This window comes from Corticimicrobacter populi (assembly GCF_003123725.1).
GTDB lineage: Bacteria > Pseudomonadota > Gammaproteobacteria > Burkholderiales > Burkholderiaceae_B > Corticimicrobacter > Corticimicrobacter populi.
This window is the reverse complement of sequence record NZ_QETA01000001.1, coordinates 1,026,727-1,082,687: the sequence shown is the minus strand read 5'-3', so window position 1 is coordinate 1,082,687 and position 55,961 is coordinate 1,026,727. Positions and strand designations below refer to the sequence as shown.

At 61.4% G+C, this 55,961-nt stretch carries 54 protein-coding genes (1 of these 54 running past the window's edge); 23 read left to right on the top strand and 31 right to left on the bottom strand.

Annotated features, from left to right (window positions below; translation table 11 throughout):
* Positions 1-144: 144 nt before the first annotated feature.
* A complete protein-coding gene (locus tag DD235_RS05190; protein WP_109060917.1) occupies positions 145-1,083 on the bottom strand; it encodes a LysR family transcriptional regulator in 939 nt (312 codons plus the stop codon).
* Between the two features lie 66 nt (positions 1,084-1,149).
* Here DD235_RS05190 and DD235_RS05185 point away from each other — a divergent pair, with 66 nt between their 5' ends.
* The 4 genes from DD235_RS05185 (at position 1,150) to DD235_RS05170 (ending at position 8,052) form a co-directional block, all read left to right on the top strand.
* Entirely contained in the window at positions 1,150-1,767 is a 618-nt protein-coding gene (locus tag DD235_RS05185) for a LysE family transporter (protein ID WP_109060916.1), read from the top strand.
* 106 nt (positions 1,768-1,873) lie between these two features.
* The gene (locus tag DD235_RS05180) at positions 1,874-3,847 is read left to right on the top strand and encodes a methyl-accepting chemotaxis protein (RefSeq protein WP_109060915.1); all 1,974 of its coding nucleotides are present in this window, start codon (positions 1,874-1,876) and stop codon (positions 3,845-3,847) included.
* Positions 3,844-4,224: a response regulator gene (locus tag DD235_RS05175; RefSeq protein ID WP_109060914.1), complete on the top strand. Its 381-nt coding sequence runs from the start codon at positions 3,844-3,846 to the stop codon at positions 4,222-4,224. Before DD235_RS05180 ends, DD235_RS05175 begins: the two co-directional genes overlap by 4 nt.
* A gap of 3 nt (positions 4,225-4,227) precedes the next feature.
* Complete coding sequence (locus tag DD235_RS05170) at positions 4,228-8,052, top strand: PAS domain S-box protein (protein ID WP_109060913.1); 3,825 nt, start codon at positions 4,228-4,230, stop codon at positions 8,050-8,052.
* Here the strand turns inward: DD235_RS05170 and DD235_RS05165 are convergent.
* A complete protein-coding gene (locus tag DD235_RS05165; RefSeq protein ID WP_109060912.1) occupies positions 8,047-9,132 on the bottom strand; it encodes an NAD(P)H-dependent flavin oxidoreductase in 1,086 nt (361 codons plus the stop codon). The two genes, DD235_RS05170 and DD235_RS05165, sit on opposite strands and share 6 nt — an antisense overlap.
* Positions 9,133-9,240: 108 nt before the next feature.
* Between DD235_RS05165 and DD235_RS05160 the strand changes: the two genes are divergently transcribed.
* Positions 9,241-10,146, top strand: coding sequence for a LysR substrate-binding domain-containing protein (locus tag DD235_RS05160; RefSeq protein WP_109060911.1), 906 nt, complete (start codon positions 9,241-9,243; stop codon positions 10,144-10,146).
* On the opposite strand, the gene DD235_RS05155 is transcribed toward DD235_RS05160, so the two are convergent.
* From DD235_RS05155 to DD235_RS05140, 4 genes are all read right to left on the bottom strand, one after another.
* On the bottom strand, positions 10,130-11,695 hold the full coding sequence (locus DD235_RS05155) for a methyl-accepting chemotaxis protein (RefSeq protein WP_109060910.1): 1,566 nt from the start codon (positions 11,693-11,695) through the stop codon (positions 10,130-10,132). The two genes, DD235_RS05160 and DD235_RS05155, sit on opposite strands and share 17 nt — an antisense overlap.
* A gap of 144 nt (positions 11,696-11,839) precedes the next feature.
* The gene (locus DD235_RS05150; RefSeq protein WP_109060909.1) at positions 11,840-13,000 is read right to left on the bottom strand and encodes a methyltransferase; all 1,161 of its coding nucleotides are present in this window, start codon (positions 12,998-13,000) and stop codon (positions 11,840-11,842) included.
* Between the two features lie 41 nt (positions 13,001-13,041).
* Positions 13,042-14,067, bottom strand: coding sequence for a glycosyltransferase family 4 protein (locus DD235_RS05145; RefSeq protein ID WP_109060908.1), 1,026 nt, complete (start codon positions 14,065-14,067; stop codon positions 13,042-13,044).
* Positions 14,064-14,915, bottom strand: a complete 852-nt coding sequence (locus DD235_RS05140; protein ID WP_164497333.1) for a UDP-2,3-diacylglucosamine diphosphatase — start codon at positions 14,913-14,915, stop codon at positions 14,064-14,066. The genes DD235_RS05145 and DD235_RS05140 overlap by 4 nt, the downstream gene beginning before the upstream one ends.
* A 158-nt stretch (positions 14,916-15,073) precedes the next feature.
* Between DD235_RS05140 and DD235_RS05135 the strand changes: the two genes are divergently transcribed.
* The 3 genes from DD235_RS05135 to DD235_RS05125 all read left to right on the top strand — a co-directional run bounded on the left by DD235_RS05135 (position 15,074) and on the right by DD235_RS05125 (position 17,414).
* The gene (locus DD235_RS05135; protein ID WP_109060906.1) at positions 15,074-16,240 is read left to right on the top strand and encodes a nucleotide sugar dehydrogenase; all 1,167 of its coding nucleotides are present in this window, start codon (positions 15,074-15,076) and stop codon (positions 16,238-16,240) included.
* A complete protein-coding gene (locus DD235_RS16905) occupies positions 16,237-16,674 on the top strand; it encodes a hypothetical protein (RefSeq protein ID WP_204524192.1) in 438 nt (145 codons plus the stop codon). The genes DD235_RS05135 and DD235_RS16905 overlap by 4 nt, the downstream gene beginning before the upstream one ends.
* A 167-nt stretch (positions 16,675-16,841) precedes the next feature.
* On the top strand, positions 16,842-17,414 hold the full coding sequence (locus DD235_RS05125; RefSeq protein WP_193519548.1) for a hypothetical protein: 573 nt from the start codon (positions 16,842-16,844) through the stop codon (positions 17,412-17,414).
* Here the strand turns inward: DD235_RS05125 and DD235_RS05120 are convergent.
* Together DD235_RS05120 and DD235_RS05115 are read right to left on the bottom strand one after the other, a co-directional pair.
* On the bottom strand, positions 17,392-17,682 hold the full coding sequence (locus DD235_RS05120) for a hypothetical protein (protein ID WP_109060905.1): 291 nt from the start codon (positions 17,680-17,682) through the stop codon (positions 17,392-17,394). The genes DD235_RS05125 and DD235_RS05120 overlap by 23 nt on opposite strands.
* A gap of 17 nt (positions 17,683-17,699) precedes the next feature.
* A complete protein-coding gene (locus DD235_RS05115) occupies positions 17,700-19,343 on the bottom strand; it encodes a methyl-accepting chemotaxis protein (protein WP_109060904.1) in 1,644 nt (547 codons plus the stop codon).
* Positions 19,344-19,577: 234 nt separating this feature from the next.
* Here DD235_RS05115 and DD235_RS05110 point away from each other — a divergent pair, with 234 nt between their 5' ends.
* Positions 19,578-20,780 carry an amino acid aminotransferase gene (locus tag DD235_RS05110; protein ID WP_109060903.1) on the top strand — a complete coding sequence of 401 codons (1,203 nt, stop codon included), beginning with the start codon at positions 19,578-19,580 and terminating at the stop codon, positions 20,778-20,780.
* On the opposite strand, the gene DD235_RS05105 is transcribed toward DD235_RS05110, so the two are convergent.
* A complete protein-coding gene (locus tag DD235_RS05105; RefSeq protein ID WP_204524191.1) occupies positions 20,764-21,096 on the bottom strand; it encodes a hypothetical protein in 333 nt (110 codons plus the stop codon). The two genes, DD235_RS05110 and DD235_RS05105, sit on opposite strands and share 17 nt — an antisense overlap.
* 30 nt (positions 21,097-21,126) lie before the next feature.
* On the opposite strand from DD235_RS05105, the gene DD235_RS05100 reads away from it, so the two are divergent.
* On the top strand, positions 21,127-21,411 hold the full coding sequence (locus DD235_RS05100) for a hypothetical protein (protein ID WP_109060902.1): 285 nt from the start codon (positions 21,127-21,129) through the stop codon (positions 21,409-21,411).
* Complete coding sequence (locus DD235_RS05095) at positions 21,408-21,935, top strand: hypothetical protein (protein WP_109060901.1); 528 nt, start codon at positions 21,408-21,410, stop codon at positions 21,933-21,935. Before DD235_RS05100 ends, DD235_RS05095 begins: the two co-directional genes overlap by 4 nt.
* Positions 21,936-21,938: 3 nt before the next feature.
* Here DD235_RS05095 and DD235_RS05090 read toward each other — a convergent pair whose 3' ends face one another.
* From DD235_RS05090 to DD235_RS05045, 10 genes are all read right to left on the bottom strand, one after another.
* Complete coding sequence (locus DD235_RS05090; protein ID WP_109061037.1) at positions 21,939-22,409, bottom strand: ankyrin repeat domain-containing protein; 471 nt, start codon at positions 22,407-22,409, stop codon at positions 21,939-21,941.
* A 35-nt stretch (positions 22,410-22,444) separates the two neighbouring features.
* Complete coding sequence (locus DD235_RS05085; protein WP_109060900.1) at positions 22,445-22,828, bottom strand: hypothetical protein; 384 nt, start codon at positions 22,826-22,828, stop codon at positions 22,445-22,447.
* A gap of 1 nt (position 22,829) precedes the next feature.
* Positions 22,830-23,483: a hypothetical protein gene (locus tag DD235_RS05080; protein WP_109060899.1), complete on the bottom strand. Its 654-nt coding sequence runs from the start codon at positions 23,481-23,483 to the stop codon at positions 22,830-22,832.
* Positions 23,480-23,866: a hypothetical protein gene (locus tag DD235_RS05075; protein WP_204524190.1), complete on the bottom strand. Its 387-nt coding sequence runs from the start codon at positions 23,864-23,866 to the stop codon at positions 23,480-23,482. Before DD235_RS05075 ends, DD235_RS05080 begins: the two co-directional genes overlap by 4 nt.
* Positions 23,867-23,872: 6 nt before the next feature.
* Positions 23,873-24,715, bottom strand: a complete 843-nt coding sequence (locus DD235_RS05070) for an alpha/beta fold hydrolase (RefSeq protein WP_109060898.1) — start codon at positions 24,713-24,715, stop codon at positions 23,873-23,875.
* A gap of 40 nt (positions 24,716-24,755) precedes the next feature.
* Positions 24,756-25,610 carry an HpcH/HpaI aldolase/citrate lyase family protein gene (locus DD235_RS05065; RefSeq protein WP_109060897.1) on the bottom strand — a complete coding sequence of 285 codons (855 nt, stop codon included), beginning with the start codon at positions 25,608-25,610 and terminating at the stop codon, positions 24,756-24,758.
* 112 nt (positions 25,611-25,722) lie between these two features.
* Positions 25,723-26,958, bottom strand: a complete 1,236-nt coding sequence (locus DD235_RS05060; RefSeq protein WP_109060896.1) for a CaiB/BaiF CoA transferase family protein — start codon at positions 26,956-26,958, stop codon at positions 25,723-25,725.
* Positions 26,959-26,961: 3 nt separating this feature from the next.
* Positions 26,962-27,807 carry an HTD2 family dehydratase gene (locus DD235_RS05055; RefSeq protein WP_109060895.1) on the bottom strand — a complete coding sequence of 282 codons (846 nt, stop codon included), beginning with the start codon at positions 27,805-27,807 and terminating at the stop codon, positions 26,962-26,964.
* 59 nt (positions 27,808-27,866) lie between these two features.
* Entirely contained in the window at positions 27,867-29,243 is a 1,377-nt protein-coding gene (locus DD235_RS05050; protein WP_109060894.1) for an MmgE/PrpD family protein, read from the bottom strand.
* A gap of 12 nt (positions 29,244-29,255) precedes the next feature.
* A complete protein-coding gene (locus DD235_RS05045) occupies positions 29,256-30,419 on the bottom strand; it encodes an acyl-CoA dehydrogenase family protein (RefSeq protein WP_109060893.1) in 1,164 nt (387 codons plus the stop codon).
* 152 nt (positions 30,420-30,571) lie between these two features.
* Here DD235_RS05045 and DD235_RS05040 point away from each other — a divergent pair, with 152 nt between their 5' ends.
* Both DD235_RS05040 and DD235_RS05035 read left to right on the top strand, forming a co-directional pair.
* A complete protein-coding gene (locus tag DD235_RS05040) occupies positions 30,572-31,477 on the top strand; it encodes a PhzF family phenazine biosynthesis protein (RefSeq protein ID WP_109061035.1) in 906 nt (301 codons plus the stop codon).
* Between the two features lies 1 nt (position 31,478).
* Positions 31,479-31,979, top strand: coding sequence for a HugZ family pyridoxamine 5'-phosphate oxidase (locus DD235_RS05035; protein ID WP_109061034.1), 501 nt, complete (start codon positions 31,479-31,481; stop codon positions 31,977-31,979).
* Here DD235_RS05035 and DD235_RS05030 read toward each other — a convergent pair.
* Entirely contained in the window at positions 31,969-33,198 is a 1,230-nt protein-coding gene (locus tag DD235_RS05030) for a CaiB/BaiF CoA transferase family protein (protein WP_109061033.1), read from the bottom strand. The two genes, DD235_RS05035 and DD235_RS05030, sit on opposite strands and share 11 nt — an antisense overlap.
* An 86-nt stretch (positions 33,199-33,284) precedes the next feature.
* Positions 33,285-34,481, bottom strand: a complete 1,197-nt coding sequence (locus DD235_RS05025; protein WP_109060892.1) for an acyl-CoA dehydrogenase — start codon at positions 34,479-34,481, stop codon at positions 33,285-33,287.
* A gap of 130 nt (positions 34,482-34,611) precedes the next feature.
* Here DD235_RS05025 and DD235_RS05020 point away from each other — a divergent pair, with 130 nt between their 5' ends.
* Positions 34,612-35,508, top strand: a complete 897-nt coding sequence (locus tag DD235_RS05020; RefSeq protein ID WP_109060891.1) for a LysR family transcriptional regulator — start codon at positions 34,612-34,614, stop codon at positions 35,506-35,508.
* On the opposite strand, the gene DD235_RS05015 is transcribed toward DD235_RS05020, so the two are convergent.
* From DD235_RS05015 to DD235_RS04990, 6 genes are read right to left on the bottom strand one after another with little or no spacing between them, the layout of a single operon-like run.
* On the bottom strand, positions 35,505-36,527 hold the full coding sequence (locus tag DD235_RS05015) for an arginase family protein (RefSeq protein ID WP_204524189.1): 1,023 nt from the start codon (positions 36,525-36,527) through the stop codon (positions 35,505-35,507). The two genes, DD235_RS05020 and DD235_RS05015, sit on opposite strands and share 4 nt — an antisense overlap.
* Entirely contained in the window at positions 36,524-37,213 is a 690-nt protein-coding gene (locus DD235_RS05010; RefSeq protein WP_109060890.1) for an ABC transporter permease, read from the bottom strand. Before DD235_RS05010 ends, DD235_RS05015 begins: the two co-directional genes overlap by 4 nt.
* Positions 37,210-37,899: an ABC transporter permease gene (locus tag DD235_RS05005; RefSeq protein WP_109060889.1), complete on the bottom strand. Its 690-nt coding sequence runs from the start codon at positions 37,897-37,899 to the stop codon at positions 37,210-37,212. The genes DD235_RS05010 and DD235_RS05005 overlap by 4 nt, the downstream gene beginning before the upstream one ends.
* A gap of 17 nt (positions 37,900-37,916) precedes the next feature.
* Entirely contained in the window at positions 37,917-38,681 is a 765-nt protein-coding gene (locus DD235_RS05000; RefSeq protein WP_109060888.1) for a transporter substrate-binding domain-containing protein, read from the bottom strand.
* A 46-nt stretch (positions 38,682-38,727) separates the two neighbouring features.
* Positions 38,728-39,495: an ABC transporter ATP-binding protein gene (locus tag DD235_RS04995; RefSeq protein WP_109060887.1), complete on the bottom strand. Its 768-nt coding sequence runs from the start codon at positions 39,493-39,495 to the stop codon at positions 38,728-38,730.
* Between the two features lie 11 nt (positions 39,496-39,506).
* The gene (locus DD235_RS04990; protein ID WP_109061031.1) at positions 39,507-40,115 is read right to left on the bottom strand and encodes a helix-turn-helix domain-containing protein; all 609 of its coding nucleotides are present in this window, start codon (positions 40,113-40,115) and stop codon (positions 39,507-39,509) included.
* A 347-nt stretch (positions 40,116-40,462) separates the two neighbouring features.
* Here DD235_RS04990 and DD235_RS04985 point away from each other — a divergent pair, with 347 nt between their 5' ends.
* The 3 genes from DD235_RS04985 to DD235_RS04975 all read left to right on the top strand — a co-directional run bounded on the left by DD235_RS04985 (position 40,463) and on the right by DD235_RS04975 (position 42,573).
* Positions 40,463-41,851: a uracil-xanthine permease family protein gene (locus DD235_RS04985; protein WP_109060886.1), complete on the top strand. Its 1,389-nt coding sequence runs from the start codon at positions 40,463-40,465 to the stop codon at positions 41,849-41,851.
* Positions 41,852-41,986: 135 nt separating this feature from the next.
* On the top strand, positions 41,987-42,250 hold the full coding sequence (locus tag DD235_RS04980) for a toxin HicA (protein WP_109060885.1): 264 nt from the start codon (positions 41,987-41,989) through the stop codon (positions 42,248-42,250).
* Positions 42,247-42,573, top strand: coding sequence for a type II toxin-antitoxin system HicB family antitoxin (locus tag DD235_RS04975; protein ID WP_109060884.1), 327 nt, complete (start codon positions 42,247-42,249; stop codon positions 42,571-42,573). Before DD235_RS04980 ends, DD235_RS04975 begins: the two co-directional genes overlap by 4 nt.
* 5 nt (positions 42,574-42,578) lie before the next feature.
* Here the strand turns inward: DD235_RS04975 and DD235_RS04970 are convergent, their stop codons facing one another.
* Positions 42,579-43,826, bottom strand: coding sequence for an MFS transporter (locus tag DD235_RS04970; protein WP_109060883.1), 1,248 nt, complete (start codon positions 43,824-43,826; stop codon positions 42,579-42,581).
* 204 nt (positions 43,827-44,030) lie between these two features.
* On the opposite strand from DD235_RS04970, the gene DD235_RS04965 reads away from it, so the two are divergent.
* Positions 44,031-44,498 carry a MarR family winged helix-turn-helix transcriptional regulator gene (locus DD235_RS04965; protein WP_109060882.1) on the top strand — a complete coding sequence of 156 codons (468 nt, stop codon included), beginning with the start codon at positions 44,031-44,033 and terminating at the stop codon, positions 44,496-44,498.
* On the top strand, positions 44,495-46,807 hold the full coding sequence (locus DD235_RS04960; RefSeq protein WP_109060881.1) for an ATP-binding cassette domain-containing protein: 2,313 nt from the start codon (positions 44,495-44,497) through the stop codon (positions 46,805-46,807). Before DD235_RS04965 ends, DD235_RS04960 begins: the two co-directional genes overlap by 4 nt.
* A 4-nt stretch (positions 46,808-46,811) precedes the next feature.
* Here the strand turns inward: DD235_RS04960 and DD235_RS04955 are convergent, their stop codons facing one another.
* The 3 genes from DD235_RS04955 to DD235_RS04945 form a co-directional block, all read right to left on the bottom strand.
* On the bottom strand, positions 46,812-48,290 hold the full coding sequence (locus DD235_RS04955; protein ID WP_162300406.1) for a surface lipoprotein assembly modifier: 1,479 nt from the start codon (positions 48,288-48,290) through the stop codon (positions 46,812-46,814).
* 135 nt (positions 48,291-48,425) lie between these two features.
* Positions 48,426-49,334, bottom strand: coding sequence for a Slam-dependent surface lipoprotein (locus tag DD235_RS04950; RefSeq protein ID WP_109060879.1), 909 nt, complete (start codon positions 49,332-49,334; stop codon positions 48,426-48,428).
* 58 nt (positions 49,335-49,392) lie between these two features.
* Positions 49,393-52,815 carry a TonB-dependent receptor domain-containing protein gene (locus DD235_RS04945; RefSeq protein ID WP_109060878.1) on the bottom strand — a complete coding sequence of 1,141 codons (3,423 nt, stop codon included), beginning with the start codon at positions 52,813-52,815 and terminating at the stop codon, positions 49,393-49,395.
* 333 nt (positions 52,816-53,148) lie between these two features.
* On the opposite strand from DD235_RS04945, the gene DD235_RS04940 reads away from it, so the two are divergent.
* The 4 genes in view from DD235_RS04940 to DD235_RS04925 are tightly spaced (at most 5 nt apart) and all read left to right on the top strand, a layout consistent with a single transcriptional unit that may run on beyond the window.
* Positions 53,149-54,234 (top strand): ABC transporter substrate-binding protein, encoded by a 1,086-nt coding sequence (locus DD235_RS04940; RefSeq protein ID WP_204524188.1) that lies wholly within the window; start codon positions 53,149-53,151, stop codon positions 54,232-54,234.
* Positions 54,235-54,239: 5 nt separating this feature from the next.
* Positions 54,240-55,016 (top strand): ABC transporter permease, encoded by a 777-nt coding sequence (locus DD235_RS04935; protein ID WP_204524187.1) that lies wholly within the window; start codon positions 54,240-54,242, stop codon positions 55,014-55,016.
* Positions 55,013-55,837, top strand: coding sequence for an ABC transporter ATP-binding protein (locus DD235_RS04930; protein ID WP_109060876.1), 825 nt, complete (start codon positions 55,013-55,015; stop codon positions 55,835-55,837). Before DD235_RS04935 ends, DD235_RS04930 begins: the two co-directional genes overlap by 4 nt.
* Positions 55,834-55,961, top strand: the 5' end (the start) of a protein-coding gene (locus DD235_RS04925) for an NnrS family protein (protein WP_109060875.1). It continues 1,174 nt past the right edge of the window; the window shows 128 of its 1,302 coding nt (coding positions 1-128); the start codon lies at positions 55,834-55,836; its stop codon lies beyond the right edge, outside the window. The genes DD235_RS04930 and DD235_RS04925 overlap by 4 nt, the downstream gene beginning before the upstream one ends.

The window sequence follows — 55,961 nt, the reverse complement described above, 5'->3', positions numbered from 1 at the left end:
AGGCGATCAGGCTGGAGACTTCTGGCACGATATCGGGTTGCTTGTAGATGGAGTCGGGGGCAGGCTGGATACTTTTTGCTTGGCACTGGATGCGCGGCAGAGAGATAGATCACTGCCGTGACATCTTATCTTTTTTGTCGCAGTTCAGGCGATTTTCCGCAGCCATGCCAGCAACTGTTGTGGCACCGTTCCGACGGCAGCGGGGCCGGGAGACAGCAGCCAGTAGTGCGAACCATCTTCCACAAAGCCCAGCGGGGCCGACAGGACGCCACTGGCAAGGTCGTCGCAGGCCAGATGCCATGGCGCAATGGCGACGCCCAGGCCGGCGATGGCTGCCTGCAGGCTGAAATAGAAATGCTCGAACCATTGGGGGTGTCCTGCTGTCGGCTGCCTGGCCGGGCGGAGACGCTGTCCTGCGTGCCTGGCCCATTCGCTCCAGGCTTGCGGGCGCGTATGCGTATGCAGCCTGGGCGCATCTGCCCGCAGTGCCTGGGTTTCCGTGCCGGAAAACCATGTGGCAGCCTGATCGGGACGGCAGACCGGGCCGACCCGTTCCGCAAAGAGCGGTTCGGCATGTGTGCCGGCAGGCCAGGGGAAATCGTCGCGACGGATCGCCAGGTCAATACCGTCATCAAAGGTAAATGGGCCGCCCCCTGCGCTCAGGTGAATCTGCAGTTCGGGGTGACGAGCCTGGAACGCCGGCCAGCGGGGAATCAGCCAGCGCATCAGCAGCGTGGGCTCACAGGACAGTACCCATCGGCGGGTAGGGCGAGGGTGCGTACGCAGAGCGTCGGCCGCCTGTCGGATCGTTTCCAGGCCATCGCGCACCGCATGAAACAGCAGCCTGCCGGCATCATTGAGGAAGACTCGGCGCTGGCGACGTTCAAAAAGGGGCAGTCCCAGATGTACCTCCACCTGACGCACTGCCCGGCTGATGGCTCCGTGCGTGAGGTGCAACTCATCGGCGGCCCGGCTGAAATTCTCAAGGCGTGCGGCTGCCTCGAAACAGCGCAGGGCACCCAGCGGCGGCAGACTGTGTCGAGAATTCTGTGAGTCTGGCTCACTATATTGGTCAGCAATCATCGTTTTTCATTCAGTAAGCAATGGCTTAGGATCGCGGCTCTATACCCATTTGTGCTGGAATGAATCATGACGGAACTGCTTGCTGTTGTCACCATCACGATATTGGCGGTGATGAGTCCGGGGCCGGATTTTGCGATAGTGACGCGCAATAGCCTGGTGCTGTCGCGGCGTGCCGGCGTGCTGACTGCGCTGGGCATCGGGCTGGGTGTGCTGGTGCATGTGGCCTACACGCTGCTGGGTGTGGGGCTGTTGATTCGGCAGTCGCCCTGGCTGTTTGGTGTGGTCAAACTGGTGGGGGCGGCCTGGCTGGTCTGGCTGGGGGTGAAAATGCTGCGTAGCCGCCCGACCGCTCTGCAGCAGGATATCGCGCAGCCGGCCGTGGCGCTTTCAGATTTCATGGCGCTGCGCGTCGGTTTTCTGACCAATGCGCTCAATCCCAAGACCACGATTTTTATCGTCAGTCTGTTCATGCAAGTGGTAGGGCCGCAGACGCCGTTCGCTGTGCAGATTGGTTACGGTGTGTTTATCTCACTGGCACATATTGTCTGGTTCAGCCTGGTGGCGTTGTGCTTTTCTGCTGGGCAGGTGAGGTTGAAACTCCTGGCGTTTCGTCACTGGATCGATCGGGTGTTTGGTGCCTTGCTGGTTGGCTTTGGCGTGTTGCTGGGCCTGGCGAAAATATGATGTGGATCAATCCGTCTGATGCGATAAACCGACACTCTAATATCGCTGGCTGGTAGAGAGAGCTTGAATTAGAATTTCGTTTCACAACGCGACGGGATTTTAAATAATGCGTAATAACCTGCCGGTTACCCAAAACGCCTATGCCTTTCCCGCCGATCAGACGTTGATCTCGATCACGGATCTGAAAGGACGCATTACCTACTGCAATTCCAACTTCATTGCTGTCAGCGGCTTCAATCCATCGGAGTTGCTGGGGCAGGCGCACAATATCGTGCGCCATCCCGATATGCCCGAAGAAGCCTTCAGGGATATGTGGGAAACCATCCAGGCAGGTCTGCCCTGGACGGCATTGGTCAAGAATCGTCGCAAGAACGGCGACTACTATTGGGTCAGGGCCAATGTGACCCCCGTTCGTGATGGCGAGCGCACCGTCGGCTTCCTGTCGGTGCGTACGCGCGCAGCCGATGACGAGATTGCAGCGGCCGACAGTCTTTATGCCATGATGCGCCAGGAAGCCTCGGAAGGACGGCGGGTGCACGGCCTGCAGCGTGGTGCGGTGGTGCGTTGCACGCTGCCGGGACGTCTGGGACGTTGGCTGAAGCCCGGCATGCGTGGGCAGATCGTGGCGCTGTCTTTGCTGGCTGCTCTCATGCCGCTGGCTGCTGTATTGGCGGGTGCGCCGGTGTGGGGCGTGGCGACCGTGGCGGTTCTGGGGGCGGTATGCGCCGCCTGGCTGATGATGCATCTGATTCTGGGGCCTCTGAGGCAGGTCGTCGCCACGGCCAACCTGATGGCAGGCGGGGACCTGTCGCGTTTTGTCCAGGTTACAGGCAAGGGCGAAGTCGCCCAGTTGCAACTTGCGCTGGCTCAGTTGAATGTATCGGTACGTACGGTGGTACGCGATGTTCGCCATGAAGTGGCCAATCTGCTGGGAGGGACCCAGGAGATTGCCAATGGCAACAAGGACATGATGGCGCGTACCGAGACGCAGGCCAGCAACCTCGAAGAAACAGCTGCGACCATGGCGCAGATCTACAGCACTATCCAGCAGACCACGCAACTGGCCCAGCAAGGTGCCGAACGTGCCCGCCTGACCGCACAGGCTGTAGAGCGTGGCAATGGCGCCGTGCAGAGCGTCGCGAGCACCATGCAGGAAATCGAGGAGTCTTCTCAGCGTATCCAGGACATCATTCATGTGATCGAGGGTGTGGCATTCCAGACCAATATCCTGGCCTTGAATGCAGCGGTCGAAGCGGCACGCGCGGGCGAACAGGGACGCGGCTTTGCCGTAGTGGCCGCCGAAGTGCGGGCGCTGGCCCAGCGTACGGCCGGTGCAGCGAAGGAAGTGCGCAGCCTGATCGAAGAGTCCGGTCAGCGAGTCATGGCAGGGGGCCAGCGTGCCGCCGATGCCCTGGCGCGGATGGGGGAGGTGACTGGCGCAGTCGGCGAGGTCAGTGCAGTCCTTGAGCAGATCAGCCATGCTTCGCAGGAGCAGTCGGCAGGCGTGGGCCAGATCAATGATGCGATCTCAGGGCTGGATACGATCACTCAGCAGAATGCCGCCATGGTCGAGGATCTGGCTTCATCTGCCAACTCGCTCAACCGCCAGGTGGCATTGGTCCACAATACCATCCGTGTGTTCCGCCTGACCGAAAGGGACACCACTTTGGCCGAGACCGATGCCGTCGAGTTGCGTCGCCAGCAGCGTGGCGATGTGATTGATGATGCCGGTCATATCGATTTCGAGCAGGCCATCGCCAGCCACCAGCAATGGCGGGTGACGCTGCGCAATGCGATCAACCGCAAACTGACCATTGATCAGCGTGCCGGGCGCGATGATTGCTGCGCGCTGGGCGCTTGGCTGCTCGGACCCGGACGCCAGCAGTTCGAAGGCGAGCCAGCCTTTGCGACACTGTTCAGCGCCCATCGTAATTTCCATACCGAGGTGGGGGCCGTGGCTGACTTGATCAACCGCCGGCAGATGGATGAGGCCGAGCAGGCATTGGCGACCAATCGTCCGTTGCATCGGGCCGGTCAGACGCTGACCCAGGCCATCCGCAGTGCCGCTGGTCTGGAATGAAGACATTGCGTATCCTGGTGGTTGATGATGATGTGCTCAACCTGCGAATTGCGGCCAGATTACTGAAGGAGCTGGGGCATACCGGGGCACTGGCAAGCGATGGCGACAAGGCGCTGCGTTTGCTGGCCGAGCAGTCTTTCGATGTGATGATGCTGGACGTCAACATGCCACATCCTTGTGGTGATGCTACGTTGCGGGCGTTGCGCGCACGCGAACATACGGCGGGTGGCAAGCGTTTGCCGGTGTTGATGATTTCCGGCTATGTGACCGAGGCAACCCGTCATCATTTCATGGCTGCGGGAGCCAATGGTTTCGTCGAGAAACCTCTGGCGCTGGATGTGCTGGCGACCGAGCTGGCGCAATTGATACCGGGGTAGCCTATGCCGATTCCTGCCCTGCTCTGGTCGTGTGGCCTATTGGCACTGCTGGTACTGTGCGGCTGGTTTGGCTGGCGCTGGTCTGACGAAAGGGCTCGGCGCAGTCTGGTGCATATGGTTGGCATGCTGCGCCTGCGCAGCGATGCCGCTTGCCTTCTGGATGCCGATGGCTGTATCCATTGGTGCAATGATGCCTATGTTCAGTTGACCGGCTATGCCGAACGGGATCTGCTCCGGCGCTCCTGGCAGGCCTTGTTGTTTGCCAGTGTCGAGGACGCGGCTGCGCAACAGATTGTCGGTGATGCCCTGAAGGCGCGTCGCGAATTGCGCCGGGATGTCATGTTCATGAGCAAGCGCGGCGAGGTGCGCTGCATGATTGTCGAGCTACATCCGCTTTACAGCCTGTCCCGACGTCGTTTCCTGGGATACTTGGTGGTGCAGATCGATATCGACCAGCAGCGCAATGAGCGTCGCATGACATTGCTGGCGCTGCGTGATCGCCAGACGGTGCTGGATATCCTGGACCGTCATGCCATTGTGACGGAAACCGACCTGCAGGGGCGTATCACCCGTGTCAACGAGCGTTTCGTGCAGGTCAGTGGCTATCGTGCAGACGAATTGCTGGGCCGTAATCACCGCATGTTCAGCTCCGGACAGCATGATGCAGCGTTCTGGCGCGATCTGTGGGAGACAATCGGTCTGGGTGGTATCTGGCATGGCGAAATCTGCAACCGTGCCAAGGATGGTTCGCTGTACTGGCTAGACAGTGTGATCGCCTCGATGCCGGGGCCAGACGGCAAGCCGGCCAAGTATGTCTCGATTCGCTACGACATCACGGCGTTGATGCGCAGCCGCGATATGCTGGCCCGTACCGGGCGGATCGCCGGTATCGGTGGCTGGTACTGCAACCTGGATACGCGCACGCTGTATTTTACCGAGGCGGCCAGCGAAATCCTGGCCTTGCCGGGAGAGCAACTGCGGGTCGATGCCTTGCCGGTGGCGTTGCCTTCCGAAATGTGGCAGGCGTTCAGGGAACGGGTCCGGCATACCATGGCCACCGGCGAAGCATTTTCCCAGGAAATCCGTATCCGGCAGGCCGATGGGATCGCACTCTGGATGCGGGTTAGCTGTGAGGTCGAATATCTCAACGGCCGTGCTCACCGGCTGGTGGGCGCGGTACAGGATGTCAGTGCCCAGGTCGAGGCGCGACTGCGCATCGAAACCAGCGAGCGTATCCTGCGTTCTGCCATTGATGCGCTGGATGAGGCTTTTGCACTTTACGACGCGCAGGAACGGCTGATGCTGTGCAATGACAAATACCTGGATCTTCTGGGAGAGCGGCGTCACGAAGTCCGTATCGGCATGCCGATCGAACGCATCCTGAGACTGTCGATCGATGCCGGCAGTTATCTGGCAGCGCGTGCCGATCCCGACGGCTGGTATGCCAGTCAGTTGGCGATGTGGCGCCAGCCTTCACACCAGCAGCGCCTGCAACTGAGCAATGGGCGCTGGATCAAGCGCGTGGTGGCGGCCACGTCCGATGGCATGCGGGTCATGTTCTGCATCGACATCACCGACCTGCAGCAGGCGTTGGTCAATGCGGACAGTGCCTCGCGCAGTAAAAGCCAGTTCCTGGCCAACATGAGTCACGAGATCCGTACGCCCATGAATGCGATCATGGGACTGCTGCAATTGATTGAAACCACCGGAGTCCGCCCGGAACAGGCTGATCTGCTGCGCAAGACAGAAGGGGCAGCGCGTTCGCTGCTGGAAATCCTCAACGATATTCTGGATTTTTCCAAGGTCGAGGCCGGTAAGATGAAGCTGGACCCAGAGCCTTTTGCGCTGGATGAATTGCTCTCTGATGTCTCGACGATCCTGTCCGGCACCCTGGGCGAAAAAAAGCTGGAGCTGATCTACGATGTCGACCCGGCCATTCCGGCCGTATTGATTGGCGACGCTCTGCGACTCAAGCAGGTCCTGATCAATCTGGGTGGCAATGCCATCAAGTTCACGGCGCGTGGCGAGGTGAGACTGGCATTGCGCCTGGTCAGCCAGGATGACAGCGGTGCTCGGCTGGAGTGCCGGGTACTGGATACCGGTATCGGCATCAACAAAGAAGCCCTGAGGCATATTTTCACTGGCTTCAGCCAGGCAGAAGCGTCCATCTCTCGCCGCTTTGGCGGAACGGGACTGGGCCTGGCCATCAGTCATCGCCTGGTGGAACTGATGGGCGGGGAGTTGCGCGTTGACAGTGAGCCTGGCAAGGGTAGCTGTTTCTTCTTTGAAATCGTGTTGCAGCCAGGTCGTGACCGGCAGGTACATCTTTGTGGGGTGTGTCACGATACCCGTGGTGCGCAGGCCTTGCTGCTGGAACCGCATGCGGTCTCCCGTGCCATGCTGAGCCGGTTGCTGGAGCAGCAGGGGGGATGGCAGGTTGTGGCATGCAGCGATGCGATACAGGCAGGGGACGTGCTGGATACCTTGCATGATTGGCCTGCCGTGGCGCTGGTCAGTGCCGAGGCATCGGGCCACGAGCTATTGATCGAGCGTCTACGGCATGGCCCGGATCCCGGTTGCCCGCCTGCAATTGTCCTGGCGACTTCGCATCCGCGGCCGCCGCAGGCAGGCATGCCGGTGCTGTGCAAGCCGCTGACGTTTTCAATGCTGTGCGCGGCCTTGCGTGGTCGCGCACCGGATGCGCCCCCGACATCGTCCGAGCATGTCGTGCGCCGTTTAGAGGGGATCAGGCTGCTGCTGGTCGAAGACAACGATATCAATCAGGAAGTGGCGACCCGTCTGCTGGAACGGGAGGGTGCACGGGTACGTGTGGCTGCCAATGGACAGCAGGGCTTGCAGGCACTGGATGCCGAACCTGACGGCTACGATCTGGTCCTGATGGATATGCAGATGCCGGTGATGGATGGTCTGCAGGCGACCTATGCGATTCGCCGGGATGGACGACATGCAGGGCTGCCCATCGTCGCCATGACGGCCAATGCCATGCAGTCAGACCGGGATGCCTGCATGGCGGCAGGCATGGATGCCCATATCGGCAAGCCCTTTCATCTTGAGGATCTGGTGGCCGTGATTCGACGCTACCTGCGCGATGAGCGCAGGTCAGACGTTATGGAAACGCTTCCGGCGGTCAGGCGGCAGTTGCCCGTTGCGCCATTGCAGGACGAGACTGCAATGGTATTCGACGCGCCGCTTGCCCTGACGAGGCTGGGGCAGGACAAGGTGCTGTACAGTCGCCTGCTGGAGGATTTCAGGCCTGCTGCGAAGCGGCTGCTCGAAGCCGCCCGTACTGCGCTCGAGATGGCCGATGCGCGGGCATTGCGCAGTACCATTCATCAATTGAAAAGTACGGCGGCTGCCACAGGTGCGGATCGCCTGGCGGCGGCCTGCGCGGTGCTTGAACGCGAAGTCGTGGCGGGTGGTCTGGAGGCTGATGAGTCAGGGCAATCGCTGCCGGCATACTGGCATGATGCTGTGACGGATCTGGAGCAGATGCTGGCCGAGGCTCTGGAGGCACATGCAGGCTGGCTGGCACAGCATGAACCGCCCGTGCTGGACATGCCGGACTCCGCTGCCTCCCAGGCGTCTGGTAATGACCTGGCAGTTTGCCTGGCGGCCCTGGCCGAAGCGCTGGCAAGCAGCGACATGGCGGCATTCGACCTGTTCGATGATCTGATGGCGCGGCATGTCGATGCCCTGGGCGACAGCGCGGCTGCTCTGTCTGCGGCGATGGCAGATTTCAATACCGATGCGGCACTGAGTGTGGTGCAACGTGCGCAGGCGCGCTGGAGAAAATCGCCTGCGTCATGATTGGCAGGCTTCGTGCAATGCCTGCTGCCACTCATCTGCCAGGCATTGCACCAGAGCCGCTGCGGGCATGGCACGTGCCCGTGCGACGCCCTGGCCGGCCCAGTATGCGGCGTAGGCCGGGTTGCCTTGGGTTGCTGCTGCCTGGATCAATGCCTTGCCGGCCGTGTAGGCATTGGGGTAGGCGGCAATCGGTGGCGCGTCTGCTGTCAGCAGGTGATGCATGCGATTGGCAAGACCGCGTGCCGGCCGTCCTGAAATGGTGGCGGTGATGTCGGTCTGGCCGGGCTGTGCCTGCTGCAGTGCGGCTCGGTAGGTCGGGGCTGCGGATGATTCCGGGCACAGGATGAATGCCGTACCCAGTTGTGCACCCGCAGCGCCGAGCATCTGTACGGCTGCCAGGTCACGGCCATCCATCAGTCCGCCCGCCGCGATCACGGGAAGGCGGCAGCTTTGCCTGAGCTGGCCCAGCAGCACCGGCAGGCTTTGCCGGGCATCATGATCCGGGTCGAAGCAGCCGCGATGCCCGCCAGCCTCCATGCCCTGGGCAATCAGCATATCCATGCCTGCCTGCTCTGCCTGATCTGCTTCGACCTGCGTGGTGATGCAGGCGATCAACAGGATGCCTGCCTGATGCAGGGCGGTGACCCAGCGGGTATCGGGCAATCCGAAGTGAAAGCTGACGACTGGCGGACGGCGGTCGAGCAGCATCTCCAGCATGGCATCATTGCCCAGCGCGGTTCCATACGCAGGTGCCAGATTCGCTGGTGGCGTGGCACCGAGCCTCTGGAAATGGGGGGTCAGGTACGTCAGCCAGGCGCTGTCGCGTGCAGGGTCATGGGCCGGTGGCTGATGGCAGAAGAAATTCACATTGAAAGGCCTGTCGGTCAGTGCGCGCAGGCTGTCAATCTGATTGGCTGCCTGTTCGACACTGACGGTTCCCAATGCCAGCGAACCCAGTGCGCCCGCTCGAGAGACGGCTGCTGCCAGTTGCGGTGTAGCGACACCGGCCATGGGAGCCTGGATGAGCGGAATGGTCAGATCAAGCCGGCGGGAAAGCGGACTGGCAATCGGCAGGGACATGATGGGTGGTCCTTTGGACATGAAGTGTGTCAATGGGGGCAGTGGTATAACGCAATAAATTCATTTTTTATGAATATAATATATTTTTTATTCTTCAATAAAGAATATATGGATTCGGAGTCCCTTAACATCTTCTGTGTCGTGGCGGCAGAACTCAGCATCACACGCGCAGCGACTCGTCTGGGCCGGGTGCCTTCCAATGTCACGACCCGTATCCAGCAATTGGAGGCCGATATCGGGGCGGATCTGTTTATCCGGAGCGGCAAGCGTCTGAGTCTGTCTTCGGCGGGAGAACGCTTGCTGGGGTATGCCCAGCGCATGCTGGCGCTGGAAGACGAGGCTCGCCAGGTGGTCACGGGTGGGCGGGCAGGGGGTGTATTGCGGATTGGCAGCATGGAAAGCACGGCCGCCAGTCGGTTGCCTGCAGTGCTGTCGGATTACCATGCGTGCTATCCGGATACCCGGCTGGAGGTGTCGACCGGGCCGTCCCGGCGGCTTCTGGAGCAGGTCAGGACGGGCGTCCAGGATTGCGCGTTCGTGGCCTTGCCTGCCGGGGAGGATGCTCAGCTTGCACTGGATGACATGGATCTGGCGCAGACGCGTCTGTGGCGCGAGGAGTTGCTGATGCTGACACCTGTTGTCGAAGCTGACAAAGCACAGGATGCGTGGCGAGTGCGTTCGCTGGCCGCGTTTCCGCAGGGATGCACCTATCGTGCATTGGCCGAAAACTGGCTGGGTGTGCCAGCGATGCCGGGCTGGACCGTGCAGGAGATGGGGTCGTATCACGCCATGGTGGCCTGCGTGGCCGCCGGGGCTTGCGTAACCGTGTTGCCGCGCAGCGTGCTGACCCTGGCGGGTGACGTGCCGGGCGTTGCCGCCCGGCACATGATGCATGTTGCCACCAGCCTGGTCTGGCGGCAGGGATATGCCGCTCCGGCTTTCCAGCGCTTGCTGGATCGGCTGGCGGAGCAGTTACTGGCCGGTGCCCAGGACGAAGTCAGTCGCGGGTCTTGAAAATCGCCACCATGGACTTGAGCTGCCCGGCCTGATCGTTGAGCGATTCGGCGGCGGAAGCCGACTCGCTGACCAGAGCTGCATTCTGCTGGGTGGCCTGGTCCATGCTGTTGACGGCCTGGTTGATCTGCGTGATGCCGTCGGACTGTTCGCGGCTGGCAGTGGCGATTTCGTCCATGATGCGGGTCACGCCTTGCACGCTGCGAACCACCTCGCGAATGGTTTTGCCGGCATCCTCGGCCAGCGCATTGCCACGTCCGACACTGGCGACCGATGCATCGATCAACTGCTTGACCTCGCGTGCTGCCGATGCGGAACGCTGGGCCAATGCACGTACCTCAGAGGCGACCACGGCGAACCCCTTGCCCTGTTCGCCCGCCCGTGCTGCCTCGACGGCTGCATTGAGCGCCAGGATGTTGGTCTGGAAGGCGATGCCATCGATCACTGCAATGATATCGACGATCTTGCGTGAGGCGGCATCGACTTCCCCCATGGTGCTGACGACCTGCTCGACGACCACGCCCCCTTGCGTGGCAACTTCGGCTGCCGAGGCGGCCAGTGCTGCGGCCGCTCCGGCATTGTCGGCATTGAGACGGACTGTGGCAGTGAATTCTTCCATTGAAGCGGCCGTCTGTTCGAGCGAACTGGCCTGATGTTCGGTACGGCTGGCCAGGTCGTTGTTGCCCGATGCGATCTGGTGCGCGGCCGTGGCAATCGATTCCGTGCCCGCATGGACGCCGCGCACGATTTGCGCGAGGTTGTCGCGCATGGTGCGGATAGCGTGCAGCAGGCTGTCCTCGGCACCCGGCAGGACGACGATGTCGCTGGTCAGGTCTCCCTGAGCCATGCGCTGGGTGGCGACTGCGGCAGGACCCGGCTCGCCGCCGATCTGGCGCAGCAGGCCGCGTGTAATGACGATGCCGGTAGCCAGCAGGACCAGCGCCAAGAGGAGCGCGCCGCCGCCGAACCAGGTGACACGTTGCAGGAAGGTGGCCTGTACGGTATCGACGTAGACACCGGAACCCAGTACCCATCCCCATGGTGCGAAGCCCTGCACATAGGAAGCCTTTGGGACAGGCGCTTCGCCGCCAGGTTTGGGCCACATGTAATGCACGAAACCGGCTCCGCTGGCCTTGACCTTGTCGACGAAGGCCACAAAGAGACGCAGGCCGGTCGGATCACGGCTGTCGCTCATGTCCTTGCCTTCGAGTTCGGGGCGGATCGGATGGAGCACGATGCGGGCGTCCATGTCGTTGATCCAGAAGTACTCGTTGCCGCTGTAGCGCATGGCACGCAGCGCGGTGATGCTGGCCTGGCGGGCGGCTTCTTCGCTCATTTCCCCGGCCTGGGCGCGGGCATGGAAACTGGCAACCAGGCTGTAGGCGGTTTCCACTGTCTGGCGCACGCCCTGGGCACGTTCCTGCATGAGCAGAGTGCGTTCGGAGAACAGGAAGGTGGCAGTGATGGCCAGAACGCCGGCCACTGTCAATGTCACGAGCAGGCCCAGGCGTTTGCCCAGGCTCAGGGAGTGTATCGAGCGCAAGGCCATGATGCTTCCTTCTGATGCGTTATGTTATGTAATCAGACTGCAATGTCTCCTGAGCAGGTTAACGTGCGTTGCACTGCGGAATTTAGGGACGAAAAGGCGTGAGGAGCCCGGTTTTCGGGTATTCCCGAGGGCAGATCAACGGCTTCAGGCGATCGCCAGTCGCCACAGTGTCGTCGTTTCCTGGCTGCGCGCCTCGTAGAGAGGATCGTTGCGATCCAGGGCCTTGGGGTGGACGGGCCGGGTGTCGCTGCGGCCGATAACCCTCAGGCCGGCCTGAGCGAAGGCTTCCGGCAGCATCTGGGGCGTGCGCAGGCCGAGGTGCTCGGCCAGGTCGGACAGGATCAGCCAGGCCTGCCCCCCGTCTTCGAGATGATGGGGTACACCTTGCAGAAAGCCCAGCAACATGCGGTGGCCGGGATCGTAGACGGCCTGTTCGATCTGGCTGGTCGGCTTGGCCGGCAGCCACGGCGGGTTGCAGACAATCAGGTCGGCCCGACCCGGTGGAAACAGGTCGCAGGCTACGGCCTGGAATGTGTCGGCATGGCCCATGCGGGCCAGGTTGTCGCGTGCGCAGGCCAGCGCACGGGGGTTAAGGTCGGTGCCGACGACGCGCTCGAGGCCACGCTGCAGCAGCAAGGCCGATAGCACGCCGCTGCCTGTGCCGATATCGAAGGCGCTGCGGGCACCCGGTGGCAGGGGGGCGTTGGCCAGCAACGGCAGGTATTCGCCCCGGATCGGTGAATAAACGCCATGCGGCACGTGGATGCGTGCAGGCAGGCCGGCAATCTCGATGCCTTTCTTTTGCCACTCCCATGCGCCGACATAGCCTTGCAGTGCTCGCAACGGGATCAGTTCGGGCTGGCCGGCAGGCCCCAGCGCCGCCCGGCAGGCCTCGCCAAGATCGGGGGCACGGCGCAGCGCAATCGTGCCATCGGCTTCGACCGGAATCAGCAGCCGATTCAGTATCTGGGCGCGCTGGGACTGGCGCAGACGGTGCTGGTGAAACTGAGACTGGGGTGTCTGGGGGGCGGCGTCATTGCGGCGTGGCTGCTGCTGGCGTCGGTCCACACGGCTGGCCAGTGCCTTGAGCAACTGGCGGGCATTGTGATAGTCGCCGCGCCAGACCAGAGCAGTACCCTGGCTGATCAGCCGGTAGGCGGCATCGGCGCTCAGCGTATCGTCGGCTGCCTGCAGGCGCAGCGGGGGCGTACCGTGCTGGTCGCGCCACAAGGCGCGACAGGGTTGATCATGCTCCTGCCATTCCAAAATGAGTGGGGAAACGGCAGCGGGCTGGACGGACGGCATGGCGGACGATCGCAAGATGGCAAACCGGCATCATAGCAGTGTCATTGCGCCTCAATGGGCTGCAGTGCTTCGAAGAAGACGCGTGTGGTCTGTTCCCAGGAAAAACCACATGCGTAGGCTGCCGGGATGCTGCGATCAATCTTCAGGGCCTGCAGACAGGCAGCCTGCAGATCGGCATCAATGACCCCCGCACCCGAGTCACCCAGCACATCAATCGTCGCCGAGGCCGGCAGTGCCGCAATCGGACAGCCGCAGGCCATGGCTTCCAGCAGGACCAGTCCGAAGGTGTCGGTCAGGCTGGGAAACACGAAGACATCGGCCATCCGGTAGCAGTGTGCCAGCTCGATATGTGGCAATGCCCCCAGAAAACGTACGTCCGGATAGCGGGCCTTGAGCGAGGTCAGGACGGGGCCATCGCCGACGACCCATTTTTCACCCGGCAGGGAGAGGCTCAGAAAGGCATCCAGGTTTTTTTCCACGGCGGTGCGTCCTGCATACAGGAATACCGGCCGAGTGGCGGGTTGGGCAGGGCAGGCCTCAGGATCGGCAGGATCTGGTCTGAACGTATCCAGATCGACTCCGCGTGACCAGACGATGACGCGTGCCGGGTCGAAGCCGTGGGTCAACAGGTCGGCCCGTACGCTGCGGGTGGGCACCATGGTGCGCGCAGCCGGGCCGTGGAACCAGCGCAGCCAGCGATAGGTCAGCGCCAGTGGCAGGCGGATGCGCGCCTGGATATATTCCGGAAAGCGGGTGTGATAGGCCGTGGTGAATGGCATGCCGGTACGCAGGGCATGGCGGCGTGCTGCCATGCCCAGTGGCCCCTCGGTGGCGATATGCAGGGCATCCGGCGCAAAGTTGCGGATCAGTTCGGCCACTCGCCGTCCGGCACCCAGCGACAGGCGGATCTCGGGATAGGTCGGGCAGGGGATGGAACGGAACAGGCCGGGATGGATGACGGCCACGGTATGGCCCATGTCCGTCAGAATGCGGCGGGTCTGCTGCAGCGTGAACACCACCCCGTTGATCTGCGGCGACCAGGCATCGGTGACCAGAAGAATTTTCAAGATTGCCCCCTGATGTGTTGCGTGGTGTGGGCAGTTGCTTCTTCGGTATGCGTGCCATGGCTGTAACGGCTGCAGTCAAGCAGTTCCAGGCGACCATCGTAGTGTTCGACCAGAGCGGTCAGGCTTTCGACCCAGTCACCGTCGTTGCAGTACAGGATGCCGTCTATTTCCCGCAACTCGGCCTTGTGAATGTGGCCACAGACCACGCCGTCATACTGGCGTCGTCGTGTTTCGTTGACCAGCACCTGTTCGTAGGCCGAGATGAAGGAGACGGCATCCTTGACCTTGTGCTTGAGATACTGGGAAAGCGACCAGTAGCCCAGACCCATGCGATTGCGCACGCGGTTGAACCAGTGGTTCAGCATCAGGATCAGGGTGTAGAGCTGGTCGCCCAGGTAGGCCAGCCATTTTGCATACTGGATCACGCCATCGAACTGGTCGCCATGGGTGATCCAGAGTCGCTTGCCATCTGCCGTCATGTGTTCGGTCTCGAGCAGTACTTCAATGCCGCCGAACAGTTGCCGGTCGTATTGCCGGGCAAACTCGTCGTGATTGCCCGGGATATAGACCACTCGGGTGCCTTTGCGAACCTTGCGCAGCAGTTTCTGCACCACATCGTTGTGAGCCTGGGGCCAGTTCCAGCGCTTTTTAAGCCGCCAGCCATCGACGATATCGCCAACCAGGTAGAGCGTATCTGCATCATGCAGGCGCAGGAATTCCAGCAGTGGTTCGGCCTTGCATCCTGACGTACCCAGGTGCAGATCCGAGATCCAGATCGCGCGATAGCGCAGCGGGGCGTGTGACGTATCCATGACGTGTATTACGCCAGTCCTGCATGACGGCTGCATGTCATTTTGATGGCGGCCAGGTTTCAACAACAGTTCTGTCGGCTGTCACGAACCTGTCTTCAATTTGCCACGAAGCGGTCATGCCACATGCCTAACCTGAAGGATGGAGACACGCGAGGACTGGCTGCATGCCGTCCATACAGATAAAGAGGTCGATCATGAAAATCGCAGTCGTGGGTACAGGCTATGTCGGCCTGTCCAACGCCATTCTTCTGGCACGACGCCACCAGGTGGTGGCACTCGATATCGTGCCGGAGCGGGTCAGGGCGCTCAATGCGGGCCAGTCACCCATCGAGGATCCCGACATCAGCCACCAGTTGCAGAATACGGAACTGGATTTCAAGGCAACGCTGGACCCACATGAGGCCTATCGGCAGGCGGCATTTGTGATCATCGCCACGCCGACTGATTATGATCCGGAAACCAATCGCTTTGACACCCGCAGCATCGAGGCTGTCGTGCAGGATATCCTGCGCATCAACCCGCAGGCCACCATGGTCATCAAATCGACTGTGCCGGTAGGCTATACGCGCAGTTTGCGGCAGAGCGTGGGATCGGACCGACTGTTCTTCGCGCCGGAATTCCTGCGCGAGGGCCGCGCACTGCACGACAATCTCTATCCTTCCCGCATCATCGTCGGTGAGCGGTCGGCACGCGGCGAAGCCTTTGCCCGTCTCATGCAGGAAGGTGCCCGGCAGAGTGATGTGCCGGTGCTGCTGACCGGCTCAACAGAAGCCGAGGCCATCAAGCTGTTTGCCAATACCTATCTGGCCATGCGCGTGGCGTATTTCAACGAACTCGATACCTTTGCCGAAACACATGGCCTGGACACGCGACAGATCATCCGGGGCGTGGGACTGGATCCGCGTATCGGCGAGCATTACAACAATCCTTCCTTTGGCTATGGCGGCTATTGCCTGCCCAAGGACACGCGCCAGTTGCTGGCCAATTACGACAGGGTGCCGAGCAACCTGATCCGCGCCATCGTCGAGGCCAATGGTACGCGCAAGGATTTCGTGGCAGCCTCGATTCTGAGGCGTCAGCCCCGGGTCGTGGGCATCTACCGGCTGGTGATGAAAGAGGGCTCGGACAACCTACGTGCGTCAGCCGTACAAGGGGTGATGAAGCGTATCAAGGCGCGCGGTGTCGAGGTGGTGGTCTATGAGCCGGTTTTGCGCCAGGAGACGTTTTTTCATTCTCGTGTAGTACGCGATCTCGATGAGTTCAAGCGCATCAGCGATGTGATCGTCGCCAATCGGCGCAGCGCCGAACTTGATGATGTGGCCGACAGAATCTATACGCGGGATCTGTTCGGACAGGATTGAGCCTGTTGCCGGGCGCTGTCGTGGCAGAATGGCGGATTGGAAAAGGCGGGAATGGGTATCACAGTATGGATTTTTCTATTGCGCTCGTGTCAAGGAACCGGCTTTATACGAGGGCATACCGGCGCGTCATACCTGACATACAGGCACGGATCAATCAACTGGAAAGTGTCGCACTGCAGTGCCCCATTGGTGATACGGTACTGATCATGGCTTGCGACGAGGAAGATATTGCGCCTGGAGAACTGCGTGAAATGCCTGGCAAAGACGCAGTTTTTCAGTATGCGGTGGGTATCCAGGCTTATGTGGACGATGCGACCTTGAGGCAGGATCTGGTTCTGATTTTGAAGCAGGTATGTGAAAAAGTACCGTTTGTAATGCCCGATCACGAGCAATACCAGCGTATTTTTTGGTCGTGGGAGGGATATGAAAATTGAGTTGATGAAATCTGATGCAGCAGGGGTGGTGTTTTCGTCTTTGATCGGCAGGGGTATCGTCAGTTCTTTGTCAGATGGACTGCAGGTGCCAGGGTCTTATGATTTTGTGCAGCGCCGGACGAAACTTTGTTGATGCCTGTATTCATGTGATTATTGGGTTTTTTTAAATGAGTCCGTACAACCAGGCATTACTCAACCGCTTTTATGCTCAAGACCTTTCCAAGGCAGAGCTTGTCGAGAGGTTTGATCTGGAAGGCCACACGCCTGCGGCGTTTATTTCAAGAGAAATAGCGGCGGCGTCAGAAAAGGAAAGCGCCGACGATCTGGAGGATGCGATCACGCTTGCCTTTGCCTTTGATGCAACATCCATCCCTGCCGAAAAATTGAATGCCTTGCTGCTTGAGGATTGGCATTTCAAGCATGAGGATATTGCCAGCCTGCTCCAGGATATCAAGTCCGAAAGCAGTGTGGCGTCTCTGTTCAAGGCCTGCCAGACGCGCTACGCGTATCTGGAATTTGATGATGGTCATGCCCTGGCGGTGAAGTGCATATGGGCGCTGGGCGACATCAACAATGAGGATGCCAGGCTGAGGCTGGCTACGCTGTGCCGGTCAGAGGTCGGCGTCATTCGATCGAATGCAGAACAGCAGTTGAAGCGCGTCATGAGTTCAGAATCCAATGGCTCCGTACATGCGCCTTCAGGCTCTGAAAACGACGTCAGCCTATCCAGTAAAGCATGACGCAGGCTTTCAAGGCGGCTGCCCGATCCGCTGGGGAGCCGTGCAGGCAATCGAGTGCATCCTTGACGGGCAGGATGGCGTGAAGTCCAAGACGTCCGCAGACATCTTTTACCCAGTCCGGATCATCATCGGCTTCAAACAGGTAGGTTTCGCTTATTTGTGGATGGCCAAGCCAGTTGTCCATGTGGGCGCAAAGCCAGTCATCCTGCTCTGTCGCCACCTGAGGCAACAGGCGGGTCAACTCCTCCAGGTTGGCGAAGTAGTGCATCTTGTTTCTCTCTGGTATCACGCTGCCTGCAATAGTGCCACAGGTATGCGTTCCAGATGTGAGGGATCGACTCTGATGTTGGAATCGGGCTCGATGCTGGCCTCGGTACGGAAGGCGGCCGTCATTTCGTGCAGGCGCTGGGCCTGCTCGGTCAGCTTGCCGGCAGCGCCCGCCGTCTGCTGTACCAGTTTCATGTTCTGCCCGGTGTCGGCCTTGACGGTGCCGACGATCTCCTTGACGGCCGCGATGTCCTGGGTCTGGCGCTGCGCAGCATCGGAGATCCAGCCAATGCGGTCATTGACGGCATGTACGGCTTTCAGTATGGCATCCATGGCCACGCCGGCCTGATGCACCTGGCCGGCACCCGCAGTTACGCTGCGATCGGATGCATCTATCAGGGCCTTGATCTCGTTGGCGGCCTGGCTGCTGCGCTGGGCCAGTTCGCGCACCTCGGCAGCGACCACGGCAAAGCCCTTGCCGTTCTGACCGGCGCGGGCCGCTTCGACGGCTGCATTGAGAGCCAGCAGATTGGTCTGGGTGGCGATACCGTTGATGAGCTGGACGATTGCATTGATGCGCTTGGCACTGGAGGCAATTTCGTCCATGGTGCTGACGACCTGTGCCACGGCCTCATGCCCGGTCGTGGCTGTCGCCTGGGCATGATGGGCCAGGGTCGTGGCTTCCTGCGCATGCTGGCTGCTTTGCTCGACGACGCTGGTGAGATGCTCGATGGCATGGTCCGCCTGTGTCAGCGCGTCGGCCTGACGACCGATCTGTTCGGAAATCATGTGACTGCGCTGGGCGATGTGTTCCGTGTCTGCATGCATGGCGTCGGCCTCCGCGCGTACCGCCGTGACGGTATGGACGAGATTGTCCTGCATGTGGTTGAAGCCATCTAGGAGGGTGCCGATTTCGTTGCGTCCACCACGTGGCAGGCGGGCCCGCAGGTCTCCGTCGGCCATGTAGGATACGTGGCGTTGCATGCTGGAGAGGGGGCGGAGCATGGCATGGCGGAACAGCCTGTGTGCGCCCAGTGCCATCAACAATGCCAGGGCCAGGCAGGCAAACAGGGCGTAGCGGGCCGTATCGGAGATGCCTGCGGCCTGTTCGGCGCTGCGCTGGGCCAGGGTGCGGTTGGTTTGCTGGAAGGCTTCCAGAGCGGCCATGAAATCGGCGGTGGCGGGCTCCAGCACCTGGTCCACGATCCGGTTGGCTTCGATGCCGTTCCAGCTTTTCAGCGCTGCGGCCAGGGGTTTCAGGCCTGATTCGGCCAGGGCCTGATAGCTTGCCTGAATGTTCTGATAGGTCGGATCATCAGGATTGTCGATGCTCTGGCGGAAGTGTTCGAAGCGCGCCAGGCTGCCTTGCAACAGGATATCTGCCTGCTGCAGGGCAGTATCGCGCTGTTCGGCCAGGCCACCTTCCATGTCGGTCTTGGCGTTGATCAGTGCTACCCGGCTGCGAAAGAGCTGCAGGGAAGCATCGCTGAGGTCATTGGCCTGCTCGATGCCATAGCGGCTGAGGTTGGCAATCAACTGCCGGTTTTCCTTGAGCATCAGCAGGCCGGCACCGCCGGACAGCCCGAACAGGCCGACAAAGCCCAGCAGTACCAGCAGGAGTGCGGCATTGATACGCAGATTTTTGAACATGGTGACCGTCATGCCTCGTTCATGGAGCAGATAAGCGCGGACAGGACTGTCCGACGCGGGCCATTGTGCGCAAACAAGGTTGCAGGATTGTTACGCCGCCAGGGGCGCAGCGGGCCGGATGTGGTGCGACGATATCGCGTGAGGGGCGCAGGTGTGGCGCGAGGCGGGCGCAGGGCCGCCCTGCGCGGCCGGAATCGGCTATCCTGTTCGTTTAGCTATCTTTGATCTTTATCAGGCAGCCCATCCATGTTTGCTCATACTCCGCATCACCCTGGCGATCCCATCCTGTCGATCCAGGGCCACTATCGTGACGATACGCGTCCGGCCAAGGCCAACCTGACCATCGGTTTTTATTACGATGAGCAGGGGCGGGTGCCGGACCTGGCCTCGGTGGTGACTGCACGCGATACGGTGGCGGCGCATCCCCGCACGCCGGGCTATCTGCCGATGGGTGGCGATCCGTCCTATTGCGCCGCGATGAAGACGATGCTGTTCGATGCCGAGCCGGGCTCGCCGCTGTTCGAGCGAATTGCAACAATCCAGACGCTCGGCGGTTCCGGCGCACTCAAGGTCGGTGCCGACCTGCTCAAGGGACTGTATCCGCAGGCCAGCGTGCATGTGCCCGGCCCGACCTGGGACAATCATCGCTCCATTTTCCAGGGGGCGGGGTTCGAGGTGGGTACGTATCCCTATTTCGATGCCGAAACGGGCACGGTGGCTTACGATGCCTTGCTGTCCCATCTGGAGTCACTGCCGGAATACAGTGTCGTGCTGCTGCATGCTTGTTGTCACAATCCGACCGGCACCGACCTGACACCGGAACAGTGGGATGAGGTCATACGCGTATTGCAGCGCCGTCACTTGTTGCCATTCCTGGATCTGGCCTACCTGGGATTCGCCCATGGCGTGGACGAAGACCGCTATCTGTTGCGTGCCCTGGTGCAGGCCGAGCAGCCGTTCCTGCTGGCGCAGTCATGCTCTAAGATTTTCTCGCTCTATGCCGAGCGGATTGGCAGCCTGAGTGTGTTCTGCGCCGATGCCGAACTGGCACGCCGGCTGCATGGGCAGCTCGAGGCCGCGGTGCGGCGCAACTATTCCAGTCCGCCGGCCTATGGCGCACGCATTGTCGATACCGTGCTGCGCACGCCAGAACTGCTGCTGCAGTGGCAGGACGAGCTTAACGGCATGCGTGAACGGATCCGCCAGGCGCGGGTTGCGCTGGGCGAGGCGCTAGCACGTCATGACACTGGTGGCTACGACTGGGGCTTTCTGCAGCGCCAGAATGGCCTGTTCAGCTACGATCCGGGCCTGGGGAAGACAGCAGACCGCCTGCGCGACGAATTTGGCGTTTATATCCTGCCGACCGGACGTATCTGCGTTGCCGGTGTGACCTCCGACAATACCGAAACGATTGCCAGGGCATTTGCCACGGTCATGGCTGGGCGCTGAGATGGCGGGCTGGATTTCCGCTCAGGCACTCGATGACCAGGGCATCCAGCTCAATACAGGCTTCTTCGAGCCTGTCTGTGATGGGGGGCCTGATTTCGCATCGCGCTAAACTCAGGTACAGATTCTGTATGGCCTGCGGAATGGTGTAGAGGCACAGCGCCAGCTCCTTGTCGATCTGCCGGGCGCTGGCCAGTTCGGTGGCGAGGGCTTGCAGGCAGGCCACGAGATCCTCGTAGGCCGCCTCATCAAATCGCATGTTCACCCTTGCTTCAAGGGTGAACATGTTCTGCGATATCTTTTCCTTCAGGCTGTTCAACATCAACAATGCAATCGTGGAGTGTGGCATATGCCGGCCCTTTCAGAATACAGCAATGTCTACAACACGGCGCTGAATGTGCTCGACAGAAAAGGCTTTTCCGTATGGTACGACGAGGAGGCAGAAATGTTCTGTGCCGAGCGCAATGGCTGGGATTTCATGGCAGAAACACCCTGTGGTCTGCTGGGTCTGGTAGCCATCCATGAGTTCCAGAATCCGTCCTCGTTCGAGGCATACTGGTGGCGACTGGATGACAAGGATCTGTACGGTCAGATGAGCAACACGGCTCCGGATTATGTGTCGGTTTGCAAATGATCCCCTCCGTTTATCACACCTCTTTCCTGAAAAAAATCCAGATCTTGTTTGAGGGGAATGTCATCTCGGATGTCATTCTCCTCCGTGATGAAGATGGGCATCTGGTTGATGATGTGATCTTTTTGGCGCTTGGTGTAGGTCGTGTCGCAGGATTTCGTGCGAATGGAATGAATCCCTTGATTTCCAGGAATCATGTGGATGATTTTGATGATTTCAATTTGTACGCCTTGTACACCAGGATTGAAAAAATATCGCAGGGATTTTCCGAATTTTCCGTCGGATTTTCAGGGGTGTTGTTTAATCCGGCCTACAATGAAGTGGTAGCGATTTTTTTGGCTTCGGAAGATTTTTCGAGATCTGTGCTGCTTGCCTTTTCCGTAGATGAGGTTTTAATTTTTAAAGACTGTGAAAAGGCAGATGTGATTCGGATTTTGAAAAGCCGTTTCTTGCAGTTCCAGGATGTTGATTTTTTGATTTTTCAAAGGTGTACGGGTGATGCAGGCTGGGTCAATGCTGATTTTTGATTTTCAATAAGTATTCAGTAGATCTGTAAGTGCATGGTCCTGGATCTGTTGCGCAAAGTCCCGTGGTGATCTGCCAGCCTTGTTTCTGTGTGCGGGCTCGGCTCCGCAGATGAGCAGGGCGGATACGGTCCGGTAGTCACCCCGGGCGTTGAACACGGCAGTCCAGAGTGGCTGATTGCCAAAACTGTCGATGACCGCCACATCGCCACCCTGGGACAGTATCTTTTCGACGATCTGTAGCTGATTTCGTGCAGCAGCGTAGTGCAACGGTCCTTGTCCCTTGCTGTCCTGATGGTTCAGATCGATACCCAGTTCAATCAGCGTCATACCGACTTCGTTGTTGCCATGGGCAATGGCTTCATGCAACAGGTTTTGCCCAAATTCATTGATCAGGTTGAGATTATCCTTGAGCGCATGCAGGTCGATCGTGTCGATGGATTCGTTGCGCACAGCCTTGAAAAGGTTGGAGGTCAATTGTATTTCTCGCATTCTTGTTGATGCATAATGAATTATGAGACTGCGCTTTGAAGTTGCGCCATGAGCTTTCTGGCATAGGACAAATCACCATCATAGGTAAAACCATCCCCCTGATCAGGCAAGGGCAGCTTGCCGTCGATCAGCCGCGCCAACAGTTCGATTCGTGCCGCCGCCTGTCGCATGCTGAAACTCCCTTCGGAAATTTCTTGCCGAGTGGGGGCTGCCTGGCTGTGCATAAGGCTGTCATAGGCTTTGAGGGCATCTGGCGGGCTGTCGTACTGCTTGCGCAATGTGATTTCGAAATCCAGATCACCGATGACATTGAATCTGGCATGCAGGGTCGCGCTGTCCATTTCCAGCGTGATTTCTGCCAAGGGTATTTCACGCAGTGCTGCGGTGCCCAGGATATGTTTCATGCTAGATGGTACTCAGGTCAATGACACGCTCAGGCAGCTTTTTCAGCGCACGGCTTTGCTGCACAATCTCGGTCAGCCAGGGAAGATGGCGCTGATGCTGGATATGCAACATGAGTTCCTGAGTGTGAGTCTTGACTGCCAGGGCCCATTCCCAGCTATCCGGCTCCGCCAGTAGTTGCCTGAATCGGGACAGGGCTTCGTCGGTGTGGCCTTGCAACAGATGCAGCATGCCCTGGTGCAGATAGGTCCAGACAGTGACCGGATTTTCGGCCAGCAAGCCGTGGATATAGGTACTGGCCGAGGTGATGCCTTGCATCTGTTGGCGGATGACCAGCATCCGATCGCGGGCTGCTTCGGCCATAGCCTGTGCCTGCGGGGTGAATTGGTCATCATTGCGGTATCGGATGCTGCCTATATCCTGCTGGCGATAGCCTGCATCGAAGGCGTAGGCATCCTTTGGATACCACATGAATTGCACGCCGATATTGAGCAAACTGCCAGGAGAACTGGAGGGCTGGAATTCGATCAGCGTGATATACCAGCCGTTGTCATCCAGCCAGAGCCGGGATTGACCCTTGCGGATGGCACCGGCCGGCTTGAGGGCCATGCGGGCGGCTGCATTGATGATTTTGTTGTGACTGCCTGTGCTGCTCATGCCTGCTTGCCCTGGATGGATGCATAACCAGCATCCTCGTCGGCTGTCAGTCCATAGAGACGATATTCCCGTTCGACAAATGCCTGGAACGTGCCCGTGAATTCCACCTTCGGGAAGTTCGGAAACTCTTGCCGCCTTGACCACGTCAGGTGCACGACCGACACACACTCAGGGGTGTCGAGATGCAGCAGCAGAATATCGTCGTTGCCTTCCCGGTAAGCAATCACGCACAGTTCCATGCCATGCAGTGGGTGATCCTGTGGACGCTCCAGCAGGAATTCGGCCTGCAGGGCCTGTTGCTTGCGTTCGGTTGGTGTCTCCCAGCCGTCAGGCAGCCGGCGTTGCAATTCGTGCTGCGTGAGCATGTCGAGTCGTTGCGTCATGCGGTGTCAGCCTTGTGATGCCGATTGTTGCAGGAAGTCGATCACCAACTGGTTGAATTTCGCGGGATAGGCCAGATTCATGGCATGCGAGGCACCCGCGACTTCGGCAACCTGGGCATGGGACAGTTGCTCGCCCAGTGCGTCTACGGTTTGGCGAAAACGCGGCAGGCTGCGCTGGCCCTTGAGCAGCAGGACGGGCAGGTTCAGCTCGGCGATTTCAGATGGCTGGTAGGGGGGCAAGGCATCGTCGCGCAATTGGCTGATCAGCGTGCTGGCGTTGTCGAGTGCCATTTGTCGAAAGTCGGCAGGGCTGAAGCGCCAACTGCCGGGACGGCTGACACTGTCCACAAAGAGCGCGACGGCCTGCGCGCTGTCGCCGCGTTCCACCATTGCAATGACGTCTTCGCGCCAGGCCTGGTCCGGCAAGGCACCTTTGACATCGCGCAGGTCATGACTGGCCATGTAGCCGCCAGGCTCTGCCAGCACCAGGCGGTGCAGCAGATGAGGGGCACGACGGGCCAGGTGAAAGGCCAGGAAGCCGCCGCGCGAATGGCCGATGACATCGAAGCGCTCGCCGCCACCGGCCTGCTCGAGCAGCGCTACGAGATCGTCGAGATCCTGTTGCCAACTCATGTGCTGGCTCAGGTGCAGCGGGTGATAGGCCCGCAGGCTGGGGGCCAGCGCAGCAAAGCCGGCGGCGGCGAGCGCCGGCAACTGCCCGCGCCAGAAGCGGGCATCGCACAGCGAGCCGTGGATCAGGAGAAGCGGGCGGCCGGTGCCGGCACGCAGGCAGGCCCAGAGGGGGCCTGCGGAGAAGGACAGGTTTTCGAATTCGGTGGTGTCGGACATGGATACAGCCAGGCAATGCAGGAGAGTCAGGGCCGCAAGCTCAGTTCTCCGCCTGACTCACCATCAGCCGGGCACGGAGAATGACCGGCGCGTCGATCATTTTACCGTCCAGACTGAACGCACCGGCCTGGGATTGCGCGGCGGCTTCGATGACCCGCTTGGCCCAGGCCAGTTCGGCCTCGCCGGGAGCAAACGCAGCGTGGACAGGTGCGACCTGTGCCGGATGGATCAGCAACATGCCGCCGAAACCCATTTCGCGGCTGCGGGCGGCCACGTTTTTCAGGGCATCGGGATTGCCGATATCCTGGAAAACGCCGTCGATGGGTGTGGCCAGTTGTGCGGCGCGGCTGTGCAGCAGGATCTGGTAGCGTGCCTGGTCCAGAATGGTCTGGGTACCGGGCGTGCCCGTGTGCAGGTTCAGATCCAGCGCCAGGTCCAGGCTGCCGAAGGCCAGGCAAGCCACACCCGGCACGGCCGCGATGGCTGCCAGATCCAGCAGTCCGGCGGCACTTTCGATGATCGGGATCACGACCCTGGCCGTGGCGGCAGCCTGCTGCGCCTGGGCGGCAGATTCGGTCTTGGGCAGCAGCAGGCCAAGTACATTGTCATGCTTGCGGCACAGTGCCAGATCCTGTTCGTGCCAGCAGGTGGTCGCATCGTTGATGCGGATCAGCACGCGGGCATTCGGATGGTCTGTGAGAAATACATCAAGGGCGGCCCGGGCGGTGTCCTTGCTGTCGGCCACGACAGCGTCCTCGAGATCGACGATGACGGCGTCGGCCCCGCTGGCCAGCGCCTTGGGAATGCGGTCGATCCGGCTGGCCGGGACGAACAGGGCGGTGCGCAGTGGCGAGGGCAATGCAGTGAGGATGGTGTCTGACGCGCTAAGACTCATGATGGCGTGGATGGCTACGGTAGTGATAATCGGCGGTTCATGATGGTGGCACTGTCCGGGCAGTGCCACAGGGGGGGCTAGACCGTTATTCTGTTGTGATCGAGCCTGGCATTCAAACCGTTCCTTGCTGGCGCAGTGCCTCGATGGCGGCATCATCGTAGCCCAGGGCGCGCAGGATGTCGTCGGTCTGCTCGCCCAGGGCCGGTATCGGGTCCATGCGTGGCGCAAAGGCAGAATTGTCACCTGGTGGCAGCAATGCCGGCAGGGCGCCGGCCGGGCTGCCGACCTCGCGCCAGCGGTCACGGGCCTGCAACTGCGGATGGGCCCAGACATCATGCATGTCGTTGACGCGTGCATGGGCAATGCCGGCAGCGGTCAGCCGGTCTTCGACCGTGCCGATATCCATGTCTGCAAAGACGGCCACGATCAGCGTGCGCAGGGCGTCGCGGTTTTCGGTGCGCAGGGCATTGCGGGCAAAGCGTGGATCCTGTGCCAGTGCCGGCTGTTGCAGGACCTGGGCGCAGAAAGAGGCCCATTCGCGTTCGTTTTGCAGGCCGAGCATGATGGTGCTGCCATCGCCGACCGGAAAGGGGCCGTAGGGATAGATGCTGGCATGGGCGGCACCGGCTCGTATTGGCGGGGGCGCACCGTCGAATGCGTAGTACAGCGGATAGCCCATCCATTCGACCATGCTCTCCAGCATCGACACCTCGACGCGGCTGCCGCTCCGGGTGCGCTGGCGCAGCAGCAGGGCATTCAGGATCGCGGTGTAGGCGTACATGCCGGCAGCAATATCGGCAATCGAGCAGCCTGCCTTGGCGGGTTGCTCGGGCGAGCCGGTCACCGACAGGAAACCGCTTTCGCTCTGGATCAGCAGGTCATAGGCTTTCTTGTCCTGGTAGGGGCCGGTTTCGCCATAGCCTGAAATATCGCAGACGATCAGACGGGGATAGCGTTCGTGCAGTTGTTCGAATGACAGCCCCAGGCGTGCCGAGGCCCCGGGTGCCAGGTTCTGCACGAGGACATCGGCGTCTTCCAGCAGGCTGTGCAGGATGTCTTGCGCAGGTGGCTGCTTGAGATCCAGCGTGAGACTTTCCTTGGAGCGGTTGGTCCAGACGAAATGCGAGGCCAGGCCGCGTGTGCGCTCGTCGTAATTGCGGGCGAAGTCACCGCTGCCGGGGCGTTCCACCTTGATCACGCGCGCGCCCATGTCCGCCAATTGGCGGGTGCAGAAGGGGGCGGCAATGGCATGTTCCAGGCTGATGACGGTGATGCCGTCGAGCGGTCGGGGCGACTGACCGGCAGTGGTGTCTGTCCCGGCAGGTGTGGCAGAAGTGTGGCCCGTCATGGCTCAAGCCTCCGGTTGCAGGTCGAATTCGAGACTGGCCTGGTGTGCCAGCGTACCGCCTTGCTCGGCCCACAGCTCGGCATGACCGGGCTGGGTCAGCCGGCCTGCGGCCCTGAACAGGGCGGGCGCAATCAGCGGACGCAAGCCGCGATAGGAGAAAAAACGGGGTCGGCTGCCGGGGAACTGACGCAGGCAGGTGTCGAGCATCAGCGTGGCGATCAGCGGGCCATGCACCACCAGGCCCGGATAGCCTTCGCGGTCGGTGCAGTAAGGGTGATCGTAATGGATGCGATGGCCGTTGAACGTCACGGCCGAATAACGAAACAGCAGGGTCGAATCAGGCCGGATCTCGCGCTGCCACTCGGCCTGGGGGGCCGGCAGGCTGCCTTCGAGCTTGGGCGGTGCGGGGCTGCGATAGACGATGTCCTGTTCCTCGCTGATTGTCAGTTCGCCCCCCTGGCTGTATTCGTGCAGCAGCGTGACGAACAGCAACTGGCCGGTACGACCGGTCTTTTCCTCGATGGACTGGATCGTCGTAGTGCGCGTGGCGGGCACGCCGGCACGCAGCGGCTTGATGAAGCTGACGCGTCCGCCTGCCCACATCCGGTTGCGGTTGTTGGCAGGGGGCAAAAAGCCACCGCGTGCCGGGTGGCCGTCTTCGCCCAGCGCTTCCGGCTCCACCGGATCGATGAAAAAAGCCCATTGCCACAGCGGCGGCAGGCTTTGACCTGCGGCGGGAGCCTCGACGCCGAACGTGGCCGCGATACGGCGCACCAGGGCTTCGTCGAGGTTGTCATGGCTGGTCTGCTGGCGGCCCAGCCAGTCCTGAAGAGTGGGGGAATCGGTCATCGGTGTCATCCTTTTATAGGGTCTGCGGGAGGCGCGGCGGGTGCTCGGGCGAAGACGGGTCAGGCAAAAATACGGATATTACCCAGTGTGGGCAGATTCCAGGCCAGACCGATGATTCGCTCTGCAAGCGCTGCATTGGCCTCGGTGCTGCCGGCAGGGTTGCCGTATTGCACCAGGCGTCGCGTCTTGTCTTCCAGTTCCTCGCGCGTGAGGGTGTTGCCGGGGTCGCCCTTGGGCTCGTCGATGCGGGCGTGCAGTGTGCGGCCGTCAGTGGTCCGCGCCGTGACCTTGCCGATCCAGCGGCGCGGGTAGGCCTCATCGACTTCAGTATCGAACTGCATCGTGACGCGTTCGCGAAACGCTGCCACGTCGGGGTTGCGCAGGGCTTCGCCGTCAAAGCGCAGCAGGTCGGCCTGGCCGAACAGGGCGATCAGCGCCAGCACAGTGCCCATCGAGAACTTGGACTGGTGCACGGTCTGGGGCGCCGTCACGGCACCCAGCACATCGATGGCACCCTGATGTACATGCGCCGTGACCTGTTCGATGTCGGCGGCCTGAAGGCCATGCTCGCGCATCAGCGTGTGCAGCGCATCGGCCGCAGGATGCGTATGGCGGCAGGAGGCATGATATTTGAACGATGTTTCCAGCAGGGTCCAGCGGCTGCCCAGCCCGTCGATCAGGCGCGTCGGGTCGGCGTCGCTGGACATGCCGGCAGCCAGGCCCTGGCTGCCTTCCAGAATGCGGCTGGCACCGGTCAGGCCGGCCTGGGCCAGCCAGGCCGATTGCAGTCCGCAACTGGCGGCATGTGCCGTATGGAGCTGCTTGGAGTCGGCTGCATCGCGCAGGAACTCCCACAAGCCGGCAGCCTGCGTGCCGGCCGAGCCGAAGGCGTGCAGCATCTGCTCGGCGTCGAGCTTGAGCAGTCGCCCGGTGGTGGCTGCGGCCGCCAGGGTGCCTGCGGTTGCCGTGGTGTGGAAGATTCGGTAATGCGAGCGGCCCAGGAATTCGCCGATGCGGATACCGACCTCATAGCCGGCCACCGCCGCCGTCAGCAGGTCACGTCCGTGGCGCTCGAGCATCTGCGCGGTCGCCAGTGCCGGCGGGAAGACGACGGCAGCAGGGTGGAACACCGAGCCGTTGTGCACGTCATCCTGTTCGACCACATGGGCGGCGGCCGCGTTGACCTGGGCTGCGAAAAAAGGCGAACTGTTGGTTTGCGAGACCAGTACCTCGGCGGGGCCGTAGGCCGGCCCCATGACGTCGGCCACACGCTGGATCGCCTGGACGGGCCGCATGCGTGCGCCAGCCAGGATCGAGGCCAGGGTGTCGAGAAACAGCGCCTGGGTGCGCTCGATGACTTCGGGCGGAATGTCTTCAAAGCGCAGGCCGGCGGCAAAGCGGGCAAGCTGGCGAGAGTAGTGGGGAGCGTCAGTCATGGGCGTATCCGTTCAGAACGAGCGCGGCAGGCCGAGGATGTGTTCAGCCACGTACGACAGGATGAGGTTGGTCGAGATTGGCGCGACCTGGTAGAGGCGCGTTTCGCGGAATTTGCGTTCGACATCGTATTCGGTGGCAAAACCGAAGCCGCCGTGAAATTGCAGGCAGGCGTTGGCGGCTTCCCAGGACGCATCCGCCGCCAGCAGCTTGGCCATGTTGGCCTGCGAGCCGCAGGGCTGGTGGCTGTCGAACAGGCGGCAGGCCTCATAGCGCATCAGGCTGGCGGCTTCGAGGTTGATATGGGCGCGCGCAATCGGGAACTGCACACCCTGGTTCTGCCCGATGGGGCGGCCGAACACCACGCGCTCCTTGGCATAGGCGGTGACCTTGTCGATGAACCAGCGGCCATCACCGATGCATTCGGCGGCAATCAGCGCCCGCTCTGCATTGAGGCCGTCCAGGATGTAGCGAAAGCCCATGCCTTCCTCGCCGATCAGGTTTTCGGCGGGAATTTCGAGATTGTCGAAGAACAGCTCGTTGGTTTCGTGGTTGACCATGTTGGGGATCGGCTGCACGGTCATGCCGTGCCCGATGGCCTGAAGCAGGTCAACCAGGAAAATGGACATGCCCAGCGATTTGCTCTTGACCTCTTCCAGCGGCGTGGTGCGCGCCAGCAGGATCATCAGGTCGGAATGCTGGATGCGCGAGATCCACACCTTCTGGCCATTGATGACATAGCGGTCGCCCTTGCGTATCGCCGTGGTCTTGATCCGGGTGGTGTCCGTGCCGGTGGTGGGCTCGGTCACGCCCATCGACTGCAGGCGCAGTTCACCGCTGGCGATGCGCGGCAGGTAGGTGCGCTTTTGCGCTTCGGAACCATGGCGCAGCAATGTGCCCATGTTGTACATCTGGCCGTGGCAGGCACCGGAGTTGCCACCATTGCGGTTGATTTCTTCCATGATGACCGAGGCTTCCGTCAGGCCCAGTCCGGAGCCGCCGTATTCCTGAGGGATCAGGGCTGCGAGCCAGCCGGCCTCGGTCAGGGCGTTGACGAACGCTTCGGGATAGCCGCGTTCTTCGTCGATCTTGCGGAAATACTCGGGGGGAAACGAGGCACAGAGGTCGCGGATGGCGTCGCGGATATCCTGGTAGGGGTCGGTGGCGTGATGGGACATGGCGGGGCTTCTGCTCCAAGATTGAGTCAACAGTTGATGGCACGACTTTGCCCCAGAGTGGTGCTGTTGGCTATTGGTGATTCATGAAGGAGGGGTTTTGGAAAGATAAAGCTATGATTGCACTTACCGATCCCTTGCCTGGCGAATCCAGAATGACTTCTCCGACCTCTTCATCTCAGCACCACACTTCCCCTGCCCTGATCCAGGGCCATGCCGTCGAGCGGCTGGCGGCGTTTGCCTGCGGCGAGACCGGCGGCAATCCTGCCGGTGTCGTGCTCTGTGACAGCCTGCCCGATGCGGCGACCATGCAGGCCATTGCCGCCGAAGTGGGCTATTCCGAAACAGTCTTCGCCGCGCCTGAAAGCGGTGCGGCAGGCCATGCTGCCTGGCGGGTGCGGTATTTTGCGCCGGAAATCGAAATTCCCTTCTGCGGCCATGCCACCATTGCACTGGGGGCTGCCCTGGCCGCGCGATATGGCGAAAATGTGTATGCGCTGCAAATCAATGCGGCACGCATCAGCGTCGAGGCCAGCAGGGAAGAAGGACATCTGGTGATTGCGCTGCAGTCTCCGCCGACGCGCAGCGAACCGGCTCCGGCAGAACTATTGCAGGCGGCACTGGCCCTGTTCGGCTATGAGGCAGCCGACCTCGATCCACGCCTGCCGCCGGCCGTGGCCGAAGGCGGCGCACGGCACCTGATCCTGGCGCTGGCAGACCGTCGTCGCCTGGCGGATATGCACTACGACCAGGAGCAGGGGCGGATTCTGATGCAGGCGCATGGCTTTGCCACGATGGCCCTGGTCCATGCGCAGACGCCCACGTTTTTCGATGCCCGCAATCCCTTCGCCGCAGGGGGCGTCTACGAAGATCCGGCAACCGGTGCGGCTGCGGCAGCACTGGCCGGCTACCTGAGGGATATCGGCTGGCCGCACGCGGGTGCCATCGACATTCTGCAGGGAGAGGATATGGGCATGCCGAGCCGCTTGCGTGCGGAAATCACGCCGCAGGCCGGAGCCAGCATTCGCATCTCGGGCACGGTGCGAGCCCTGGATGCCTGAGGTGTTCCACGAATCCCGCCTTGATCTTGCCTTGCGTACCCTGGTCCAGCAACAGCGCGTGGCGGCGCTGGGCACGCTGGCACCGGATGGAACGCCTTTTGTCTCCATGGTGCCGTATGTCTTGCTGCCCCAGGGGCCGGATATGGTGCTGCATGTCAGCGGGCTGGCTGCGCATGCCCGCCACATGCAGGCCGATCCGCGCGTGTCGCTGCTGGTGATGCAGCCTGAGGCAGATGGGCAGGGAGTACATGATCTGGGACGCGTCACCCTGCTGGGCAAGGCCCGTTTCCTGGCTGCGGATGAGGCCGGTTGCCAGGAATGCCGGGAGGCCTACCTGAACCGCTTTCCCGAGGCCGAAATGATGACGCAACTGGCGGATTTCCGCTTTGTGCTGGTGCGTCTGCGCGAGGCGAGGCAGGTGGCCGGGTTCGGCGCTGCCCGCAGCCTGGATGCGGAACAGTTGTCACGCTGTCTGGGTCGCAACGCGCCGCTCAGCGAATGATGCGCTGTTGGCGCAGGGCTTGGCGTTGCGCTTCATCCAGACCGAGCCGCTCCGCCAGGATTTCATCCGTATGCTCGCCGAGCAGGGGCGGCGCGCGCCGGTAGCCTGCGGGCGTGGCCGACAGGCGTAGCGGACTGGCGATGGTGGGGATACCGCCGGTCACGGGGTGCGGCAGCGTCTGGTGCAACTGGCGGGCCTGTACCTGTGGGTCGGCAAAGACATCGGCCAGCGTATTGATCGGCCCGCAGGGCACGGCCCGAGCCTCGAGTGTCGCGATCCAGTCAGCCGTACTGCGCTCGACTGTCAGGCGACGCAGCAGCGGGATCAGTTCTGCGCGGTGGCTGACACGCGCCCGGTTGGTGGCAAAGCGCGTATCTTCTGCCAGCGCGGGCTGGCCGGCTGCGGCGCAGAAGCGGGCGAACTGCCCGTCGTTGCCGATGGCCAGGATCATGTAGCCATCGGCGGTCGGGAACTCCTGGTAGGGAACGATGTTCGGGTGGGCGTTGCCCAGCCGTTGCGGGTTGTGGCCGGTGGTCAGATAGTTCATGGCCTGATTGGCCAGGCTGGCGACCTGCACGTCGAGCAGTGCCATGTCGATGTGCTGGCCTTCGCCACTGCGCTCGCGCCAGGCCAGCGCAGCCAGGATGGCGTTGGAGGCATACAGGCCGGTCAGGATATCGGTCAGGGCCACACCGGCTTTCATGGGGCCGCCGCCGGGTTCGCCGTCCGGTCGCCCCGTCAGGCTCATCAGGCCACCCATGGCCTGGATCATGAAATCGTAGCCTGCGCGCATGGCATAGGGGCCGTCCTGGCCGAAGCCGGTGATCGAGCAGTAGACCAGGCGCGGATTGATCGCTTTCAGGCTGGCATAGTCCAGACCGTAGCGGGCCAGGCCGCCCACCTTGAAATTCTCGATCAGGACGTCGGACTCTGCCGCCAGCCGGCGTATCAGCGCCTGTCCCTGAGGGCTGGCCAGGTCGATGGCCAGCGAGCGCTTGTTGCGGTTGGCGCAGAGATAGTATGCCGAGATGTCCGTGTCCCGGCCTTCGGCATCCTGCAGCCAGGGGGGGCCCCAGCCGCGTGTATCGTCGCCTTCGTCGGGACGCTCGACCTTGATGACGTCGGCACCCATGTCCGCCAGCAACTGGCTGGCCCAGGGGCCGGCCAGGATGCGTGACAGGTCGAGCACGCGCAGGTGTCCGAGCGCGCCGGGCTGCATGGGGGGCGGTGCCTGCTGCTGCTGCTGCTGCGACTGGTCTGCCTGTGATGTCATGCCGGGCTCCTTGCCATACCGTGCTGGCGGCTTCAGTTGGCGAAGGCTGCTATGCCGGTGATGGCCCGGCCCAGGATCAGCGCGTGGATGTCGTGCGTGCCCTCATAGGTGTTGACGGCTTCCAGGTTGACCAGATGGCGGACCACCGGGAATTCGTCGCTGATGCCGTTGCCGCCCAGCATGTCACGGGCGGTGCGGGCAATGTCGAGGGCCTTGCCGCAACTGTTGCGCTTCATGAGGGAGGTGATCTCCACGGCGGCAGTGCCTTCGTCTTTCATGCGTCCCAGCCGCAGGCAGCCCTGCAGGCCCAGCGTGATTTCGGTCTGCATGTCGGCCAGCTTTTTCTGGATCAACTGATTGGCGGCGAGCGGGCGACCAAACTGTTTGCGATCCAGCACATACTGGCGCGACGTGTGCCAGCAGTCCTCGGCGGCGCCCAGCGCACCCCAGGCGATGCCGTAGCGGGCAGCGTTCAGGCAGGTGAAAGGGCCGCGCAGGCCCCGGATATCGGGAAAGGCATTCTCTTCGGGAACGAAGACATCGTCCATGACGATTTCGCCGGTGATCGAGGCACGCAGGGAGACCTTGCCGTGGATGGCGGGCGCGCTCAGGCCCTGCCAGCCTTTTTCCAGGATGAAGCCACGAATGTCATTGGCCTCGTCCTTGGCCCAGACCACGAATACGTCGGCGATGGGGGCATTGGTGATCCACATTTTGGCACCGCTCAGCCGCCAGCCGCCCTCGGTCTTGCGGGCCCGCGTGATCATGCTGCCAGGGTCCGAACCATGATCGGGCTCGGTCAGGCCGAAGCAGCCTATCCATTCGCCGCGCGCCAGCTTCGGCAGGTATTTTTGCCGTTGCGCCTCGGTACCGAATTCGAAGATGGGCAGCATCACCAGCGAGGACTGCACACTCATCATCGAACGGTAGCCGGAATCGACCCGTTCGACTTCCCGTGCCACCAGGCCGTAGCAGACATAGTTCAGGCCGGCCCCCCCGTAGGCTTCGGGCAGGGTCGCTCCCAGCAGGCCCAGCTCTCCCATTTCCCGGAAAATGGCCGGATCGGTGTGTTCATGGCGAAAGGCCTCCTGCACGCGCGGTGCCAGCCCTCCCTGGCAATAGTCGCGAGCCGCATCGCGGACCTGGCGTTCGTCATCGCTCAACTGGCTGTCGAGCAGCAGCGGATCGGACCAGTCGAATCTGGCACGGCCATTCCCAGGATGCGTCATGATAATCTCCCCTCTGTTTTTGGATTGAGAAAAATGCATTCTAGGTATTCGTATGCGGGGATTCAAATGATAAATTTGCGTGTATATGTGCGTAAATATCACTCCGTAATTTTGTTGAAGGATCGTCGCCATGCGCAGGAAAATACCCAGCACCTCGGCCCTGATGGCGTTCGAGGCTGCCGCGCGCCATCAGAGTTTCACCCGCGCCGCGCAGGAGCTGTCACTGACGCAAAGCGCAATCTGCAGGCAGATCATCGCGCTGGAAGAATCCCTGGGGGTGGCGCTGTTCCGGCGGACCCGGCGTGGCGTCTTGCTGACCGAGGCCGGAGCAGGCTATAGCCGGCGCATCGCGTCCCGCCTGGACGCCATTGCACATGACACGCTGGCCGTCATGGCGCAGCAGGGCGCGGGCTCTACGCTGGAGCTGGCGGTGGTGCCGACGTTTGCGACGCGCTGGCTGCTGCCCAGGCTGGGGGACTTCCAGCATCGCCATCCGGGTGTAACGGTCAATATGCGTACGCAGACCCGACCTTTTCTGTTCGGCCAGACCGAGTTCGATGCCGCCATCTATTGCGGTGACGGTGGCTGGCCCGGCACGCAGGCGCGTTTCCTGATGCCCGAGCAGCCGGTGCCGGTCTGCAGTCCGGCGCTGCCGGGTGCCCGGGCCGGCATGACCCCCGAGGCAATCGCCGGCCTGCCTTTGCTGCAGCAATCGACGCGGCCACACGCCTGGCGTCAATGGTTCGAGGCGATGGAGGTGTCTCAGGCGCATGGCATGCAGGGCATGCGCCTGGAACTGTTCTCGATGCTGGCGCAGGCCGCCAGCCAGGGGCTGGGTGTGGCCCTGATCCCGCCTTTCATGCTGGCGCGCGAACTGGCGGCGGGCGAGTTGATGGTGCTGTGCGACCGTTCCTACGAGAGTGGCCGTGCCTATTACCTGATTGCACCTGAAGAGCGGGCGGGCCAGCCGGCGCTGGCCGTGTTCAGCGATTGGCTGGCGCAACAGGCGCAGCAGGGAGCCGGCTAGCCGGCAACGGCTCGGCGGCGTACCGGATTGCGGCCTGCCACGGCAAAGGTAAAGGCCAGATAGGCTGCCAGCGTGGCGGTGGTGTCGCGTACGTCCAGCATGGGGTTGACTTCGGTAATGGCCATGGCGGCGCAGTGCGGTGCCAGCAGCTCGACCATTTCCAGCGCCTGGTCCGAGCTGATCCCGCCCGGCTCGTGGGCTCCGCAGCCGGGGGCATGGGCCGGATCAATGGCGTCGATGTCGAACGACAGGAACAGGTGGTCGGCACCGGCAACGTGCTCGAGTGCCCGTTGCACGGTGGCTGCGGCACCGAGCCGGATCGCTTCGCGAGCCGAAATGTGTGCCAGGCCATGCTCATGCTTGAAGCGGCCCGACGCCGGGAAATTGAAGTGGCGTTCACACAGCTGGATGCAGTCTGCGTAGTCGACGCGTGCCATTTCGAGCGAGCGGCGCATGCCGCTGGACTGGCTGTAGCGGCCCTGCTTGGCGCTTTCATCCATCAGGTCGAGGTGGGCGTCGAAATGGATGATGCCGATCCGGCCGGGCAGGGCGTCGTGCACGCCGCGCGCAACAGGAAACAGCAGGCTGTCGTCGCCGCCGATGACGATCGGGCTGCGGCCGCGTTGCAGCGAGGCACCGACTGCATCGCTGATGGTGCGGAATGTGGCCTCGGTATCCTTGGGCAGGACCGACAGATCGCCAAGGTCGCGCAGCAGGTCGTTGCCCACGGTATGGATGGTGTCGTCCTCGAGCTGGTAGATCTGGCCGTCCTGGATGCGCATGTTGATCCAGCGGATGGCTTCGCGGACCTTTTGGGGGGCGTAGCGCGAGCCGGGCCAGCCCAGCGTGGATTCACTGTCGAAAGGGGCTCCCAGCAGGTCGCTGCCGCGCAGGGTGGAATCGGTATCGGTATGGCTCATGGCGATGGTTTCCGGAATCGGTAGGTAAAAAAGGAAGGGGCTGGCCGGATCCGGCAGGGCAGCAATCAGTCGTGCATGCCGGATCGCGGTGATGCTCAACCGCGCGGCTGCAGGTAGGCAGCCCAGCGTCGTTCGAGCAGGCGGAACAAGCCGACCAGGCACAGTGTCAGCAGCAGGTAGAGGCCGGCAGCGGTGACATAGGGTTCGAACTGGATGTATTCGTTGAGCGTGATGTTGCGTGCCACGCCGGTGATTTCCATCAGCGTGACGGTGCTGGCCAGCGAGGTGGCGTGGAGCATCATGATGACCTCGTTACCGTACAGGCCGAGTGAACGGGTCAGCATGGCGGGCAGCAGGATGCGCCGGAACTGGGTCCAGGGCGACATGCCGTAGGCGCGCATGGCTTCGATCTCGCCGGCCGGCAGGTGACGCAGGCTGCCGGCGAAAATCTCGGTGGTGTAGGCCGCCGTGTTGAGCACGAAGGCCAGCAGCACGCAGAATAGCGGACTGGAGAGCCAGGGCCAGAAGATGCTTTCGCGGATCAGGTCGAACTGGGCCAGCCCGTAATAGATCAGGAACAACTGGATCAACAGCGGGGTACCTCGGAACAGCGTGGTGTAGAGCAGCACGGCACCATTGGCCAGGCGGTTGTCCGAGTTGCGGACCAGGGCCAGGCCGATGGCCAGCACGAAACCCAGCGACAGCGAGACGACGGTCAGGTAGAGCGTCAGTTCCAGCCCTTGCAGGTAACGCCCGAAGTTGGCCTCGATAATGTCCCAGTTCATGACTTGGCTCCCCGTGCATGCAGGGCATAACGACGGCGCAGGCGGTGCAGCAGCAGCAGTGAAATCACCGTGAGGGCGAGGTAAAAGCCTGCCGCCACAAGATAGAAAGTGAAGGGCTGGCGGGTCGCCTCGGCCGCACCCTTGGCGCGGAACATGACATCCTGCAGGCCGATCAGCGACACCAGCGCGGTGGCCTTGGCCAGCACCAGCCAATTGTTGGTGAAGCCGGGCAGCGCCAGCCGGATCATCTGGGGCAGCACGATGCGCCGGAAGATGTGCAGCCGGCGCATGCCATAGGCATGCGCGGCCTCGATCTGGTCTCGCGGGATATTGATCAGTGCGGTACGGAATGTTTCGGTCATGTAGGCACCGAAGATCAGTCCCTGCGTGACCGTGCCTGCCATGAACGGCCCCAGTTCCAGCATGTAGTCGATGCCGGCCTCTTCCAGCCAGAGGTTGACCAGTGCCGGAAAACTGTAGAACACCAGCAACATCAGGACCAGGTCGGGGATGCCGCGGATCACCGTGGTGTAGCTGCCGGCCAGCAGGCGAGCCGTGCGGCTGCCCGACAGCTTGGCCCAAGCGCACAGCAGGCCGATGGCAATGGACAGCAGCAGGGCGCTGGCGGCCAGCGCCAGCGTGACCCGTCCGGCGGCCAGCACGGTGAGGATGTAGTCGAACGTCATGGCAGCGTCAGCACGGTTCAGTCGGCGCTGAAATATTTGGCGTCGAGCGCGTCGAGCTTGCCGTTGGCGCGCAGACGCGCCAGCCCTTCGTTGATGCTTGCCAGCAGTTCGGTGCTGCGCTTGTTCAGGGCAATGGCGACGCCTTCGCCGAACTCGGGAGCATCCTGTCCGCTCAGGCGCGGACCGACCAGCGCATAGCCTTCACCCTGAGGCGTCTTGAGAAAGCTGTGGATGATCTGGGCTTCGTAGCTCATGTGCAGGTCGGCACGTCCGCCGGTCAGTTCGAGATAGGCGGCGCTGCCGGCGTCATAGCGCTTGATGGTGGCTTCGGGGTGGTACTTGGTGACGTAGGCGTCCATCGGCGTACCGGTCTGCACGGCCACGACCTTGCCCTTGAGGCCGTCGGGGCCGAAATCGTACTCCTCACCCTGACGCCCCACGAAGCGGAACACCGGGTGTGAGTAGATATCGCTGAAGGCCATGATGCGGCGGCGGGCGTCGGTGACGGTGAGCTGCGAGATCAGGGCATCGTACTTGCGGCTGACCAGGCCCGGGATCATGCCGTCCCAGGCGGCATTGATGATATTGCAGTCGAGCTGCATTTCATCGCAGATGGCCTGCATCAGTTCGACGTCATAGCCGACCAGCTTGCCCTGGGCATCGATCGATTCGAACGGCGGGAAGGTGGCATCGGTAGCGATCGTGATCGGGTTCTGCGCGGCTGCGGACGTACCGAACAGCAGGGCGGACAGCGCGAGGCCGGCGAGCAGGTTTTTTTTCATGATGGGTCCTTGAGAGTCGTTGTGCGTGCAAAACGGGATAGAAAGGTCACTTGAGGCGGCCGGACAGGAACTGCTGCAGCCGGGGGCTCTGAGGATTGTCGAACAGATCGGCCGGTGCTCCCTGCTCCTCGATGCGTCCCTGGTGGAGGAACAGCACCTGGCTCGAGAGGTTGCGGGCAAAGCCCATTTCGTGGGTGACCACGATCATGGTGCGGCCCTCCTGGGCCAGCGCCTGCATGACCTTTAGCACTTCGCCGACCAGTTCGGGGTCGAGTGCCGAGGTCGGCTCGTCGAACAGCATGACCTGGGGATCCATGCTGAGTGCACGGGCGATGGCCACGCGCTGCTGTTGGCCGCCGGACAGGTGGCCCGGATAGCGGGCATGGAATTCGGCACCCAGGCCTACCTTTTCGAGGTTGCTGCGGCCACGCGCCAGTGCCTCCTCACGGCTCAATCCGAGGACGTGCATGGGGGTTTCGATCACGTTCTGCAGCACACTCATGTGCGACCACAGGCAGAAATTCTGGAACACCATTGACAGCTGTGCCCTCAGGCGACGCAACTGGGCCGGGTCGGCGGCCTGCAAGGCCCCATGCCGGTCGGCCACGGTGCGCAGTGTTTCGCCGTTGAGTTCGACGGTGCCCTGGCATGGTTTTTCGAGAAAATTGATACACCGCAGCAACGTGCTCTTTCCGGAGCCGCTGGAGCCGATGATGCTGATCACGTCGCCGCGACGGGCCTCCAGGCCAACGCCCTTGAGGACTTCATGATCGCCGTAGCGCTTGTGCAGGTCGGTGACCTTGAGTGTATGCATGGCTAAGCCTTTCAGACCGGGGGAGGCACAATGACCCAAAGCGCGGTGCAGGTCTCGGTGGCGGAAGGATTCTTCCAGGTGTGCGGAATGCTGGGCGGAAAGGTCAGGGTGTCGCCAGGTTGCATGATGTACACCTGGTCGCCCACCGCGACCGACAGCGAACCGGTCTGCACATGGACCATGTCGGAGCGCGCATCCAGTGTGTAAGGCTCGTCGCCGGAGCCGCCACCGGGTTCGATGATGGAAAAGATCGCCAGCATGTGCTCGTTGCCGGCCCCGCCGATCAGGTATTCGCGCATGCGAGAACCCCCCAGGTTGATGGGCGGGCGCTGGTCTGCCGGCACGAATTTGGTGACGGGGGGCTCGAACAACTGGCCAGGACGGACATCGAGCACATCGCAGATCTTGAGCAGGGTCGAGACCGATGCGTTGACCACGTCGCGCTCGAAGCGGCTGATGAAAGACTTGCTGACGCCGACGCGGTCGGCCACTTCCTGGATCGAGAGCCCTTTGGCCAGGCGTGCCTGGCGCAGGCGAGCGCCGACGTCGATCGTGGTATCACCGATCGATGTTGTGTGCGCATGTGTTGCCTGCTGCGCAACTTTCTGGCCAATTTCCATGATGATTTCCATTGCCTTGTGTTGCCTGTGAGTCAATATTTTATGGCTATTTCTGTCGTTCAAGAGGTTGGTGCAAACCCTTAAATTGAATTATTCATTTGTTTTCAAGTGGTTGTTGTTTTTATGGGTTTTGATGAAATTCTCGAGAAAATTATTTGTTGCCTTATAGGTACCTTTTTGCACTATGCAAGTGCATGTTTGGCACCATGATAGTGACGAATGTGTGTACCTCAGGGCAACATGGGTCAAGAGATCCAGGAAAAGGCCGTGGCTGGCACGGGCCGTCGTGTCGCAGCACAGTCCCGGCGCGTTAAAATCGCGATCTTTTGCCGGACACCTTCCTCCTCATGAGCGCTCCCGACACCCATTCGTCCACTCAGCCTACCCATGACCTGGTCTACGGGCTGGATGACAAGCCGCGTCCCTGGATTTCCTTTCTCGCCGCCTTCCAGCACCTGCTGGCGATCATTGTGCCGATCGTGACACCGGGCCTGCTGATCTGCCAGGCACTGGGCGTGTCCGCGCGCGACACCAACCTGATCGTGTCGATGTCCCTGGTGGTATCCGGTATTGCCACCTTTGTGCAATGCCGTCGCTTCGGGCCGTTCGGGGCCGGGTTGCTGATCGTGCAGGGCACCAGCTTCAATTTCGTCGGGCCGCTGATCGCTGGGGGGGCTCTGATGGTCAAGCAGGGCACGCCGGTCGAGGCCGTGATGGCGGCGATCTTCGGCGTGGTGATTGCCGGTTCTTTTATCGAGATGGGCGTGTCGCGCATCCTGCCGTTCGTCAAGCGGCTGATCACGCCGCTGGTCACTGGCATCGTGGTGCTGCTGATCGGTCTGACGCTGATCAAGGTCGGCCTGATCAGTATGGGTGGTGGCTACGGTGCCATGGGCAACGGCACCTTTGCCAATGGCGAGAACCTGCTGCTGTCGTGCTCGGTGCTGGCCATCATCATCCTGCTCAACCGCATTCCGGTGGTCTGGGTGCGCAGCGCGGCGATTGTGATTGCCCTGATCGTCGGTTATCTGGTGGCGGGCTGGCTGGGGCGGCTGGACTTTAGCGGCATGCACGAGGCCGCCGTGTTCCAGGCTCCCGTGCCGCTGCATTTCGGGCTGGGCTTTTCCTGGTCGCTGTTCGTGCCGATGATCGTGATCTATCTGGTGACATCGCTTGAGGCCATCGGTGATGTGACGGCTACCAGCAAGATTTCGCGCCAGCCGGTCGAAGGGCCGGTCTGGATGCAGCGCATCAAGGGCGGCGTGCTGGTCAATGGTGCCAATTCGTTCCTGGCGGGTATTTTCAATACCTTCCCGAGTTCGGTGTTTGCACAGAATAACGGCGTGATTCAGCTGACCGGCATCGCCAGTCGCCATGTGGGCCTGTGGATCGCCGCCATGCTGGTGCTGATGGGGCTTTTCCCCTCGGTGGCCGGCGTGTTGCAGGCCGTGCCCGAGCCCGTGCTGGGGGGAGCCGTGATGGTGATGTTCGGTGCCGTGGCCGCCTCGGGCATCAATATCCTGGCAGGCACCACGCTGGATCGCCGCGCATTGTTGATCATCGCCGTGTCGCTCGGCCTGGGCCTGGGCGTTTCCGAGGTGCCGGACTTCCTGGCGCATGTGCCGGACGGTCTGCGCAACGTGCTGGGTTCAGGGGTGGCGACTGGCGGGATATGCGCCTTGCTGATGAACTGGTTCCTGCCGGAACAGCCTGCGCAGGCTAGGGCATCTGCATAAGTGGTTGCGAGATTTCAGGCCTAGATCTGCTGTCTGTTTGTAGAGTGTGCGCAGAAAGAGCACAGTTTGCATCCTATCCTTCAAGTTGTTTTGTAGTATCAGTATTGATATCATAAAACACATGAAGGATACCGTATGACTGCGGATATCGGAAAAATAATCAGGTTGATGAGAACTCAGCCAACCAATGTGCGCTATGCCGATGCCGTTGCATTATGTACGGTCTTGTTTGGAGCGCCGCGCAGGACTGCGGGTAGTCACGTTATTTTTAAAACGCCCTGGCCGGGAGATCCTCGTATCAATTTGCAGTGGCAGGGAAACAAGGCCAAGTCATATCAAATCAGGCAAATACTCGAAGCGATTGACAGGCTCGATGCCGTTCGGGAGATGACCAAGTGAGCAATGCCAACACCTATACGTATCGTATAACCTGGTCACCAGATGATGGCGAGCATGTTGGACTATGTGCCGAGTTTCCTTCCCTCTCCTGGCTGGACCCAGATCCGGGGTGCGCATTGAATGGCATCATGTCACTGGTGATGGAAGTTGTGGCTGAGATGGAGCAAAACGGAGAGGTTGTTCCCGAGGCGTTTTCTGAAAAGCGCTACAGTGGCAATATTCCTGCCCGGGTCACGCCCATGGTGCATCGCAAACTGGCCATCGAGGCTGCAGAAAAAGGCATCAGCATGAACCGCCTGGTGGCGGCCAAGCTGGCACTGTAGCTTTCTCAGCCCCGATGGATGCGCTCCGCATCCTCGAAGCGGTCGATGCCGCGCAGTGGGCGGTTGCGCCACATCATGCCGCCTGCGATCAGCAGCGTGCAGCAACCGCCCAGCACCGCAGCAGGGACCGCACCGAAAGCGCTGGCCGATGTGCCGGCGCGGAACTCGCCCAGCTCGTTGGATGAGCTGATGAACAGCATGTTGACGGCGTTGACCCGTCCGCGCAGGTGGTCCGGCGTAGAGTATTGGACCAGGGCGCTGCGTACATAGACGCTGATCATGTCGCCCGCACCCGCCACCATCAATGCGACAAACGACAGCCAGAACGATGTCGAGAAGGCGAATACCAGGTTGGCGCAGCCGAACAGGAAAATCGCGGCGAACAGCGTGACGCCGACGCGTCGGTTGAAGGGGCGGGCAGAGAGGTACATGCCCGTGAGGATTTCGCCGACCGCCATGGCGCTGCGCAGCAGACCCAGCCCGGCGGGGCCGACATGCAGGATATCCTGTGCATAGATCGGCAGCAGTGCTATCACACCGCCCAGCAACACGGCAAACAGGTCCAGGCTGATTGCCCCCAGGATCACGGGGTGCGACCAGATGAAGCGAATGCCTTCGTTGAAGCGACGCCACATGCCGGGACGGGCTTCGCCTTCCGGGTATTGTTCGATTTCCTGGGGATGCAGAATCGGCACCTGTCGCAGCAGCACAATGCCGGCAATGAAACAGACCAGGCAGACCAGATAGGCCACCGAGCCGCCAAAGGCATACAAGGCACCGCCGGCCACCGGCCCACCGATGGTGGCTGCCTTCATCAGCATGCTGTTGGTGGCCAGACTCTGTGCCAGCCGCTCGCGTGGCACGATCTGAGGCAGCAGGCTTTGCAGCGCAGGTCCCATGAAGGCGCGGGCACAGCCGAACAGTACCAGCGCCGCATAGATACCGCCGGACGGATGGGCATTGCTGTAGGACAGCCAGGCCAGCCAGCCGCTGCAGATGGCGGAAAGCACCCAACTGGCCGCCAGAATGGTCTTGCGGTTGAAGCGGTCGATCAGATCGCCTGCCGGGGCCAGCAGGAACAGCATGGGGACGAATTGCGCCAAGCCGGCATAGGCCAGCGACATCGGATCACGCGTGATGTCGTAGACCTGCCAGGCCACGACCACGGCCTGTATCTGCATGGCGAATACGGCAGCAAGCCGGGCGACCAGGAAAGCGGCAAAGCCCGGCACTCGGTAGATGGGGATGCTCAAGGCAACTCGCAGGGTAGGAAACCGAAGCGCAACACGATAGCGGCAATGGGCAGCGCTTTCAAGATCGAATCTATTTTTCCTATTGATATAGAGTTGTGCTGGCACAATATCTGTAATGATTTAATTTCCAAATGGAAATTATTATTCTAGAATTTAGGCATATTTAATTGTTTTGAATTTCCGTATGGAAACCAAAGGTGCGATATGGTATCAATAGCCTCAATCGATGAGCCCGATCCCCTGGAAAATGCGCTGTCGCATCTGCAGTGTATCCTCGTGGCGCGGCGTGCGCGCTACACCTCTGAGGCTGTGAATTGGGCTCAATACGACATTCTCGAACTGTTGCGTCTGCAGGGAGCCATGACACCCTCTCTGCTTGGGGCACGACTGGGCGTGGCACGCACCGGTATTTCCAAGTCGCTGCGTGTGCTCAAGGATCTGGGGCTGGTCGCACAGGCGCAAGGCGAGGATGACCGTCGTGAACAGCTGACGCTGCTGGCTCCACGCGGTCGTGATTTCCTGATGAGGGCGGCCATGGGCCGGCATGACGCTGCGCTGCGCGTCATGGCAGCGCTGTCGCCTGGTGAGCAGGCGATCTTCACTGAACTGTGTGAAAAAGTCAGTGCTGCATTGCAGATCAGTGGACAGGCAGACGAACGGGAACCGGCATGAACCTGCGTGCCGGCGCTTATCGGGATATCGAGATCGTGGGGGCTCGCAGCAATAATCTGCGCGACGTCAGCCTGAAGATTCCTAAGCATTGCATTACCGTATTCACTGGTGTGTCAGGCTCGGGCAAGTCCTCGCTGGTCTTTGATACCATCGCTGCCGAGTCGCAGCGTCTGCTCAACGAGCATCACAGCGCCTTTGTCCGGCATCGCCTGCCGCATTACGGGCAACCACAGGCCGATGCCCTGCGCAACCTGCCGGCTTCCATCATCGTGGATCAGAAGCCGCTGGGCGGCAATGCCCGTTCGACAGTGGGCACAGCCACCGATATTTCGCCATTGCTGCGGCTGTTGTTTGCCCGTGCGGGCCAGCCTTTCGTGGGCTATGCCAATGTGTTTTCCTTTAACCATCCACAGGGGATGTGTCCGGCCTGCCAGGGACTGGGCGTGGTGGATCGACTCGACCTGGAGAGACTGATCGACCGCAGCCTGTCGCTGAACCAGGGGGCCATCCGGTTTCCGACCTTTGCGCCCGGTACGTATCGATGGAAGCGCTATGTCTGCGCGGGGCTCTTCGATTGCGACAAGCCACTGGCGGATTTCAGTCCCGAGCATTGGAACATACTGCTGCATGCCGACGACCTGCCGGTACCCACACCTTTGCCTGAGTGGCCTGCAACGGCCCGCTTCCAGGGAATCGTGCCGCGTTTCAGGCGGGCCTATCTCGACCATGAACCCAGCCGCCTGACCCAGGCAGAACGCGAGGGCCTTGCACAGGTGATTACTCGCCAGCCCTGTTCTGATTGTGGTGGTGCACGGCTCAATCCGACCATCCTGTCCTGTCGGATCGCCGGCAAGTCCATCGCGGGTTGTGCGGCCATGGATATAGCCGATCTGTTGTCATTCATGCGCAGTCTGCAGATTGCGCCGGTGGCGACTGTGGTTGCGGCCATCATCGAACGTCTGTCGCAGATGGTGGCCATCGGCCTGGACTATCTCAGTCTGGGGCGCGATACCACCAGCCTGTCCGGCGGCGAGTCGCAGCGTGTCAAGATGGTACGCCATCTGGGCAGCAGTCTTTCCGATATTGCCTATATCTTCGACGAACCCAGCGTGGGCCTGCATCCCAGGGATGTTCACCAGCTCAATGCATTGCTGCGCGGCTTGCGTGACAACGGCAATACCGTGCTGGTGGTCGAGCACGATCCTGATGTGATCGCGGTTGCCGATCATGTGGTGGACATGGGGCCGGGCGCTGGCACGGAAGGTGGCGACGTGGTCTATCAGGGCGACTGCGCCGGGCTGCGCCAGGCCGATACCTTGACGGGTCGTTGCCTGCGTCGACCTGTCCCCGCCAGTCGCATACCTCGCGGGGCAACGCGCTGGTTGCCACTGAACCATCTTTCCCTGCACAGTCTGCATGATGTCAGTGTTGCCATTCCCGCAGGCGTGCTGACTGTGGTGGCCGGTGTGGCGGGATCGGGTAAAAGTACCCTGGTGAATCGCCTGCTGCCACGCCATTACCCTGAGGCCATCCTGATCGACCAGCATGGGCTCGGCGGTACGCGGCGAGCTTCGGTCGCCAGCTACATCGGTGTACTCGATGTCATCCGTGCTGGTTTTTCCAGGGCCTGTGGGCAGCCAGCCAGTCTCTTCAGCAGCAACGCCCAGGGGGCTTGCCCGGATTGCAAGGGCTTGGGCCTTGTCCAGACCGACCTGGCATTCATGGACAGCGTGGAAACGCCTTGCGAAGCCTGCGATGGTACGGGTTTCAATCCGGCGGCGCGCGCTGCCACCTGGCTGGGGTGCAACATTGCCGAGGTGCTGTCATTCTCTGTGGCCCGGGCCTTGCAGCACTTCGCCGCACAGCAGGCCGGTGCGGTGGGCGTGGACATCTGCACGCTGCTGAGGCGTTTGCTCACGACAGGGCTGGGGTATCCCATGCTCGGGCAACGCCTGAGCACTTTATCCGGTGGCGAGCGCCAGCGGCTCAAGCTGGCTTCCCGGCTGGCCGAAGCGGGAACGCTGTATGTATTCGATGAACCCACCTCTGGCCTGCATATGGCTGATGTCGAGCGGCTACTGGATATTTTCGATACGCTGACAACTCAGGGCAGCACGGTCGTGGTGGTCGAGCACAACCTCGATGTCATGGCTCACGCCGACTGGCTGATCGAAATGGGACCGGGGGCTGGCCGGCAAGGTGGACAGGTCATTTTCGAAGGCACGCCGCAGATGATGGTCGAGGCACCGCGATCAGTCACGAGGCCTTTCCTGCGGCGTCATATGGATGGCTGGAAGCCTGCATCCTGAGGCCTCAGAAGTTGTATTTGAAGTTCAGCGAGACTTCGCTCTGCCGGTATCCGTAGTAGAGCAGGTTGCTGCGGTTGATGACACGCTTGAATCGGATTTCCGGATAAAAACCGCCGATCGTCCAACGCGGCGCACCGACTGCGGCAATCAGCATTTTCTGGGTATCGTGGCGCGGCGAGTCCGACAGGAAAGTCGTCGCATCGTAGCGGCTGTCCCGGTAGATGGCCATCGCGTTGACGTAGATACCGCTTTCGAACAGCTTGAAGGCACTGATCCGCACGGCCTGTTCACGGCTGCTGGAGGCATCCCAGTCGTATTTGCGACGGGTCCAGTCCATGCCGGCATAGACCGACGCCAGCGGTGAGAAATTGTGGCTGATGCCAAAGCCGCCGGAGGCCAGGGTGTAATCGGCAAAATACTGTTTTTCGGTATCCGAATAATGATAGCGCTTGGTGCTGCCCTGGGTATGCAGGGACCAGCGTGGGCCGAGATCGCGCGTCAGGCTCAGGTCCAGCCCCGGCGCGGTGTAGTTGGTATGACCATCCCGATAGTAGTGTTCGAAAGTGGGGGACAGGGTGAACTCGGTGGCTGCATTCTTGAAGTTGTAGCCAGCCTGCAGCAAGGTCGTATTGTCGCTGTTGTCCTGCAGATAGATGTTCTGGTGGTCCTTGCTGTCGTATTGGGCACCGTAGGCCAGGGCGCGCAGCAGCAGGTTGTGGTGTCCCGCGAGCGGCACGCTGCGTTGCAGCGTGGCCTGATAGCCGGTGAAGAAAGAACCGATGGGCTTGGGCAGCGCTTCGGTCACGAAGCAGATGTCCAGTATGCCGGCAATGCACTGCTCGGCACCGTTGCCCTGGTTGATATTGTTGTTGTAGCCACGCCCGATACTGAATGAACCGTGCCAGCGGCTGCGTTGTGCGATGGCGTCGAGATTGCCGCGGATGACCTGCCGGGTCGCGTCCGGGATATTACCTTGCTCGGCCAGGTCGAATTGGCGGATGGCCTCCCGGTTCTGGTAGTCCTCGGCGTAGGCGCGCGCCAGTTCTAGCTGGATGCGGACGTCACCGGGTGCGGCCTGTTCGGCAGCTTCCAGCCTGTCCAGCGCCGTGCCGATATCGCCTCGCGCTCGCGCCACCAGGCCCTCGGCCAGCAGCACCAGCGCGGGCTGGTGACCGGCCAGCAGCCGGTATTTGGAGAGAAACTCCTCGACCTTGTGCCATTGCTGGAAATTGATGGCGTAGTAGATCCCCAGCGCCAGTTCATCCGCGCTTTCTCCCACGCGGTATTCCTGCCCCTCGATGACGATGCGCCGTCCTTCAACTGATGGCGTATCCGGCAGCCAGCCGCCGCGTTGTTCACGCTCCATGCGCTGGCGGGTGGCATCCAGCAGGAAACGGGTATCGTCATCGTTGGCCTGGACTGCAGGCGGCAGCGCCAGCAACAGGAAGCAGGTCAGCAGGAGCGGGTGCAGCGGAAGTTTCATGATCTGCCATCGGGTAGGGCGAACGGGAATAGTGCGAATCGGTGATGGAGCCGGAGCGGGCGGAATCAGCGACTGATGCCGCCCGGCATGCAGGACGGGTTGCGTGTCCTGCATGCGGTCTGGCTTCAGCCTGGATTACTGCTTGCGGCCGCCGAAGGCAATGTCGTCACGAGTGTCAGTGGTGCCTCGCGTCGTGTAACCGGCCAGGGCTGCGGCACCTGCGCCGTAGAATTGGCCCTTGATCTCATTGCCCTTGGCGAAGGTGCCATTGGTGTTGTTGATCACAGTACCTGCAAAATTGATCTGGTCTGAACCGCGGACCAAACTCCCACTGAGGCTAGGGTTCGCAGATCCGAACGCTGCCGTCAGTACGCCGGTGTAGAAATCATTTTGTCCGGGTGTGTGCTGGTTGACGCCAAGTACGTTGTAGTTGGCGGTCGCCAGCCCGGTGGTATTGCCGGTCGGGTTTTCACCGACGTACCACACGGTATGGTCCGCGCTGTTCAGGTTCAGGTTGGTATCGGACCCGGTGCTGGGATTGCCGGCGCGTGGCGCCCACTCACCGAAATAGACCGAGGTGCCGGCCGGCAGGTTGGGGACCTTGGCGATCACCAGGCCGCCGAATTTGGGCGCGGCCGGGATGGCCGGATCGGCGATTTGCCGCACGCTGTAGATCTGCGTGTCGTAGGCGCGTTTTTCGTACCAGACCTGGCCCAGCGTCGGATTGGTGAAAAGACCGATGACCGGGTTGACGTCTTTCAGCGTCAGGTATTTCGGATTCAGCGCGCCATTGACGTTCTGGGTGGGACTGCTGTTGATCGGCGTATTGCTGTATTTCTGGTTGATGTGCTTGATGGGGCCGTCCTCCAGATTGATGACGATGGAAGACCCATTGATGGACAGGCCCGGCTTGTCGGCACCGAACGGCAGTAGGGTGGAGGCCTTGGGGTCGATCTTGGATGTATTCGTAGAGCCGCCGATCACGGCGGCATGCGCCGATACGACCGAAGCCATCAAAGCCACTGCGAGAATGCGCTTGGACATGCTGTTCTCCTTGTGAGGAACATGGGAAAGGACCGGTTTTTGGAAAACCGGCAAAAACTCAGAACTGAAGCTGCATGCCTAGCGTGACTGTGCGGCCAGGGCCGGGCGTAGGCACGTTGGACATGGGGTCGAGGTAATAGCGATTGGTCAGGTTGGTCACGCTGGCATGCACGGCCAGGTTCTTGTTGATCTGGTAGCGACCATAGGCATCCAGCAACAGGGTGGGACGCCAGTGATAGGGCTTGCCAGTGGTGGTGAAAATCCGTTCCAGCCCCTGCGCAAGCAGGCGATCATACTGCTTGGTTTCGACCTTGCCGTGGTAGATGCCGCGCAGGCCCAGCTCGAGCTGGCGGTTGAACAGACGCGTGCCCAGGTCGACGTTGATCGAGTATTTGGGCTGCAGCGACTGATAGAAACGCGTGGCACCGAAGCCGCCCTCGATGCATTCCGGCACCCGCTGCAGGTACATGTCGTAGGCGAAGGCCATGTCGGTATCGCAGGTGACGTTCTTGAGCCGGTAGGTGCCGCCCAGCGAGGCAAAGAACCCGCCGGTATCGATGCGGCTCTGCAGCTCCAGGCCACGGGTGATCTTCTTGTCGTACTGGGTGATGCTGCGGTCGTCGGTGGTGTCGATGACGTTCTCGATCGTATTGTCGAAATACGTCAGGCGCACGTCGCCATATTCCAGCCTGTCCCAAAAGGGCGTGAAGTCAAAGCCGTAGCCAACCTCCCAGTTGCGGCTGCGCTCGGGCTTGAGGTCGAAGCCGGGCGTGGTCGGCTGGCTGATCAGGCCGGCGATGGAAGACGAGGTCGCCTCGTACAGGCTGGGAAAGCGCGTCAATTCCGCATAGCGGGCGAACAGGCGCTGGTTGTCGGTCAGGGCGAAGGTCAGTGCCAGCATGGGGGCCCAGGCATCACCGGTCATTTTTTGCGGCTGCGCCCATTTTTGGTTTTCTGTTATGTCTTTGAGAGCGGCTTTTGGTGTTGGATTGGTGGTCAATACCAGATCGTTAATTTCCTGTTCGTTGTAGCTGCTCGTATCGATATTTCTGGTGTCTATGGGCGTGTCTTTTTTAGCCTCGTAAGGATCTATGCCGAATTGAATGCCTGTTAAATATTTGTAGTAAGTACCTTGGGTGTCTGGTTGCGGATCTGTTGTGGTTTCACTGAAAATTTCCGGATTCAGCCGATTCTGGGATGCATCCGGTTTGCCATTTTGGAAAGGAATGATGTTGTCAGTCACCAGTTGGTAGATGGCTGTTTGGCTTAGATCCTGGTCGTAGTTCCAATGAGGTATATCCGCGCCAATAGCGCGTACATGCTGATAAGAATCGCGGCTCCCATATTTTTCTTCAAAAGTCTTTCTTGCCGCTTGAGCCTTGGTCAGTGCTTCTTCGTATGGCTGTTGGGTCTTAAGAAGCTTGTTGAATTCATTCTCCAGGGCAATGACTTCTTTAAGACTCTTGGCGGTATCGTCTGGAACAAGCTTCCAGTAGGGCAAGGAAAATCCTGCGATATATCTCTCGGCTCCTCCACCCCAGGCAAACCGCGCATTGCGATTGGCACGTTCGCGCGCCAGCGCCTCGTCGCGCACCCAGAACCGGTGATAGCGTATGCCCGCCTGCACGCTCAGCCGGGAGGTGGCCTGCCAGTTCATGACCAGGTTCAGGCCCCATTCCTGGCGCTTGCCACCGCGTGGGCCGGCCAGCTTGGCCAGGCCGGTGGCCATGCCATACTGATTGAACAGGTCCTGGCTGTTGACGATGGTGTTTTCTTCGTCCAGACGCTCGCGCTGGAAATCGGCACCCAGGGTCAGGTTGAAGGTCGGCGTGAGCTTGAAGCGGTTGCTGAGGCTGGCACCGTCGCGGGTCACCTGGGTGCGCTGCAGCGCACCCGAGACCACCGTGCGGTCGGCATCACCGAACCAGTCCTTGGAGAGGGCGAGAATCTGGTCGCGCGTGGTATTGGCATCAAAGCCGAACATGCCGCCGAGATCGGCGCAGGACCAGCCATAGTCGGCATAGTCTGGCGGTACCTGGTTGCGCACATTGCAGTAATACCAGTTGTCATGCAGTTGGTCCGGATTGTTGACCCCCAGTGACATGCCACCGCTCTGGTGGCGCTCGCTGTCTGTCTTGACGCGCCACAGGCTGGTTTCCAGGTCGATCCAGCGGTTGCCCTCGGGCTTGAGTTCATAGCCCAGTTTGTAGGTGTTGCTGCGGATATGCGAGTTGGTGCTCTGCGTCTGGGGGGCCATGCCGTTGCGATACATCGGATTGGCTTGGTGGAAGTTCAGGTTGAAGCTCGACTGGAAAGGGTTGATCTCTCCAAAGACGATATCGTTGCGCATGTATTGCAGGCTGATTTTCTGGCCGTTGGGCAGGTTCCAGTTGTTCTTGGCCAGCCAGGTTTCGTTGCGGGTATTGCTGTTGAATACCTCGTCGCCAGGGGCATACATCGCGGCCATGTTGGGGACGAAGGCGGCCGAGGATTTGCACTCGATGCCGCAGCCGTCCAGGTCGTAGACGGGGTTGTCGCGGTAGCCGTCGGCACCGTGCCGACCGGCGAAGTAATTGCCCTTGTCGCGGTAGGTGTAGGCCAGCAGGCCGTCGCTCAGGTCGGTCTTGAAGGCCCCGGCCAGCATGATCGACTGGTCGCCGCCAAAGCGTAGATCGTCGCGACCGCTGTGGTTGCGCGGAGGTGCCAGATCGTCGATTTTCAGGGCATAGGGGCTGAACTTGCTGCTGTCGTAGGGGTCCATGCCGCCGCCTGCGCCATCGGCCGTGGCACCGATCGTGCGATAGTCCCGTCCCAGGTACTGGCCCAGCTCGTTCTGTGGCCGTACGCTGTTGTTGGACGCTTCGGTGCGCAGCATCAGACCCCATGTCTCGCCTTCGAGCAGGATGTCGTCAGCCTCGATGGTGCGGATGGCCACCGAGCCGCCCACGCCGGGCTTCATGCCCCGGCTCAGGTCGGGACTCTTGTCCACGGCGATGCTGCGGAACAGGGCCGGATCGACATAGTTGCGGTCGCTCACGCCATAGTTGTTCATCCAGACGTCGACCGTCTGCTCGGTGCCGTCGATGGTGACGGGGATGCGCCCCTTGCCGGAAATGCCACGGATGTTGGGGGTGATGGCACCGCCTGCCGTACGGGTGTTCATGTTGTAGACACCATTCAGGCCCTTGAGGACATCGCCGGCGGCATCGATGCGGTAGCGTTCTATTTCTTCCCTACCGATGTAGACGTTGGAGACGTTCTTGTGGAACACCTCGTCGGCACCCTGTTCGTCTGGAGTGGGGCCGATGCCGCGCACTTCGATGGTCTGCATCTCGCGCACCTCGGATGCACCGGCATTCTGCTGTGCAGCACGATGTGATCCGCTCGGGTCGGCCGGCTGTACCGGCTGTGCCTGGACGCTGGTGGCCCAGAGGGCGGCCAGCAGCAAGGGTAGGGGTCTGAGGGTAAAACGGTGTTGCATCTTGATCTGGCTCCCGGCCTTTCCTGTCTGTTGTCGTATCTGGAACGGAAAGTCGCGCGGCCCTCTGTGATCGAGGCTCCATGCCGCACGGCGGAAGCTATTGTGTCTTTGTGAGATTGCAAACAAGAATGATAATTATCAAAATGAGAATTTTTCATGGAGAACCGCCCGAAACCCATTGCCAATGACAATTATCATTGCGATCAGGGTGCTGCCCGCCGGATACTCCTCCGTTGAGCAGGGTCGATCTTCATGCCACGATGAGCGCCGTAAAATGCAGGTCGATGCATGCCATGCGCATGTATGTGCGTACCTGACCGACTGGAGCCGACGATGCCGTACCTGCCGATGAACTGTCCACCTCACCTGCGCCCGATGCGTCGCAAGTTGCTGGGTGTCGCTGCTGCGCTGCCGTTGTGGGCGTTATCACCGCTGACTGTGCAGGCAGCGGATGTGCAGGTGGCCTCGGCCGATGGCCTGCGCCAGATCAGGCTGTCCGGGCCAGGGGCGACCGTCACTTTTCCATTGCTGCGCATGGTCGAGACCCAGGCGCTGGCCGATGCGGGCATTCACCTGACTTTCAGTCAATGGCGGGACCCCGACCATCTGCGTGCGCTGGCGCTGGAACAGGGGGCTGATTTCGTCGCCATGCCTTCCAATGTGGCGGCCAACCTCTATAACCGTCGCGTGCCCCTGCAATTGGCGAATATCTCCGTGTGGGGCATGTTGTCCATCCTGTCGCGCCAGCCAGGTCTGGCGACCCTGGCCGATCTCAAGGGGCAGGAGATCGCCATTCCGTTCCGCGCCGACATGCCGGACATCCTGTTCCAATTGCTGGCACGCGAGCAGGGGCTGGACCCGCGCCGTGATTTCACGCTGCGCTATGTCGCCACGCCGATGGATGCCGCGCAATTGCTGATGTCGCGAAAGGTCGATCATGCCTTGCTGTCCGAGCCGGCCACGTCGATGGTGCTGCGCAAGTCGCAGTCGTTCCCGGCCAGCATCGTGGCTCCCGATCTGTATCGCAGCGTCGATCTGCAGCAGGAGTGGGGGCGAGTGCTGGAGCGGGCACCGCAGATTCCGCAGGCCGGGATCGTGGCGCTGGGCGCGGTACGCGAAGATGCTGCCCTGATGCAGCGTTTTGCGCAGGCCTACGAGGCCGCCCATGCCTGGTGTCTGGCTGAGCCTGACGAGTGTGGTGCGCTGGTTGCCCGGCATATCGATATGCTGCAGGCTGACGCCGTGGCCGAGGCACTGCGGCATACCCCGGCGCGGTTGGCATCGGCTGCGCAGGCGCGTGGCGAACTTGAATATTTCTACGGACGCTTGCTGGAAAGCGAGCCGGCCCTGGTGGGTGGACGGCTGCCGGATGACGGATTCTATGCCGCTGCGGCGGCGGGCGAGGAGCCCGTCAGGTGAACGGCATGCGCAGGGCGCTGGCTGCTACATTGTCGTATCTCTGGAGCGGCTGGGGCGCGATTGCCAGCCTCTGTCTGTTCATGGCCGCTTGGGAGTGGGGCGCGCACGTCTATGGCGACCTGGCCCTGCCGGCACCGATGGCCGTATTTGGCCGGCTCGGCGATATGCTGGTTCAGGGCGGCGCATGGGGCGAACTGGCGGTATCGGCCCGGCGCGCGATGCTGGGATTCGCCCTGGCGCTGGCGGCAGGCAGCCTGCTGGGCATGCTGGCCGGATTGTCCATGACGGCCGCCATGGTGTCGCGTCCGCTGGTCACGCTGCTGGTGGGCATGCCGCCGATCGCATGGCTGGTGCTGGCCATGCTGTGGTTTGGCACGGGTGACATCACACCGGTGTTCACGGTGCTGGTGGCCTGTTTCCCCGTAGTATTCGCGGCCGCGATGCAGGGTGCGCGCACGCTGGATGGTGGCTTGCGGGACATGGCCCGGGCCTACCGGCTGCCGCGCCGCCTGCTGTTTACCGAGCTTTACCTGCCGCACATGCTGTCTTATCTGTTTCCTGCCTGGATCACGGCCCTGGGCTCATCCTGGAAAGTCGTGGTCATGGCCGAGCTGCTGAGTGCGCCCGATGGGGTGGGCGCAGCACTGGCTGTGTCGCGCTCGCACCTGGATACCGAGGCCTCGCTGGCCTGGATCGCGGCCATTCTCGGTTTGCTGCTGGCAGTCGAATACCTGGTGCTGGAACCGATCAAGCGCCGGGTCGAACGCTGGAGGACGGCATGAACACGCACCAGAGCATGCCGCCCGAGGCAGGTGATTGCATCACGCGGCACGATGCTGCATTGCTGCGAGACGCAGTACCGGATGGCGCGGGCCTGAGGTTGCGTGGCATTTCCCACCGCTATGGCCTGACTGAAGTCCTGCAGCATATCGATTTCGCCATGATGCCGGGTGAGAGTGTGGCACTGGTCGGGCCGTCAGGTTGCGGCAAGAGCACGTTGATGCATGTGATCGCCGGGTTGCTCGTGCCAGACCAGGGCAAGGTCGAAAATGACTTCCTGAGTCTGGGCTGCATGTTCCAGCAGCCCAGGCTGTTGCCCTGGCGCGCCGTGCTGGACAATATTGCCCTTGGCCTGCGGGCCCGCGGCGTATCGTTCGAGGCCCGGCGTCGGCTGGCGGCAGCGCTGGCGGCCCGCATGGAGCTGTCGGTCAATGACTACGACAAATATCCGCACGAGCTGTCGGGCGGCATGCAGAGCCGGGTGGCGCTGGCGCGGGCACTGGCGGTGGATCCTGATCTGTTGCTGCTGGATGAACCGTTCTCGGCGCTTGATGTCGGCCTGCGTGCGGAAATGCATCGGCTGGTGCGTGGCTATATCGAAGATCGGCATTGCTCGATGCTGATGATCACGCATGACATGATGGAGGCCGTGCGGCTGGCGGATCGCATCGTGATGATGGCGACACCGGGACGCATCGTGCATGTTCAACGGCTCGATTGCGCCTGGGCACAGCGCGACGACGTCTGGGTGCATCGTACGGCAGGTGAGCTGATGCAGGTCGAGGCCGTGCGGCGTGGTTTCGAACTGGAGTGCGAGGCATGATGGGTTTTCTGTCTGGCCGTTGGCATGCGTTGCTGACACATCCGCTCATGCTGTGCGGCGTGCGGCCTTTTTTTCTGCTGACAGCGGGAAGTGCGGTGTTGCTGATGGCTCCCTGGCTGCTGTT

What these genes read in the sequence shown, in the direction of transcription:
- DD235_RS05075 (WP_204524190.1), bottom strand. Translation starts at nt 23,866, where the DNA reads ATGACGCAACGACTCGACATGCTCACGCAGCACGAATTGCAACGCCGG.
- DD235_RS05125 (WP_193519548.1), top strand. Translation starts at nt 16,842, where the DNA reads ATGAGTCCGTACAACCAGGCATTACTCAACCGCTTTTATGCTCAAGAC.
- DD235_RS05160 (WP_109060911.1), top strand. Translation starts at nt 9,241, where the DNA reads ATGGATTCGGAGTCCCTTAACATCTTCTGTGTCGTGGCGGCAGAACTC.
- DD235_RS05140 (WP_164497333.1), bottom strand. Translation starts at nt 14,915, where the DNA reads ATGCAGCCGTCATGCAGGACTGGCGTAATACACGTCATGGATACGTCA.
- DD235_RS05135 (WP_109060906.1), top strand. Translation starts at nt 15,074, where the DNA reads ATGAAAATCGCAGTCGTGGGTACAGGCTATGTCGGCCTGTCCAACGCC.
- DD235_RS05120 (WP_109060905.1), bottom strand. Translation starts at nt 17,682, where the DNA reads ATGCACTACTTCGCCAACCTGGAGGAGTTGACCCGCCTGTTGCCTCAG.
- DD235_RS05080 (WP_109060899.1), bottom strand. Translation starts at nt 23,483, where the DNA reads ATGAGCAGCACAGGCAGTCACAACAAAATCATCAATGCAGCCGCCCGC.
- DD235_RS04955 (WP_162300406.1), bottom strand. Translation starts at nt 48,290, where the DNA reads ATGAAACTTCCGCTGCACCCGCTCCTGCTGACCTGCTTCCTGTTGCTG.
- DD235_RS05025 (WP_109060892.1), bottom strand. Translation starts at nt 34,481, where the DNA reads ATGACGCATCCTGGGAATGGCCGTGCCAGATTCGACTGGTCCGATCCG.
- DD235_RS05065 (WP_109060897.1), bottom strand. Translation starts at nt 25,610, where the DNA reads ATGAGTCTTAGCGCGTCAGACACCATCCTCACTGCATTGCCCTCGCCA.
- DD235_RS05045 (WP_109060893.1), bottom strand. Translation starts at nt 30,419, where the DNA reads ATGTCCCATCACGCCACCGACCCCTACCAGGATATCCGCGACGCCATC.
- DD235_RS04935 (WP_204524187.1), top strand. Translation starts at nt 54,240, where the DNA reads ATGCGCAGGGCGCTGGCTGCTACATTGTCGTATCTCTGGAGCGGCTGG.
- DD235_RS04960 (WP_109060881.1), top strand. Translation starts at nt 44,495, where the DNA reads ATGAACCTGCGTGCCGGCGCTTATCGGGATATCGAGATCGTGGGGGCT.
- DD235_RS05095 (WP_109060901.1), top strand. Translation starts at nt 21,408, where the DNA reads ATGATCCCCTCCGTTTATCACACCTCTTTCCTGAAAAAAATCCAGATC.
- DD235_RS05030 (WP_109061033.1), bottom strand. Translation starts at nt 33,198, where the DNA reads ATGCAGCCCGGCGCGCTCGGACACCTGCGCGTGCTCGACCTGTCACGC.
- DD235_RS04940 (WP_204524188.1), top strand. Translation starts at nt 53,149, where the DNA reads ATGCCGTACCTGCCGATGAACTGTCCACCTCACCTGCGCCCGATGCGT.
- DD235_RS04945 (WP_109060878.1), bottom strand. Translation starts at nt 52,815, where the DNA reads ATGCAACACCGTTTTACCCTCAGACCCCTACCCTTGCTGCTGGCCGCC.
- DD235_RS05020 (WP_109060891.1), top strand. Translation starts at nt 34,612, where the DNA reads ATGCGCAGGAAAATACCCAGCACCTCGGCCCTGATGGCGTTCGAGGCT.
- DD235_RS05110 (WP_109060903.1), top strand. Translation starts at nt 19,578, where the DNA reads ATGTTTGCTCATACTCCGCATCACCCTGGCGATCCCATCCTGTCGATC.
- DD235_RS05165 (WP_109060912.1), bottom strand. Translation starts at nt 9,132, where the DNA reads ATGTCCCTGCCGATTGCCAGTCCGCTTTCCCGCCGGCTTGATCTGACC.
- DD235_RS04980 (WP_109060885.1), top strand. Translation starts at nt 41,987, where the DNA reads ATGACTGCGGATATCGGAAAAATAATCAGGTTGATGAGAACTCAGCCA.
- DD235_RS04995 (WP_109060887.1), bottom strand. Translation starts at nt 39,495, where the DNA reads ATGCATACACTCAAGGTCACCGACCTGCACAAGCGCTACGGCGATCAT.
- DD235_RS05190 (WP_109060917.1), bottom strand. Translation starts at nt 1,083, where the DNA reads ATGATTGCTGACCAATATAGTGAGCCAGACTCACAGAATTCTCGACAC.
- DD235_RS05180 (WP_109060915.1), top strand. Translation starts at nt 1,874, where the DNA reads ATGCGTAATAACCTGCCGGTTACCCAAAACGCCTATGCCTTTCCCGCC.
- DD235_RS05055 (WP_109060895.1), bottom strand. Translation starts at nt 27,807, where the DNA reads ATGACCGATTCCCCCACTCTTCAGGACTGGCTGGGCCGCCAGCAGACC.
- DD235_RS05085 (WP_109060900.1), bottom strand. Translation starts at nt 22,828, where the DNA reads ATGAAACATATCCTGGGCACCGCAGCACTGCGTGAAATACCCTTGGCA.
- DD235_RS05050 (WP_109060894.1), bottom strand. Translation starts at nt 29,243, where the DNA reads ATGACTGACGCTCCCCACTACTCTCGCCAGCTTGCCCGCTTTGCCGCC.
- DD235_RS05155 (WP_109060910.1), bottom strand. Translation starts at nt 11,695, where the DNA reads ATGGCCTTGCGCTCGATACACTCCCTGAGCCTGGGCAAACGCCTGGGC.
- DD235_RS04985 (WP_109060886.1), top strand. Translation starts at nt 40,463, where the DNA reads ATGAGCGCTCCCGACACCCATTCGTCCACTCAGCCTACCCATGACCTG.
- DD235_RS05040 (WP_109061035.1), top strand. Translation starts at nt 30,572, where the DNA reads ATGACTTCTCCGACCTCTTCATCTCAGCACCACACTTCCCCTGCCCTG.
- DD235_RS05005 (WP_109060889.1), bottom strand. Translation starts at nt 37,899, where the DNA reads ATGACGTTCGACTACATCCTCACCGTGCTGGCCGCCGGACGGGTCACG.
- DD235_RS05115 (WP_109060904.1), bottom strand. Translation starts at nt 19,343, where the DNA reads ATGACGGTCACCATGTTCAAAAATCTGCGTATCAATGCCGCACTCCTG.
- DD235_RS05100 (WP_109060902.1), top strand. Translation starts at nt 21,127, where the DNA reads ATGCCGGCCCTTTCAGAATACAGCAATGTCTACAACACGGCGCTGAAT.
- DD235_RS05150 (WP_109060909.1), bottom strand. Translation starts at nt 13,000, where the DNA reads ATGCCGTCCGTCCAGCCCGCTGCCGTTTCCCCACTCATTTTGGAATGG.
- DD235_RS04965 (WP_109060882.1), top strand. Translation starts at nt 44,031, where the DNA reads ATGGTATCAATAGCCTCAATCGATGAGCCCGATCCCCTGGAAAATGCG.
- DD235_RS05185 (WP_109060916.1), top strand. Translation starts at nt 1,150, where the DNA reads ATGACGGAACTGCTTGCTGTTGTCACCATCACGATATTGGCGGTGATG.
- DD235_RS05070 (WP_109060898.1), bottom strand. Translation starts at nt 24,715, where the DNA reads ATGTCCGACACCACCGAATTCGAAAACCTGTCCTTCTCCGCAGGCCCC.
- DD235_RS04930 (WP_109060876.1), top strand. Translation starts at nt 55,013, where the DNA reads ATGAACACGCACCAGAGCATGCCGCCCGAGGCAGGTGATTGCATCACG.
- DD235_RS05170 (WP_109060913.1), top strand. Translation starts at nt 4,228, where the DNA reads ATGCCGATTCCTGCCCTGCTCTGGTCGTGTGGCCTATTGGCACTGCTG.
- DD235_RS05060 (WP_109060896.1), bottom strand. Translation starts at nt 26,958, where the DNA reads ATGACGGGCCACACTTCTGCCACACCTGCCGGGACAGACACCACTGCC.
- DD235_RS04990 (WP_109061031.1), bottom strand. Translation starts at nt 40,115, where the DNA reads ATGGAAATTGGCCAGAAAGTTGCGCAGCAGGCAACACATGCGCACACA.
- DD235_RS04950 (WP_109060879.1), bottom strand. Translation starts at nt 49,334, where the DNA reads ATGTCCAAGCGCATTCTCGCAGTGGCTTTGATGGCTTCGGTCGTATCG.
- DD235_RS05010 (WP_109060890.1), bottom strand. Translation starts at nt 37,213, where the DNA reads ATGAACTGGGACATTATCGAGGCCAACTTCGGGCGTTACCTGCAAGGG.
- DD235_RS05000 (WP_109060888.1), bottom strand. Translation starts at nt 38,681, where the DNA reads ATGAAAAAAAACCTGCTCGCCGGCCTCGCGCTGTCCGCCCTGCTGTTC.
- DD235_RS05175 (WP_109060914.1), top strand. Translation starts at nt 3,844, where the DNA reads ATGAAGACATTGCGTATCCTGGTGGTTGATGATGATGTGCTCAACCTG.